Genomic DNA, 43,631 nt, shown 5'->3' with positions numbered 1-43,631 from the left:
GTCAGGTAAAGAGCTTCTCGAAGAAATGGTTTCCATTAACGGCAATAAAAAAATTATCATATCTTCCGGCCAGAGCGACGAGACAATTCATACCTACACACAGGCGATGGGTTTTGTATCAAAACCTTACACTATCAAGGAACTGGTCAGTACGGTCAGAACGGTCCTCGATACATAACAGCCCCGAACAGGCCGCATGACAAAAACAGCTCCGAAGCTCCGAGGAGTTCTACTGATAACAGGATACGCTACAATACATTCCATACGAGCGACAGTAATCGCAGCAGTCATATGCTGATTATTAACAATATGATAATGAATTTTTCAAGTAATTTCATTATAAATCATTTTTGGGCTCTTTGATGCAACAGTTTACATAATACTTTTTTTGCAGTTTTATCCGGGGTACGGATTGGGGAGCTTCTTCATTGAAAAGGTTGAACCTGTGGTGCATAAAAACGACAGTATAGCCCAAAATAATCTGGTTAAGATGGTATTGGTTACATTTATCCCGATTGTTATTCTTGGATATTTCTGGATTTCACAGGAATATAAAGTCTTCAAGAAGGAATCGGACAAGTTGCGGCAAAATTATATTGAAACTCAGAAATCATTAATTAAAAATGAAGTCGATAAAGTTTCGGATTACATTGACTATATGAGGTCCCAGACTGAAATCAGGCTCAAAGAAACCATCCGGGAACGGGTTCTTGAAGCACACAGTATTGCCAATCATATCTATGAAGAAAATGCCGGTAAAAAAACGAACGCAGAAATCGTGAAAATGATCAAGGATACTTTGCGCGTTATACGGTTCAATGATGGCAGAGGATATTATTTCGCCACGTCAATGAATGGAACCGAAGTGCTGTTTGCCGACAGACCGGAAATGGAAGGCAGAAACCTGCTCGATATGCAGGATACGCAGGGAAAATATATTATCCGCGACATGATAGAAATAGTTGAGACAAGAGGAGAAGGATTTTATCAGTATACCTGGACGAAACCGAATATAAAAGGTAATGATTATCCTAAAATTACCTATATAAAGCATTTTGAACCCCTCAACCTTTTTATCGGAACCGGGGAATATCCGGATGACGTGGAGAAGGACATCCAAAAAGAGGTTTTACAGAGGATCGCAAAAATACGGTTCGGCGATAACGGTTATATTTTTGTTGTCAGCTTCGATGGGATTACCCTTATGAATGATACACAAAGAGAACTCATCGGAGTAAATATATGGGAGATGGAGGACCCAAACGGTGTTAAAGTTATACAGGAGGAACGCAAAGCAGCAATGAATCCCAGTGGCGATTATATTCATTATGTATGGAACAAACCGGCCACCGGCACACTCTCTCCGAAAATTTCATTTGTCAAGGGCATAAAGGACTGGGAATGGATGTTCGGCGCAGGTGTTTATGTCGATGATATAGAAGGGGTTATAGCAAACCAGCGATCCAAGCTGCTGGTACGGATCAAAAACGATGTCAATAAAATTCTTTTTATTATGGTAGCGCTCATCGGGGTGATTTTTGTTATTTCAAAAATATCTTCAAACACCGTTCGGAAACACTTCGATGTTTTTTTCACATTTTTCGCTACCGCCACAACAAAATCCATCGAAATTGACGAAAACAAGCTCAACTTTCAGGAATTCAAACAGCTCGCCCATTCGGCAAACCATATGATCGGCCAGAGAATAAAAGCAGAAAATGACCTGCGTGAAAGCGAAAAGAAATTCCGGACGTTGATTTCCAATATATCGGATGTTATTGTCATTATGGACATAAACGGTATTATACAGTATAAAAGCCCCAATATATATATTCATTTCGGGTGGGATCCCGAGGAACTGATCGGAACAGACGGTTTCAGTGTCATACACCCAAATGATACGGAGTACGTGAAACAGCAGTTTTTGGAATTACTCCGGGAGCCGGGATTGACCAGAACGTTACAGTGCAGGTATCTCTGCAAGGATGGATCATATAAATTCATTGAATTGACAGGGGTCAATCTGATGGACAATCCCCATGTCAAGGGAATTATGGGTAATTACCGCGATATCACCGATCGCAGAAAAGCCGAAACTGATCTGCGTGAAAGTGAAGAGCGTCTCAAAAAAACCCAGATAGCAGCCAAACTGGGAAACTGGGAATACGATATCGCAACAAATAAAATATGGGGTTCCGAAGAGGCATTCAGAATTTTTGGAATACCCCGAACCACCGAATACCTGTCTTTGGAAGAAACTGAATCATGTATTCTGAATGCTGTGAAAGTACATAATGCCTTGGAAAATCTTATTAAAGAGAACAGGGTGTATGACCTGGAATATGAGATTCGCCGAAAAGATGACGGCAGGACAGTGATCGTCCATTCTCTGGCGGAACTGGTGAGGGATGAAAACGGCGCCCCGATAAAGGTCACCGGCTTCATACAGGATATTACCGAGCGGAAACTCCTCGAAGAGCAGCTCCAGAGACGTCAGCGCATCGATTCACTGGGAACGCTTGCGGGAGGTATCGCGCACGATTTCAATAATCTGCTCGCCGGCATCATGGGATATATAGATCTGCTTAAACTCGACACCGCATCCCTGACAGAATCACAGAAGAATTACATCGACGAATCGCTGAAATCATGCAGTCGTGCAGCCAGCCTGATCAGGGAGATTCAAACGCTGTCAAAAAGCCCGGTTTCCCAGAAAACCTCTGTCGATATATGTGAAGTAGCTCAGGAAGTGTTCAATATTCTTTCGAGAACCACCGACCGGCTCATCGAGAAGAAAAACGAGATAAGTCAGGGGCAGTATTATATTCACGGAAATGCCGATGCCCTGCACCAGGTGCTTCTCAATCTGGGAACCAATGCCGTTCAGGCCATTGAAGAACGGGGAGTCCGTCAGGGCGACTATATAAAAATCAGCGCCGACCGGTATCGTTCAAAGAAACGTGACAAGACCGGGCTGCCCGAGGGCGAGTATATACACATCATGTTCGAGGACAACGGAGCAGGTATGACCGATGATGTTAAACGAAGAGCTTTCGATCCGCTGTTCACGACGAAAAATAAGAGCTCTCAGAGAGGACAGGGGCTCGGGCTTGCCATGGTGTACAATATTGTTACCAGCAACCACAACGGCTGCGTGGAGATAGAGTCTTCTCGGGGCAAGGGAACCATCGTTCATCTCTACCTGCCGAAAGCCCACCATGAAGAAACATCAAAGACTGAAACGACTGCCCGAATCATGGGAGGGAACGAAACGATTCTTGTGGTCGAGGACGAACAGTCAGTACGGGAACTGGCCCAGAAAGCCCTGAAATTATACGGATATACGGTAATTTCAGCCTGTGACGGCATTGAAGGGCTCGAAATGTTCAAGAAGTATCTCGACTCGATCGACCTGATTATCCTCGATCTCACCATGCCCAGGATGTCAGGTAAAGAGCTTCTCGAAGAAATGGTTTCCATTAACGGCAATAAAAAAATTATCATATCTTCCGGCCAGAGCGACGAGACAATTCATACCTACACGCAGGCGATGGGTTTTGTATCAAAACCTTACACTATCAAGGAACTGGTCAGTACGGTCAGAACGGTCCTCGATACATAACAGCCCCGAAGCACCAAGGAGTCCCTCTGATAACAGGATACGCCACAATACGTTCCGCACGAGCGACAGTAATCGCAGCAGTCGTACTGATCATGATCATCCCGCATTCCACCGGAACAGTCATAAGCGAAGAGAGCGCCGGTATTCTCTCCGGGACGGTAACCGACGATACAACAAAGCATATACTGCCGGGAGCCACCATCACGGTTCCCGTGGGGCTCGACATCCTCACAGCCATAACGGACAGAGCCGGATGCTTCGTGATAGAACATATCCCGGAGGGTATCAACTTCCCTGTGACCGTATCGCACCCGGACTATAAGAATCTCACATTAACGGTATCAATAAAAGCGGGGAAGAAATCCCGTATCGAAGCCGGACTGTCGTCCGTATACCTGCACCTCGAATATCCCAACGGCGGGGAAGCGATTTTCGCCGGTTCGAAGATTCACATTCGATGGACTTCGGTGGGCATTAAGAAAGTCAGGCTTGAATTTTCCACAAATAACGGCCGTAACTGGCGGCTCATCGAGGCCGAGGCGGACGGACCGGCGGGTTCGTACATCTGGGATGTGCCGGACATTCCCTCGAAGGAGTATCTCATCAGGATTACCGATTCCGGGCGACCGGATATGCACGATGTAAGCGACGGTGTTTTTTCAAACTCATCGACATAGAACAGGTAAGGGAGAAGGGGAGAAGAGTATCCGTAAAAGCTTCGCGCAGAGGAAAATACGATGCCCGTGCAGAAAGGATACCGGCTCAGAGAAACATCTTGACTGCCATGATGGCGAGGACAGCAATCACCCCGGAGACGGCACGGAGCTCCCGGTTTTTTACCGCAAGGAACGGTGAGCTTTCCCTGAGTATTTCACCGATATTGAGCCGTCCGGACCAGAAGCGGGGCACCTCCCTGAGATACCGTTCGTATTCTTCGCCGTACCGCCCCACGAGATAGGATTCCTCCCGTCTGATGACACGGAAATAAGTTATCGGAAAGAGGGCGAGGAAGAGGACGGTGAATATGATGCTGCGGCTCATGATACAGGCGCCGGCACCGATCAGAAAAGAGCCTGTATAGAGAGGATTCCGCGTAAAGCCATAGATGCCGTTCCGGGTAACTCCCTCGAATTTGATGAGGGTTCCCGCGCTGATAAACCGCACCGCTTCACCAAGTATCATGAACAGCGCACCGGCGGCGTAACTCCGTGGTTCCGGGTCGGCTATCCAGAGAAACAGCGCACCGGCGGCAAAGCCGATGGGAATGCGTAATGTATTCTTGTTCTTCATCGGATATCTCTTCCTTCAGAATGGCACAAATATAATTTTCTCCGAGAGTTAAGTCAAGGTATTATGCGAGAGATGTAATTACGAGGCAGAAGGCACAAGGGGAGCAGGCCCCTTCTTTGATTGTATAGAGCAAAAACATTTGTAATTCAAAAACAAAACAGGGTCCGATGTCTTTTCGGGCCCTGTTAAAAGTATAATAGTATGCGTTTATATTATTTCATCGGAAGTCTGTAACCGAGCACAACGGAAATTCCGAAATCAGCCTGGGTGTTTGTTCCCGTGACTTTGTACTCGATTTCACCGATGGCATGGAGCTGGTCGGAAATTTTGTATCCCGCTCCGACAGCTATCTCGAGCCAGTTCACCGTGGTGTCTTTAGCATCGTTGCCATCAGACTTGCCGTCACCCTGATTGAAATAGGTCAGGTTGAGCCAGGCAGGAATCTGTTCGGTGACAGCATAGGATGCCATGCCGTTAAGATAGAAGCCTATTCCGGGCTGGAATTTAGTGATAAGAGCTTTTTCAGGACCCTCAGCATTCCAGCGGACGCCGAGTCCTCCGCTGAGGCCTATTTTATCCATCTTTTTGCTGGTCAGCGCGGCAATATCGATGCCGAAACCTCCGGCGTTCCCGAGGCCTTTTTCATCGCTTCCCACAGGAAGATCGAGAGCGCCGCGGACAGTAAGGAGACCCTCGGGCATCACGGCATATTTGGCGCCGAGCCAGATATCGCCGATACCGGTGTTGTCTTTACCGTCAACGGAGAGGTATTTGTTCATGGAGACAATGGGAACAATGGCAAAAGCCTTGAGATTGTTCATAACGACGTAGTCTGCCCAGAGAGGGATACGGATTTCGGTCCCGGTATCGGCAAGTTCCTGTTTCTCGCTGTCCTTGTCATACATATCGCTCGAGGAGCCATACCGAATCCCGATATTTCCCGCCATGGTTCCCGGCTCAGCTATTGTGGCGCCGGACTCGCAACGGATGAGATCATCCCAGGCAAACACGGTTGATGATAAAAGAAAAACACCAAAAAGAGCCAGAATAACGATCGATAGTTTTTTCATTATAATCCCCAGTCTGAAAAAGTACATGATTGTGAAAAATCAATCAACCAACCTTTTCCACTACATAATCTTTCCCATAAGACTATGAATTACTCTATCGACAGCCTCCCTCCTTTCTTATACGGAATAATGGTGTCATTCTTCACAAACCAAGGAAGTACCCTTGAACAACCATGGTAAAATAAGAAAATAAACAATGTAAGCTCATGATTTATATAAAAAAGACTTGACATCTCAGGGATTTTTCCTTTCCATACCTCTAAAAAAGACCGTCTGACAGTTTATACCGGGAAAGCCGGAACGATGTTCGAATGTACGGCTCAGAAATTATAAAACACACTTGTTCCGAGTTATCGAACAACAGAATCCTTATTATTTTATCAATAATCACCTATAATATAATGTCGGGAGATATTTTGTCAATGCTTTTCTTTAGCGCAACTGATACTCTATGCGACAGAATAACAAATAGTTATACAATTATAATATATAACTAACATACCCTATGAGGGATCGGCGCAATGCCTTTTAACCTTGTCTTTCAGAAGCATGTCTTATTAATATATAGCGGAGGTGATTTTAGATGTGATCGTCCGGGTTTTTCATGAAAAAAGGAGGCGCGATGTGAAAAAGATTCCGGTTATTGGGTTGATCGCACTTTTTACGGTCGCTGCTGCTTACGGGGAAACGCCGACAAAAAGGTCAATAGGCTGGGATGGCGATGTCCAGGGTATCAGTTTCAGGGCAATTACAGCAAGCGGTCTCGGTTTCGGAGCCGCAGCAGGCATTATGTTCGATTCTCCCAAGAATGAGAGGGCAGAGACAAAAACGGATGTCTATCTCGGCCTGACTGTCTTTAAAAGCGTCTGGGAACACGAAAGGGGAAATCTGAACGGATTCGGCAGCGCGATGCTCGATGTTTTCGGGAATTATGACAAGGATGATGACTCTCAGATCGATTTCACCTTTGCCGCAGGTCTGGAGCCGGAAATTTTCCTGATCAAAAATCTGAGCGTTACAACAAGATTTGGTATTGCCTTGAAGCTGATCGGCGATGATATTGACAACTCAGATGACGGTACTACGATAATATCGACGTTTGGCAATAAAATCAGCGTTGTCGAGGGATTTTCATTTAACTGGTATTTCTGACAACCTGTTATTCCATTCGATAAACATGTAATTAATTGCTCCGGTGATTTTACGTCATCGCCGGAGCACTAATATAACAGCTTGTTTATCAGACAAATTGATGCTATAATAAATCTGGTATGTAATTCCTCCGGAGCAGGGCAGCGAGGTATCGCGGATAAAAAACTCATCCCCGCCGCTGTTTAACTCCCTCTCTCTTTGAAAGCCTGGAGAAAGAGCGTGAGTTCCGGGAGGCCGGGTAGTCTTTCGTTTCACCCCGACGTACGCATCGGGGTAATCTTTGACTCAAATACTGTCAGAGGGAGCAATCCGATGGCAAAGGCAGTCTGGGGCCTTGAAAAAATAAATCTTTTCAAAGACCTTAATCCCATGGAATTACAGGAGATTATGAAAATAATCAATAAAGTGTGTTTTCAGAAAGGCGATGTCATAACCGACCGTGACAACCAAACGAGGGAAGTATATGTGCTTGTGGAAGGGAGCGTCGATATCGTTTCTCTCAAGGGAATCCCGCTCTACCGTGTCTCGAAGGGTGAGGCGTTCGGCGAGCTGGCGATGATCAACACAATCAAGAGGACAGCACTTGCCGTCGCCCGCGAGGAGAGCTGGATCGTTGTATTGAATATCAATCATCTGGAACGGCTCGGCGAAGAACATCCGGAAGTTTATAATAAAATCAGCAAAAACCTTGTGTACAGCCTCGGAATAAAACTTGCCCGCGCCAATATGCTTATCGAGCTTCTGAAAGCGGAATTGACCAAGGCCCTTAGAAAATAGCCATCTCCCCCTGCCATGGTATACCACCTGACATTTCACCCCGGCTCTTGTCAGCCCGGCTCCTTTTATGGCCTGCCGGTGGTGTTTTTTCTCACGGCTTTTAAATCTTGTGCGGAACGGTTATCTTGAGTATACTATCTGCAAGGTATAGAGCGATTCCTCTGCGGGTAACGGACAGATGCGGGTAATTCCATGAATATTCGACAGTATACCGGCTTTTTGCTCATCGGTCTCGCCGCGGCACTGGCTATAGAGGGCGGAGAAGCATTCGATTCATCCGCGCACAGGGGATTACTGTCATCCCGTCTCGATGCGGCTTCCATCGGGACACATACCGTTCCATCGGTATTGCTCAGATACGGCTGCCGTATGAATGCACTGTGGGGAACAGCCGTGTTACCTTCACCGGCAGAGGCACAGGAAAATAAATACAAAAAAGCCGTACCGGTTGTCGATACGATCAAAGAGGAAAAAACACAGACCGCGACCGATACCAAGCGTGTTGTCGAACAAAATAAAAAATCGACATTCTACACGTATGTTCTGTCGCGTAACTTCCTGTCCATTCTGCTTTCCTGCCTGATATTGTTTCTCAGCGTGTATCTTTATTTAAAATATGCGTGGAAACGTCCCAAAACAAAAACAAAGTGGAAAAAGCATTCACACAGGGAGGAGATGGGAACCTTTATTCCGCAAAAAAAAGGTTCCGCAGAAACCGTAAACGGCCTTAAAACATCTCCTGATGCCGGCAAAAATGATAATTCAGATATTTCCGAGGAATTTGATCTGATAGAGGAAACTTCTCTTTCCGGTAATGCACCGGGCAGTAATGGCCAGGCTTCGGAAACCGGACAGCTGAAAGTAAAACGCATTGAACATGCCCGGAAAATTGCTCATCTGCTTGAGAAACTGTGACCTGTACACTGTCCGGAAACACAGGTGAAATAATAATTAACCCGGAGAGAATTGATATGAACAATTCCGATAACATGGACCTTGATTCTCTGGTTAATAATCCTTTCCAGTTTGTCAGTCCTCAAAAGACGCCCGTTTCAAATAAACCGAAAGCGCCGGATAAACCGATAATCCCGGAAAAACAGGAAGCGAAGGATACTGCCCCGGTTGAAGGGAATATTCTTCCGGGTCCTGAAAAACCACACGTTCCTCTTCCCGTACAGCATGTTCCCGCGGATATCAATATCGACCGGGTGAATAAAAATCATCCCCTTGAGATCCGCTTTCTCAACCTCGAAAAAAATCAGCTGAACTGGGATCAGAAGATAGGTATGCTCAAGGAGATAATTGAACGTCAGAACGAACGGCTGGAGCTCATGGAAAAAGAGCTTGACATGCTCTATAAAAAAATCAACAAATAAACGATAGAACTGGACGAACTTATTGCCGGTATTTCATCACCGGGCAGCCCACGGTATGAAACGGTCGGATGCCACCGTTTAATCGACGGTGTAATAATAACCACAAACGGTATCGTTCACCATGCATGAAAATGGTATATTCAGTGAATAAAAAAAGCGGAAAAAAAGATTATCCCGGGGAACGGTTCACCGCTCCTATGATCATGAACACCCGTGAATTTCCCGGCTGCCGCAAAAACGTCTTTTTTGTGAGTCTGGCCCTCCTGTGGTGGCTGGCAACGGTTTCACTGTGCTCAGCCGCAGCATTCAATAATCTTTCCTTCAATTCCCGCGAAGGGCAGGTGACCATCGAGGTCGGATTCGACAGCGCCATATCCTATACCCTTCGAACGGAGAACGAGGGCCGTTCGCTTATCCTGCGTGTTCCCGGCGCCACATATTCCAAAGAAACCACCGACCGGATAAAGTTACCCGCAAATTCAATACTGTCCGGCTGGTCGGCCCGTCAGGCCGGGGATATGATCGAAGTAGTGTTTCGTCTCACCGGCTCATATTCATATTCCCATACATATGCGAAGCCATCCGCAGTCCGAATCGAGGTGTTCGGCGCCAGAAACCCGGAACCGGCGGTAAAAACTCCAACCGCCGCCGTCTCACCCGCCGTATCGGCCAGCCATCTTGCGAAGGGAATCGAGCTTTTCACGAACGGGCGTCTGGATGACGCGCTCACCGAGTTCAATGCCGAAGTAAACAGAAATCCGGAAAGCCCTCTTTCATACTATTATGCAGCCCATATACGGCTCCGTAAAAAACAGAACGATCGCGCCGAAGAAAACCTGCTGGCCGCATTGCGTGACTCATCGACCTTCTCGGATGCTATCGGGCTTCTCGCTTACACGCGGCTTAAAAATGGTAAAACAAACCAAGCGCTGGCGGACTGGCGAACGTTTGTCGCGTCCGTAGAACCGCTCAAAGATAAAAAGACGATAACGGTTGAATCGATCATGCTTCCCGAGGAATACCGTTTCCAGCTCGCACAGGAAAGGGAAAAAGAACTTGCCGAGGGAAAACGTCTCAGAGAGGCCCGCAAGACCCATGCCGACTCACTCGCAGCATCGGCGCAGGCGACCGCCGTCACCACGGTTCCCGATACAACTGTCGCAGGCGCTGGCGAAACAGGGCAGGGGGGAACCGCTCCCGCGGCGGATTTCGAAGCGCGTTTCAATAAGGATCTGCGGTACGGCGTATATGGACTTTTCGCCGCGGCAGTACTGCTTCTGGGATTGATAACATGGGCAGTGATCTGGATTCGCAGACGGGCGAAGTCGAAAATCGATCTTACCTTCACCGCGGAGATCGAACGTCTTCTGGACGAGCGGGCCGGGAGAAGCGAGGAGTTCGAGGAAAACGAGGAAGCCGCTCTTCGGGAATACCGTTCAATAACCAGTGAAATCGAGATGGTCTCGGAATCCCCACGGGAAACGGATCATAAAGAGGCCGAACCGGTCGAACCTGCTGCAACGCCGGCCGAGGAACCAGTCGAGGAACCGTATGAAGCCCCGGCGCGGCTGCCATCGTTCGAGAGCAGGTCCGATGCCATCACAGAGGAAGTTAAAGCGCTCGTGACACGCATGTACAGAGAGGGACGGGGCATTGCCGAGATAGCCAGGGCAGCCGATCTCACTCAGACCGAGGTGGAGCTTATTGTCGCGGTGCGGGCGCGGCGCATGGATCAGCTTGTTCAGGAAGTAGCGAGCGAGGAAGAGGATTTCATGGATTCGAGTCAGCTGAACCATGCAATTTACGAACTCCGGTCCGAGGGAGGATCTCCCCGTGATATAGCCCGGAAACTGGGAATTTCCACGAGTGAGGTTAACATGGCTCTCACGATGAAAAATATGCGTAAGACCCGTAAAAACAATTAGCCCGATACCTCCACATGATTCAACGAACCACATTTTTTTTTACGGTTTTTTTTTAACATTTTCAAACACATGCAAATATAATTCCAACAACAGCATAAACAATATATTATATCTCTATACGATTTTGACCTGTATTTTTTCTCATTTTATCGTATATTAAAGGCAGGATGAAATATATTGTCTGGAAATGGTACATTTCCCCGTAACTATTATATAATCTGACAGGAGATGCAGAAATGTCCTGGTTAGAGACGATGAAAAAGAGTTTTCATATAGGTGACCGCAGCGAGGTTCCCGGCGGCATCTGGGTAAAATGCGAAGAATGCGGCGCCATACTGCTCCGCGAAAAGCTTATCGAAAATCTCTGGGTCTGCGATAAATGCGATTATCACTTCAGGATCGCGCCCGTCGACTATATCAGTCTCATTTTCGACAAAGGTACATTCACCGAACTCAATGCCAGCCTGCACGATGTGGATTTTCTCCGTTTTGTCGATACGAAGAAATATGCCCAGCGTATCAAGACAGCGCGGAGCACAACGGGGTCGAATACGGCCATTGTTACCGGCACAGGAATGATCAACGGGCGCAGGACTGCAATCGGAATCATGGACTTCCGGTTCATCGGCGGGAGCCTCAGCTCGGCGGTGGGTGAAAAAATCGTACGGCTCGTGGATCATGCCCTCGATAAAAAACTGCCCCTCATCATGATCACCCAGTCCGGCGGCGCGCGCATGCAGGAGAGCACGACCGCCCTCATGCAGATGGCTAAAACCTCCGCCGCCATCGGTCTTCTTGCCGAGGCCCGGCTGCCTTATATTGTCATACTCACCAATCCCACAAGCGGCGGTGTCACCGCTTCATACGCCATGCTTGGCGATGTCCACCTTGCCGAGCCGAAAGCATTCGTAGGTTTCACCGGTCCCCGTATCATCATGGAAACCATGAAATGCGAACTCCCCGAAGGATTTCAGAAAAGCGAGTATCTCTTCGACCACGGGTACTGCGACCGAATCATTACCCGTCAGAACATGAAAAAGGAGCTTTCGACCATTCTGAGCCTTTTCATGGACTGAAACCATCCAGCATCGAATCCGCACCATAATACTGTATATTATTACACTTATTATTGTCATATTGTCGTTCATTTCCTGATACTTTGCCAATATGCCGGATAACCGATCCAGTGTATCCGGAATACATTAATACGGTATCTCATTGTATATCATTCAGTTATGATATTAATACACTTACCGGCGGGAATTCGTTTCATAATGGCATGATGTTTGCGAGTATATAAAGCAGCAATTGGCTTAGAGTTTACCGGCACCATCGTTAAAACCAGGCAGACAAAAACTAAAAAATATTGTGACCTGAGAACGATACGATGGTGCCGGTACAAAACTCACGAGTATTCAGGAAACGGAGAGTCATTAATGGGGGTTCGATCATTGAGTGGCAGGGAATTAAACAACCGTGAAATCCATGAATATGTAACCTGGCTGGAATCGGAAATCGATCTGTGCCTTGCGTGCGATCTGCCGGTTGAATATCTTGAAAAAGACCTTATTGCCGCGTTAAATATCAGGGACAGAGTAACAGAGTGTCAAAGTGACAAAGAGATAATAGAGTACAGTATATAAATAGACGACAGTGATGGTAATAATTGAGGAGAAAAGGAGAAATGCATGAGTCGAAGTCATGAACCGGGCATATAAGTTTACATAATAGATGTTATGCGAATTTCTTGTTTCGCGCCGTATCCCCTTTACACCTCGATATTTTCTCTTTTTTTGCCTTCTGTCTTCTGACATACTATTTTTACTTCATACACCGCCTTTTTTCTTGCTCCCTGCCCGATACTGCACCATATTTAAACTTCAATACAATACAATCCCTACAATCCCTGTTTCACTGTTCAGCTTTTCAGATGGAGGATTGATGAATTTTACACTGCTTGACTGGTTCATCATCGTTCTGTATCTCTCGTTTACCATATGGGCGGGTCTGTATGCGAGGCGATTCGTTTCAGACCTTTCCGGATACATCGTCGCCGGACGGAAACTCAAGCTCGGCGCCTGTACCGCAACGATGATTGCAACCGAACTTGGCACAGTAACCATCATGTACATGGGCGAAGGCGGCTACCGTAACGGTTTTTCCGCCCTTGTGCTCGGTATCATCATGGTTATCGTTTACTTTGCAGTCGGTTATACCGGTTTTGTCATCAAGGGACTCCGCAGACTCCGCGTCATGACCGTTCCCGAATTCTACGATATCCGTTACACCCGTTCTGTCCGTATTCTCGGCGGATTCGTTCTTTTTGTCGGCGGTGTGCTCAACATGGGCGTTTTTCTCAAGCTGGACGGCGTTTTTTTAAGTCATGCAATGGGATTCGGTGATAATGCGGTCGCACTCATCATGGTTTTTATGCTCCTCATCGTAGGAATGTACACGATTTTCGGTGGCATGATGAGCGTGGTTGTCACCGATTATCTCCAATTTACCTTACTGTCCGTGAGCATGCTGGTTGCGACGGTTTTTGCATTCCGCTCCGTAACGATTCCCCAGATTGCCGATACGATCGCGTCCAATTTCGGTTCGGGCGGTTTCAATCCGTTTATCAACCAGGATCTCGGATGGATTTTCATCGTCTGGATGCTCATCACCAATTTTGCAGCCGCTGCTCTCTGGCTGCCGGGTACCATGAGGGCGTTATCGGCTGAAAGCTCGGAAACCGGAAAACGGGTATTCCAGATTTCGAGCCTTACGTTCGCCGGACGGGCCATGATTCCCATGATGTGGGGAATCATCGCATTCACCATGTTCCCGGGTCTCACAGGCGATGCAGCAATGGCGGCCATGCCCCGGATGCTCGGCATGGTCCTCCCCACCGGAGTCATAGGGCTGCTTATAGCCGGTATGCTCGCAGCTTCGATGTCCACCTATTCGGCGTATCTTCTTGCCTTTGCGTCGGTTATCACCCGTGATGTCATCTGGGCACTCACCAAAGAACGGCTTTCGGAAAAAACGATCATGACCATCACCCGTATCTGGGTGGGACTGATCGGCCTTTTCCTCCTTGTATTCGGTCTGCTCTACAAGATTCCCTCATCCTCGCTCAAGTACATTTACATTACGGGGAACATGTATACCGCAGGGGCGATTTCCGCTGTCGGATTCGGACTGTACTGGAAAAAGGCTAATAATATCGGCGCCTATACCTCACTGGTGACCGGAGCTCTCTCTCCCCTGGCGTTTCTGCTGCTTGCCAATTACGAGGCGTCACTGCCCTCCGCAATCAAGTGGATAGCCAATGCGAATATATCCGGATTTCTCTCGTTCGGTCTCGGTGCGGTCGGAATGATTGCCGGGTCGCTTCTCACCCAGAAAATCTGCCCGCCGAAAGACCTGACACCCTATTATCAAAAGGGGGACAAATAATATGCTGTCTCATGCCGATGCAATGAAATACACTTATATATGGCTCGCAATTTACGGTCTCGGTACATTCACCTTCTTCGCGATTGGTATATGGGTCATCATACGCGGCGGGAAGGATGTGCTGGAAATGATGACAACAACCCCCGAAGATAAAAAATAATCTCACGGCGTATTTCAGGGTTGTGTCATTCACCTGCGGCACTGTTCAAAAACCGGTTCGATATCCGGTATACCGTTTTTTACTGTCAGGCGGATTCCACCGAGCGGTATCATACGTTCGATGACATAGGGACGGTCGCCCTCAAAGTAAAAAAGGGGCTTTTTCATTCGCGATGCCCGTTCCGCCGAGAACCATGTTCCGCCTTTTTCGCCCGGCTCGATAACGATGACCGCTTCGGCGAGAGCCGCAAGGTACTTGTTGCGCCTGAAGGCACTCATGACTGAGAACCCGATACCGGGCGGAACCTCGCTCATGACCAGGAACCGCTCGGGATCGAATGCCTCCGCGAGGGTATGGTGCAGCCTGAACCGTGAAAAACCATAGGGCAGCGCAGCGAGTGTATTCCCTCCCGCCTCGAGTGCGCCAAGATGAGCGGCCCGGTCAACTCCCCGGGCATACCCGCTGGCAACCGCATATCCCCGTGCAGTTATCAGTTTCCCGCATGCATGGGCAATCTCAAGCCCGGTCACGGATGCCTCACGGGAACCGGAGATCATGATCATGGGCTGTCGGAGAATGGCCTTCTCTCCCATGTAGAAGAGGATTTCCGGATGGCTGTTTCCGAGATACCGCTTAAGAATTTCGGGATATTCACAGTCATCGTCCATAATAATATCCCCTGAAATATTTTCTAAAAACTGCAAATCACGCGACACACATTTCTCCTCATACGAACTGAGTGCCCGGCATGGAGTTGCAACTATCCGTTCATGCTCACATCCGGACAGGTAATATGAAGCGAGCCTTCCATAGAGCTTATTATCGTATCCATATCCGTTGTTCATATCTTCCGCTTGATTATCGTAATACACCTGTTGTTCAAACACATACATTCCCGTTCTCCATCGCAGCGAAATCCCCGTGTTATACTGCCAGTACTTCTATAAAAAATACAATTTTTTCGATTTCCATCTTACCAGTTCGCTTTTCAAATCCACCGGCATGTACATTATAGCATATAATGATACATTTGTCAAGTAATATTTATTACACGTTTGCATGAAAAGCTGCAAAGAGCCCGCGGGGCACAAGACAAGTGATACACCGGTCCGTATTATAGAAAATACGCTCTTTTTTGCCGGATCGTCGTACGGGAAAGGTATGTCTATTTCACAAGAAGGATTTTTCTGGTGAGGTTTTCAGCTCCGGCCGATGCCCGGACAAGGTATACGCCCGAAGCGCAGTCCCCGCCGTTCCAGACAGCGCTGTATATCCCCGGTGAAGCCGGATTGTCCCATATCGTGGCAATACTGCGGCCTGTAACATCATGAACCGTAACCGATACATGCGTCGCGGAAAGGACAGTGAACGGTATGGTTACCGAGGCGTTGAACGGATTCGGGAACGGAGGGCTTAGCTTAAAAACAATGGGATTCGTATCAGCACGGGTAGAGTTGTTCCCATCTGTGCCATGTGACAGGTCTTCGCCGGAGGAAACACCGGCAGGAACATAGCTGAGCGCCTGAACGGCATCGGGAAGCCCCCAGCCGTAATTGTTGTCGGGTCCCGGATCGCCGAGATCGATGGCGGAATACTTGAGCGCCCGTCCGATATCGGTTATAGACCAGTCCGGATGGGCTTCCATCAACAGGGCGCACAGCCCGGAAATGAATGGTGTGGCGAACGAAGTGCCATTAACCGACACATAAAAGCCGGTACTCCCTATCTGGGGAACGCGGACGGAAACTCCCGGCGCGACGATGTCGGGTTTGATTCTGCCGTCCGCCGTGGGACCCCGTGAGGAAAAGACGCTGATGACAGGATTGCTGCTGTCGAGATAGCTGATCGCGCCGACCGCAAGCACATGCTCCGCATCGGCGGGGGTGGTGATGATATGCCATGAGTTTCCGCCCTCGTTGCCGGCCGCATTCACCACGAGAATACCGCGGGAGAAGGCGATCTCCGCAGCCCTGGCGACCAGCGAAGTCCGGCCGTCCATATCGGATTTTGCATAGCTTTCTTCCGGAGTATCAAAGATGTTGTAAACAAGCGACGAGGAAACGATATCAACGCCGAGGCTGTCGCACCATTCCACTCCGGCAACCCAGCGATCCTCATCGGCGCGCTGTTCAGTCAACAGGTTATCAGTCACCGCAAGCACAAAGGCGGCACCGTACGCTGCCCCGTAATACTCGCCGTCCAGAACTCCGCCGAGACACGCGAGTACCCTGCTGCCGTGATCATCGCCGGTTACGTCCTCCCCGCCCCTGACAAAATTCCGCGTATGAGTTATACGGACACCCCCGAGACACCCTGTATCACCAATGTCGAAGCCCGTATCGAGGACACCGATGGTAACACCATTACCGCTGTATCCGCGGTCATGGAGACCGGGTATGCCGAGGATGTCGAGCTGTTCGAGAGATATGCCGTAATTGAGGACATGGAGGCCGCGGTTTGCGGTTGATGCGGCTTTTTCGAGGCGATGTTCTTCCGGAATGCGCTGAATCGTCCCCATCGAACGCACCGGGCGGACGGAAGCAACACCGGAGAGATGCTCCAGCGTCCCCTTATCGCCCTCCCAGTCAACCGAAACCGCATTGAAATACCGTGAGACTGTCCTGATACGGGCGCCCGTGCGCTCTATCTCGCCGATGAGGCCAGCCGGCAGCGGATCGTCGATGCCCCGGGAGGGCCTTTCGCTGAAAAAAATCCACAGAGGCTCAGGAAACGCGCGGCATGGCAGGATGAGAACGAGCACTAAAGCCAGCATGAAAATAATACGGCCAGTTATGCCCGCCCCTTTTCCTCTGCAGGTATGCACGGAAAACCCATATACCATGGTGCTGCTCCCGGAGAACGGATGACCGTGAGGAAAACCTCCGCTGGTTTACAACGGTATATGAAAATACGAGGAAATTGAACATAACCCATGAAGATGACCAAGAGCACTACAGGTAATTTGTCGATCATATATTTCATTTTATGATCAACAAACCATTTTGTTGTTAATTTATTAACATCAAAATACCGTCTTGCCTTCGACAATATTCAATAATTCATGGAAAATATATAATCCCGGTTGACATAAAGCATACATTATTTCATGTAAACCGTGTTGTCATGAGAATGGGTATAAAGTCAATACACCATCATGTATAAAACAACTGTTTTCCCGCTCAATCGAGGCCCGTGGCGATGATGTCAAGGAATCCTTCCTTGATCTCGACGAGCGTCGGGGTCTTGTTCCATTCATCACGGTAGCGCCCGACGGCGGATTCGAGATACTGCTTTGAAATACCGCCTTTCCTGCCGGGTTTGGGAAGAATGATCATGACCGCGACACGCTGACGGTGGGTGAAGTCATACGATTCGAAGGGATCGCTGCCGAACGGGAAAAAATAACTGTAACCGTCCGGTCTCAGGCCGCCGTACCCGACCAGAACGCTCAAACCCTCGCCGTTGGGAGAGTACAGGACGGGGATTTTGTTGGCGAGGAGGACATTGACCGCCCTCACCGAACAGTCTTTGATGAAATAAACCTGCATGTTGTACCGGAGCGCAAAATCGGCATAATAACGGAACCGCTCGAAAAGCTTCGTGAGTTCCTCATCCATATCGTCGCGCAGCTGGAGGCGGGTAATTGTCCGTCCCTCTTCGAATTTTATGAATTCAAGCTCGCCGGGGAATACCCTGTAATATGCCAGGAGCTGTTCCATGGCTCCATAACGTCCCATGTTCGGATATTCTTCGAGGAGCACCTTCGGCGGGAGTTTATCAGGATCGACCGTTTCCGTCCGGACAAGGGAACCCGGATCGGACAGCTCGGATGGCGTCGGTATGAACATGGTTATCTTGCTGATCTCGTACTTCATTTGTTTGCCGATGGTTTCAGGCGGATCGGAATCCCTGAATGCACCGTGCAGAATCCGCTGTATGATATCACGGTCCACCTCGAGGAAAGCGATGCTGTATACAAAGGAATCATAATTACGGCCGATACTCGAGTAGATAACAATATCCGCTTTGAGCGCCTCCCCTATCTCGAGCGCCATGTCACGGTTGTTGACCCATTCGGGGAGCCCCTTTCCCTTGAGATAACGCTCCGATTCCTCTCGGGGGACGATTTCAAGGCCGCCAAAACGGTTGAGTTCACGGATGATAGAACCGGCAAACACATCGGCGATCGGCCGGTACTGGTTATCGCCAATATGCGGAGATGTGACCAGTATTCTCACAATCCGCTGCTTGCCATCGGCATGATATGGTGAAAGAAACGCAAAAACGAGCACGCCCGCCAGAACATGGAGCAGAAACGGAGTGATACTGCGGGTCAGATACGGCATATATTCCTTTTTATTTATCAAAAGAACAGACTCCGTCGACATATGGTTTACATAATAACGCAGCGATACCGCCACGGCACACATACTTTATAAATTAGCTATAAACTGCCTGTTCTGGCAAGTCTTTTATCAGAGCTGACGATCCCCCATTGTTTTCAGAACACATTTGATATGATACTTGCCTTTGCGCACCCACTCATTGCAATGCAGCGAGAAGAAAAGTATCCATCCCCGAATAATGATTCGGGAATCATCTTTGTGTTCCCTCTTTAATCTTTAGAGTTACTATTGTATACGGAGGTGAGCCGGGGAGTCACTTCTGCCTTGTGCCTTGTGCCTTGTGCCTGTCTTTATCCGAATACCGGTTGTGACCGTGATGCTTTTCAACGGGTTTATAAATTCATCAGCTTTTATGATTTTTATTTTTTCTATAATCAATGTATTACAATACATTTCAGGGTGGATTTTGGGGGATCGCCGATTATGCACACTGAGAGGCTTATTTCAAAAGAGGATGCAATCTTGAAAAATATATCTATAACCAAATATATATTATGTATTTCTATTCCTTATAAAGATCATACCTTAATCATAGAAGTGTTTTCTTCCCCGATATCCGTACGACGAGAATACTTACTTCATACAGAAGTAAGAGCGGGATCGCCATAATAATCTGGCTTGCTGGATCAGGAGGTGTAAAGATTGCAGCCACAATAAATATTAGAACAATAGAATATTTACGATATTTTGTCATCCATGTGTATTTAATAATCCCTTTTTTAACGAGAATAAATGCGATCACAGGAATAAGAAGCAACATGAGCATATTCATGGACAGCCTCCGAGGTATTCGATGGTGCAGATAACCGTAAGCATATATAAAATTATTATCTGCTTCTATACCATACAGCTCAATGATAACAGCATTACAAATACAAGAACTTCACATAAAAATCCATGTTATTAATATGAACAGAAAATGCACTACAATAAAATACTGAAAATCAAATATAACTTCTTGTTCAATGTATATCAATGGTTATTAACCCCTTTGGTAACCCTCCATTTTTTTCAGAACACCTTTGATATAATACTTTCCTTTGCGCGCCAACTCGTTGCTTTACAACGCAGCGAGAAGGAAAGTCTCCATCTCCGAACAATGATTTGGAGCCCGTGAAAAGCTTCTTTCGTTCACTGTCCATTTTTACTGGAATATGAATTTTCAGAAGATTTTGATAACATTCTATTTATAATCAGAATGTTACTCAACACCACGATATGGATTGCAGGGGGTCACCAGATAAGCTAAATACAATTGGCACTATTTTATCAGCATCATCTTTCCGGTTTTCTCGCCATTGTCAGCACGAAGCCTGTAAAAATAGAGACCTGTCGGCAGGTTTCCCCCATCGATAAATGAGGTATGTATCCCTTTCGGCTGCACGCTGTCGACAAAGAGAGCAACTTTTTTCCCCTGGATATCATAGACAGTGAGGCTGACTTTTTGTCTCGATACGAGTTCATACCATATGACTGTCGTGGAATTGAATGGATTCGGAGTATTTCCCAGCAGGCGGAATGCAGCAGCATGGCCATTCTCGAAGAACGGCTCGTTTTCCCCTACGCCGACCGGTTCACTATAACGGATTTTCAATACAATCCCCGGCCAGTTGACTTCTATCCCGTGACCGTCTGTTGCCGAATAGGTGAAAAGTGTATTATCCCCCTGCAGGATGTTCTCGAGAGGAACGGAAATTTCATCGTAACTGCGGTCGTAGCTCAATCCGATTGAACTCACGATCTTCTGGTTGTTGATGCCTATTTTTTCCGCATAGGTTCCTGCCCAGTTGACCAGTATCATTTTTGCATCGAGAGCCTTCTGTAAATCCTCTGTTACGGTCACCCTGCAGAATTTATAACTTCCTGCCCTGCTCACCCATTGTTTGGGCACATTCGACGGCTTGTACAGGACAACCGATCTGCCATTCCGCACAAAGCGGATGTTCTGGACCGCGGGTGTTATGGCATGCATGCCGTTTTTATCGATGATTCGTGCCATGATTTTCATTGGCTGATCCTGATCGGGAATCCAGGCGGTATCCCAGGTGATGCCGAACGGGGCTGAACGTGCGGTTCCGAGGTGATGATTGAGTATACCGTTTTTTAACGAATACTGCCACTGACACCAGATATTATCCCCCTTGAAGTTGAAATCTTCGTAGTACCCGATGAAATCGACCGATACTATGTCTTCAGAATGGGGTGATGAAACGGCGATCACCGGATTCTCCCCGATTGTCGCCCCCGGAACCGGCTCCGTTATCTCGCCCGAGGTGTGCGGTTTCGAATCATCATAGAAAACGCGAAAGGTAACACCATAAATGATGAACTGTCCCCACCCGAAACTATAGCATATCTGATTTCCGGCTGTAAGCTCGAAGGTGTTCAGGCCCTCAAGGACATGAGAGAGTGGAATTTCGACAACAGGATAGGTAAGTGTCTGGTAACATTCAGGATTTCCACCCGGAATCGCGTTTGCCTCGGGAATACGGAGCCATTCGTTCCCGTTCAACCGTATCCGTTTATTATGAGTGCCCGCATGGCACTGGAGCACCTCAATACAGACCTCAATCCTGACAGCACCATCGAGATCATCAAAGATAACTTTGTTGACCGGATTTGGCAGAAATTCCTGTGCGCCGGAATGTGTGGCATCGGGATCGGTGACTCGCTGCCAGTTGCTTGCATTGGCCCATGGACCGTGCCACCGGTATTCTCTGAAGACAGCCCCGGGCACAAAACCATCGGCAGCACAGCAGGTGTACACCGATATCGAAAGGGAAAAAAAGATAATAGCAGTGAAAAATATATTCTTAGGTATGTTTGTATTCATTCTGGTTTTTCCTTTCTGTTAAAGCGTTACCTTAGAACAATAACATGTTATGACATATTTTAAAAGTATTTTCAGATTTGATATGGGAATTGCAGGTTTTTTATCAGGGCTGGCAATTACCCCCTGTTACGACTTTTCAGCCGGCCGTGATGCGGGCAGATTATACCGTCAACATGGCGCTTTTCCCTACCCACTGCCTTCACCACAGAACACTGAATTGACTTGACATGAGAGGATTTTTAGTTATAATAGCACAATCTCATCAACAGACTTTCTTTCCTGATGGAAAGAAGCACACCGGCTGCAATGAGATACATGAAAAACGCCGGTTCATCAATTCCTGAATATTTCATTGACAATATCTCCACAACAGAGGGCGAACTACCGGTTCAGCACAATCCTCGGTCACCCCTAACCACCGGGAGAATAAAAACAATGAGAGCTCCACTGGTAACACTCCTTATCGCGGTTGTCCTGATATCCGGCTGCGCCTCGGTTTCGACAGAGAAGGGCCCGGAGACACAGGCGAGAAAAACACTGAAACAGAAAGGATTCACCTTTCCCCCGTACAGCGGCCCGAAAAAACGTATCCAGGTCGTCAGGTTCGGCATACCCGCCGATGTCGCGAGCAAGTATCCCGAGCTGGCGGATAAACGGGTCGGATGGGGATTGTGCAACCGCATAGTAGACGGGTTATGGCAGACAAACAGGTTTGAATTTATCGAGGAAAAAGAGGAGATACTCCAGAAGATGCTCGATCAGTGGCAGCTCTCATCGGCCGGCATTGTGACCGAGGAGACCGCCATCGAGCAGGGAAGCCTGAAAGCACCCCAATACCTCGTCTATGCGGAGGTGTTCGACTTCGGGGTCAGTCACAGCGAACAGATAGTCGGTGTCGCGGCAAAACAGATGGACACCACGGTCATCGGCGTCCAGATACGCATGGTCGATGTCGCGACCGGGCAGTATATTCCCGCTTCGGCGACCGGGGAAGCCAAAACCTCCGGTGTCGGAATATGGGCAAGCGTGAACCTCGAGTTCGACCAGACAACGGTAGGTCTTGCGAGCCAGGATGCGGTGAACGAGGCAATTATCTCGTTGATCAACCGGCTGAAGTGATGAACTGCCCCTATGCTGGCATCGGGGAATAAAATACTTAAACTCACCCCCCGGCTCCCCTCTTTTGCGTGCAATAGAGGGGAAAGATTATCATTATCTTTTCTTGTCCCCTCTCTCTAAAGGTCAGTGAGGGGATTCAGGGATGAATCGGCATAAGTGCTGGAGATGCTGCGAGGAGTTCTTTTTGATAAACAGGGAGAAACCATGATTAACATTCTGAAACATTTATTATTACCGCCTCTCTTATTACTGATCCTCCTGCCGGCAGCGGGAATCTCAGTGTACAGGGAATGCACGGCGGCGGAAAACAATGCTCTCCTCGTCCTCGGTTCGCTGAACGAACTCAAGGATGAACACTGGAAAGACGAACGTATCGGATTCGGGCTCCGGAGCCTGATAACCCAGGCGTTTTTCGATGTCGGCGCTTTCTCTGTCATCGAGGAAAAGCCCGAGATACGTGAGAAACTCCGCGCCGTTTCTCAGGGCATGTGGGCTGCCGGCGATAATAAATACGATGTCACCAAAGATGCCGAGGAAGCAAAACTCCTTGGTGCGCAATACGTAGCTTACGGCAGGGTTTATTATTTCGGAAGACCCCTGACAAAGATGTCGGTCGGTGTTCTGCAGTCGAGAACAGCGGAAACGATTATACGTATCGAGATAATTCTCAGGAACACTGGCAACGGAAAAACAATTAAAAAGTCCGGCACCGGAAAAGCTGAGACAGCCGCAAACAGCGCATTCTTCGAGGTCCGCGACGACAGCGTCCTGTTCGATGAAACAGCGATCGGGACAGCGACCAAGAAGGCAATCGGAGAAGCTGTCGCCGATATAATGAAAGATTTCAAAAAAATACAGTAACGGTTAATTCTGAGAAAAAACGGTGAAAAAACAAACACCACAACAAACACACTATTCACGGAGGTGCGCATGAGTCGTAAGATACCGGCTGTATTAATTCTGCTCGCAACCTGTCTTTTCGCCGCGGGCTTCGGAGTTCATGATGCCCATGCAACGGCGACGCTGCAAATCTATGCCGATTTTCAGATGGTAAACCCGGAACTCCGTTATGTTGAAGCCGGCGACGCGGTTACCTTTTCCGCATCCGGTACATGGTCACCCCGTGAGGGTATCACATGTGGCCCGGATGGCATAGGCGAAACGGCCACAAGCGATTTTTTCCTGCCGGGGTATCCGAAATACTCGCTCTGCCTCATGTTCATGCCATCGAGCTCCTATCAGAATACTACGGTATACTGTATCGGCAGCGGAACAACGATCTGGTTCCCCGAAAAAGGAAGTTTCTACCTCAGAATCAATGATAACAACGATTATTCGGTGAAGCGCACCGGATACGTCACAGTCAATCTCCATTCAGGAGAAGGCGGTTCTTCCGGGGAAGATGTCGCGTGGTCACCCGGCTGGCAGAATCCGGTAACAACTCAGTCGTACCGGACATTTCAGAATTCCGTTTTTACTGAAAAGGTCGAGCCCGTAAAAGTTGAAAAGGAGCGCGAGGCAAAAGGAATAACAAAACCGAACGAGGCTTCTTCCGCGGTGGAGTACGAATTCTTCAAGCTCAACGGGAGCGAAGGCAACAACCTCACCATCAACCTCGGGTACGCCCGTACGAATGACAAACAGACACGGTCGTATGGTGTCAACGCCTATGTGAACAACCTCTCGTTCAAGCACGGCAAAAGTTTCAACAACAGCAATATCAGCCTGTTCGGGAAGCAGACGGTCAAGGAAACCGAAACCTCATCGGTCAGCCTTGGCATGACATTCGACTATCTCCTGCTCGACAATGACATGAGCGATGATGACGGCCTCGGAGTCGGAGCAATGGTGTCCGGAATCAACAAGTTCGGGAAATCCATGGTGTCGTGGGGCGGCATGTACCAGTATGCCAAGCTGGGCAAGTACACCGAACATATCGCCAATGTCGGCGTCATGGGCGGTATTCCGATCGGCGAACTGTTCGCGGTAACCGGCGATATTTTCGGAATCTATAAAATGAGCGCGGATTATGACGGCAATGATGTGGATATCGACGAACCGTTCATGCTCGATATCGGGGTGTACGGGGATTTCTATATCAGCCGCGCGTTCATGATCAACTGCGGGGTGAAAAAAGTCCTGTTTGTCACCGACTATACCTCGACCGAGATTGTCATCGGAGCGAAGTCGAGATTTTAAACGCCGCTGCGGAGCCGCCGTGAAGGAAGTCACGGAGTGAGCTTATGATGAAAGCCGTATCCTGTGTTTCGGGGATGCGGCTTTTTTTTGTCACTATACGTCATATGCGGGATAGATGTATAAAAAGCTACGTTCATCGAATTGATAAAGTGTGCAAGAGGCCCTGAAATTAATTCAGGGCGACGCGAACGCCATCATACCGATTGTTCCGCTTTATCAAGTACCGATCTGATATATGCTTCCAATGTCAGCATGGAGAATGGCTTGGCAACGAATTCTTTCGCCCGCGAAAGAATACCGGAGCGTATTTCTTCAGAATAGTACCCTGACATAACGATAACGGCTACATCCGGTTTTATCGCGAGCATCTTTTCAAACACCGTCTTTCCCAAGATTCCCGGCAAAGTCAAATCAAGCACGACAAGATCAATCATGTGAGCGTTTTTCGAAAAGATATCAATACCGCTGTTACCATCATACGCCAATAGAACCGTGTAACCCTGATGTTTGAGAAATTTTTCAATGAGCGTCGATATGCTTTTTTCATCCTCGACAACAAGAATGGTTTCTTTTCCCTCTGTCATCAAAGAAGGCTGATGTGCTTTCTTTTCACGGGGTGTGTGCACCTCTGATATGTGAGAATGAATCATCATGCCATACTCCTGTTTATGGTTATTGAGAAAAGAGTATCGATACCGTTATCCCTTCTCCTGCGGGAAGTGAAAAGTACCGATTTGACACAACCTGCTGTCCATATGACAGAGCGCCGGAATACTATGACTATTTGTCACTATAAATTGCGATATTTTTTGAAACGAATGATTACATTATTTTATCCATGTCTTTGATTTCACACTACATTACTGAAGACAATGTAATATGATGCTTTCAAAATCAATAAATAATATTTGCAAAATCCGTTCCAAATGATCACATTATCCGCCGGTCTCCTCACCACTACAAAAACGCGCCGAAATGAGTTAAAACTCATCCCGGCGCTGTCGACTTGACCGACTAATAGGCTGTGTGTGGAATGAAGTCATTCTTTCCCGCTGTTCCTCCGGCATTTCTTTATCCTGAAGACAGCGCGGAAAATGATATCAGGTCAGATAGGGAAGGCGCACCTTTTTAACCACGCTGAACAGGACAAATATGCTGAGAAGCATGGCCGGTATAAGATAGAGCCAGTGGTACCAGTCCTGCATGGGACGGCGGACGATGTCCAGAACGAGGAGAATGGTCCAGACTACCGAGGGAATGAAAAAAAGCACCTTGAACCTGAACATTCTTTGAACACGGGTGGAAAGAACCGTTATTCCTCCAATAAGACCTAAAAGGCTGGGAAAGCCGAACAGGTAACCCAGGAGCAGGGAAGTTGTCTCAAATTCCGTGGCATCGGGCCGCCACCAGCCTTTATAGACAGCTTCGAGAAAAAGAGACCCTGAAAAGGTAAGCACATAGCCGCTCAGGAGGACATATACGAGAAGGCTGATCATAAAAAGATAGGCGAATATCCTTGTCCTGACCGCACTTTCCATTCTTTCGCTCAAACGCTCCCTGAATGTTTCACGGGGGAGATTTTCCTGCTGATGGGATTCCGTTGTTTCCATTTCTTTACACCTTCCATTCATTTTTACTGCTGATTTTCTCCATCTCCGGGATGTTCTTCGGAAATTTCCTGCTCTATTCTGTTAATCCGTCTGGAAATATCGCGTGAATCAAACCACACGTATATCAGCCCGTAAAAAACAAGCTGAATTCCCACTCGAGCAATAAAACGCTGGAGAGGGCTGAACAATACAAGATGATCGACGAAAAATTCGGACATGAAAAATCCGAATACAAACAGAACGGTTAAATAGAATACTTCTCTGGTTTTCACCTGTTCTCCGTTTTTATACCCTTCTTTATCCTAACCCGGACGCAGCCTGCACCCCGTCCGGTAATTTCTCCACGGGGACGGCATTAGGACAGAAGCTCCTCACCCGGTCATATATATTCGTTTTCCACTCCCCGAATACCTGCCGTACGAATCAATGTAATAAAAGAGGTTTTGCAAGGCAAGCCCGAGTTACAGGGAATCTCATAAAAGGTTAAGATCAGGCACAAGGCATAAGTGCAAAACCGATTCTCCAGTATGTTCTGTGCCTGAAATCCGCTGTTATCACCCGCCCGGAATGCGGAAGAACGGGTCTGAAAATAATGAAGGACATACCGGGGCGGTCTACCCGTATCACATCCCGTCTCAATTGTTATCATTTGTGAGACGTTAATATCATATTTATATACAATATGATATGATTCATCATATTGATGTTATCGCAATGATGTCTCATCATCTCATTGCCGCCGTCTTAACCGGCAACTGTTCCTGCCAGCCCGAATATTTTGTATATATTGTGTAAATACAATTGGTTATATGTGTTTTAATCATGCTTCGGCGAACGATAAAATAAATTGGCACAAATATTGCTTAATACACTTGCAGAAAATAAATGGTGACGATAATAATCATGATCGATAGATCATTTAACAATGAGGTGAAATTATGAACGATAACAATGAAAAAATCAAACATGCTGCCATGGCTCTCGGCGGTATCACGTACTACATCGCAATGAGCGGCTTTCTGATGCACCATATATCGAAAATCATATTCTAACGGGATGAGGTGAAATTATGAACGATATGACATATAAATACTACGATCTTACAATAGCTGTAAGCGGTTTGATTTACGCGGTCGTATTCTTGAAGTTCTTTGCAGCACAATTCTCCAAAATTCTCTTCTAATATCAATTCCCCACTTCTCTACCCAGGACGTCTCCCCTCAAAAGGAGACGTCTTTTTTTATGTTTAAACAGAATTTATTATGGAGAAAGGAATATCACTGAGAAAAAACTCAGGATATTCTCTCATGTTTCTTCGGTGGTGTTGTCCGTAAAAAGGTCGGGATAGAGGATTCTCTGGCAGTCGGGGCAGATACTGTGTGTAAATTCGGCCTGGGAGTGCTCGCTGATGTATTTTTCAACCTGATTCCAGTATCCCTGATCGTCGCGGATTTTTTTACATGAGGCGCAGATGGGTATCATTCCGCTCAGGGTGTTGATCTGGTCGAGAGCCTGGTCGAGCTGGGAGAAGAGTTTGATATGCTGATATTCGGCCCTTCTCGTCTCGGTGGTATCGACAATCAGACCCTCCATGCCTATAACGATGTCATTCCTGACCACGGGCACGGCGCACAGGGAATGATATCCCACTGCACCGTCATCGCACCGTCTCCTGAACTCGTGATGCACGACCGGTTCGCCCGCCATCACGCGTTCGATCATTTTCTCGGCCTCCGGTATGTCGATTTCCACTACCGTTTCAATGATATGCAGCCCGATGACCTCGTTTCTCGAAACGAAGTGATGCAATCTCACCCAGGCTTCATTGACGTTTTCTATACGGCCGTTACGGTCGATTTTAAAATAGCCGGCCTTGCAGAAATAAATCAGGTTTTTCATGCGTGTTTCCTGATTCCGGAGATCCTGTTTTATATCAGTATACTCGCTTTTTTCATGTTCGAGCTCGTCAACGCGTTTCCGGAGTACTTCGATTTCCTGCAGTAAATCTTTTACCGTTTTTTTCCGTTTTCTTTCCATTGTTTCCTCTGGTATAACCGCCATGAATGCGGGGCGCGAACAGACAATATTCCTTCACCGGGCGTATGGAAAAGACACCTTTTCTCCGGTCTCCCTGAACGATATGGCAATATCCGGAATCATCATATAATCACCTGTGCAATAAGTATCAATCGTATCACATGTATCCGGTGTGGTAGAAAAGCTAAATACATGCCACGAAACATCCCCTGTCCGGGACGGGAACACTATCTCTCTTGTCCGCAGGCAGATACGGACATGAAACATGATTATTCGGGTAACAAGCCGGAATTACCAAGCCTTCTCCGGTTTCTGTTTTGAAACAAAGATGCTCATTTTGAACGTTGTACGCAGATATTATACAATTTTCTCACGAATCCCTCTCCCCGAATATGAGAAGAGGGCGGTGAAAAAGTTTCTTTTTCACGCGCCCCTTATCATCAATCATATCCATTTTCGCTTCAGGGCCGGTTATTGTTTCCCCGGAATCGCTATTACCGGCTCGGGAGAATATAATCGTTCAGGCGGATAGCATCCTTGCCGTCCAGAATTTCCGCTCTGGAGATATGGTCCGACCAGACGCTTGTCAGGTTGATTTTTCCGACCATGGTTTCAGATTCGGAGGCATATACGTTGAACTGATCCCCCGAATTGACGCCATCGGCCGAACCTGCATTGATAGTGACAACACCGTTTTCTATAGAGAGAATCTTGAATTTCTTTTCCTTGAACCATGCGTTGTCAGGCTGTGTAATGGCGTTTTTAATATCTTTCTGAGCATTGTTGAGCGCTTCCACGACCGCCTGGCCCAGCAGGGTGTTGAGAAAACGCTTGGAGCCAAAATCGAGGCTGTCGAGCGACATAAATTCCATGTCGAGCCTTCTCGGTTTGCCGAACAGCTCGAGGCCGAGCCCCCGCGAGTTCTTGTCGTCCTCGCCGCGAGCAGTCGCGATAACCTTGCCGTTGGAAACATTCAAAACACGTACCTGCGAAACAGCCACTGTGGCGGTATAGGACTTATACCCGCCGATCATGGGCTCTCCCCCGCCGGTACGTTTATAGGTGAATTTGTCTATAACGCCGATTATGGCATAATCGGTTTGAAGTTGACGGGCGAAGGATATTATCTCACCGTCGGTTAAAACCTTCTGCTTCTGCTTCGAGTTGGAAAATATACTGAAAACCCGGCTGAAAAAGCCCTTTTTAGCCGGAGGAGCCATAAGCGCCTTCACCGTATCCATCGGAACGACATAGTAATATTCATCCATAAGCATATCGCCGAGCATTGTCGGTACTTCGTAGGTGAGCTTCCACGGTCCTCGGTAACCGGACTCATCGTAGAACGGAAGAAGCACTATCCTCCTCCCCTGACCCTCAACCTGTGATGTAAAAGCGATACAGAGCACCATTATGATTGTACATACTGCCAGTGTTTGTTTCATGGTTACCTCAATACTGAAAACTGCCTGTGTTTGTAAACGGTTTGTAAAACATACAGGGTAGCGCACTGATTTTCGGGCCAAATTCACCTTCCCGAATCAATCGGGTTACGGGAAAGTCATTCCTCGCAGAGATACTTACCGTTCTCGTTTTTTCCTTTGCAGAACAGCGGTTGATCGAAATACGGGCACCGGGTGTTTTCATCCACGGGTCCTTCTCCATAGCCGTTCTCCGCCACTGTGTCACGGGCAGTGAGACCTGTTCCCGCTGCCGCTCCGATGACCGCTGCATCCTTTATAAAATCACGCCTCGTCGGACTCATTGTCCCTCCATGATTCATGTATGCTCGATTATTTCATGATCGACCGTCACACTACATGCAAATAAATATAGAGAAACATGGTAAAAAATCAAGGAGTTTCGGAAAAAGGCCCCCGTGCGACCATGCGCCCCGGGAGAGCGCCTTACTGTACAACTGTAACAGTAATCTGTTCCGGTGTATCCTGTTATAACCATCATAATCTACCCCAGCGCGACATCGAGCGTCATCATCACCGCAAACCCGAACATTGCGCCCATGGTGGCGAAGTCGGTGTTCCCGTTTCGCTGGGATTCCGGGACGACTTCCTCGACAACGACAAAAATCATCGCCCCGGCGGCGAAGGCAAGAGCATAAGGAAGAATGGGCCGCATGATAAAAACGAGCGCCGCACCGAGCACACCGGCGACCGGCTCCACAACACCGGAAAGCTGACCGTACCAGAAGCTTTTCCACTGCGAAAGCCCCTCGCGCCGGAGCGGAATCGAGACAGCGAGACCCTCGGGAAAATTCTGGATGCCGATTCCGAGCGCCAGCGCAATAGCTCCACCGAGCGTGGCTGAAGGTATACCCGCTGCGACCGCGCCGAATGCCACGCCGACAGCAAGACCCTCGGGTATGTTATGGAGCGTAATGGCGAGAACGAGCAGGATGCTCCGGCGCCATGTTGTCCGCGGTCCCTCGGCTTCTTCGGTGGGAAATCCCAGATGAAGGTGAGGTATAATCTTGTCAACCGACCAGAGGAAGAACCCACCCATGAGAAACCCGACAAGCGCGGGAACCCACGAGGGCACATCGAGCTCAGCCGACATCTCGATGGCCGGGGCAAGAAGCGACCAGTAGCTCGCCGCCACCATCACTCCGGCGGCAAATCCGAGGAAACCATCGAGCATCTTCCGGCTCAGCTCCTGACGAACAAACACCACCGCGGCGCCAAGGGCGGTCACTCCATAGGTGAATCCGGTGCCGATAAGGGCCTGCACAACCGGATTCAGGTCTTTCATGAAGTCGAGCATCGTTTCCTCCTTGCGGTCTAAAAAGCTTAGTTCCTTTTCAGCCATTGTCTCGGTATCGGGAAAGAATCGACCCGAATATGGTACAAAAGCCTTTAAAGCGGGAACAGACTAAGGAATTTCCCTCTATCGGGTTGTTTTCCGTGAATATCATCGAAGTACAGGGTATTTACCTGTTAAAATCATTCATTCGGAGTGTAAATCCCAGATGTTTATTGAATCTCATATCATATCCTGCATCGTATATCGTCCGTGATAAGTTACCGAAAACGCTCTATCCTCCCCCGGGATTATGTGGGCTGTGAAAAAGTAATCCGGTAATCCGGTTAAGTCAGCTAACATCATTAATCCCCCTCGGCTTCGCCGTCTCCCCCTTATAAAACAAAGGGGGATGAAAGTGCCCCTAAAGCCGCTCTTCCCTTAACAAGGAGGGATGCCGCAGGCAGGGGGGATCACGTATTATCGGAAAAAATCATCGATTCTTATTTAAAAAAGTTTATTTATGCTTATCAAGCTGGATAACCGGAAAAAGTATTTTTTTCACAAGCCTTTTAAGTCGGCCCCGGGGAAAAAACAATTTTTCATTAACTGTTTGTAGTTTGATATAATTATTTCTATATTACCGTTATGTAAAAATTTTTAACAAATTCCTCATTAATAGCTCATATTATCTTGATGCAAAATGAATAATTTAAAGGAAGGATTGAGGGGAGAAAGAGCGATTGTTTCTTTCTTCCTTTTTCAAAAAATAAACCAATCGATTCTTTTTGCCGTCAAATATATGATTACATGCTGAGTCTTTATATTGTTTCAGACGCGGCAACCGGATATATGGTTCTGTATAAAATGGTTTGATGAATATTTCCCTGTGAAAACATGTCACGATAATCATGGGAAGGAGATTCGTTAACGTGTGTGGAAATATTATGGTTGTAGATGATGAGGAACCAGTGCTTAAAATGGTTCATAAAGCACTGACGAGAGCCGGATACGCATGTGACAGTACCGATGCTGTTTCGTCCGCGCTTGACATGATAAATACCAACGATTACGATATTGTCCTGTCAGATAAAAATATGCCATCGCTCGACCGGTCACATGACGAGGGCGGTATTGAAATCATAGCATATGCAAAAAAACATAATCCCGCCACGGAAGTGATACTCATGACAGGATATGCATCCACGGACAGCGCTGTAAAAGCCCTGCAGCTCGGGGCGGTCGATTATATCATGAAGCCGTTCAGTATCAAGGATCTTCTGGAAAAAATCGCTTTTATCAGATCGTGCCAGACATTTATTAACGCCGAAAACATGATTCCCCTGTACAAGTCGTTCCATGCCGGGCTGCTTGAAATTCTTAATACCGATTGCCATATCGACTATGAAAACCAACAGAGAATCATGACTTTTTTCAACACGAAAATGGAATATATGTTCCGGACTGTTAAAAATTTCGAGCGACTCGTTCTCCAACAGCGCGAAACGATGGGAAATCTTGCATCTCTGTGCGGAGAGCTGCTGACGAATACTCCTCAAACCGACCCGCGGTATCCGGTTTTTGAAAAAATATTCGAGCTGGCATCCATGAGGATTTGATGTTTGAGCTGCATTTCAGTTATGAACAGCCCCGACTCAAACATCGAGGAAATCCATACATTTATTTAAATTCTGCAATGAACTGCACCGCATGGGGTATTATTCCTCCATCGCTTTAGCTCTACGGCTCTATGCTTTACTTCGTGTCCTCCTGAAAGGGTAAGATGCGGGCTGCAACTCCGTTAATTATCTGCCCCGGTACAGGTAAAGACATCATGAATGGGCTTATTTTTACTCCGCATCACACTGCGATCAATTCAATTGATTAAATTCCGTTATTTCTGTACTTTTCGGTTTGTGGCCGACGCATCGAACTGAAAAACACTTGTATACGGGACATGGGATTTCTATTTTGTGATTCAACATAGCTATCTGAGTTTTCACTATAAAAAATCTGTCCGGGAGAGCTCTGTATGAAAAACGGAAAATGGTGTTTGATATCGGCATTATGTGTATTCGCGGCATCGTATCTCATGGGAACATCAATCGCTCAGACCGGGAATAATAACGGCCCGGTTGTGACAATTGCCTCCTTCAAAGGCGTCCCCACGGTATTCGTCGACGGTGTGCCGCATTCGGGCATGACGTATATGACCTATAACCCCCAGGAACGGTTTTTCAATGATTTCGGCAAGGCAGGCGTCAATTTCGTCTCCTTCTTCACGACAGCGAATCAGATACCGGGTGTGCCCAAACCGGTCTGGGTCAGCAGAGACTCGTTCGATTTCAGCGAGATGGACACCATCATGAATTTTATCTACCGCGCCAATCATGATGCGCTCATTTTCCCCAGGGTTTATCTCTTTTCGCCTCCCTGGTGGAACGACGAACATCCCGACGAGCTGATGCGCTATCATGACGGAACGACGGTGAAACCGATTCGCCGGAATCCGGGAGGCACGGCTCTCCCCTCCTGGGCATCGGAGATATGGCGCGAAGATACCGCATACTGTCTGCGGCGCATGATCGAACACATAAAAAGTCAACCCTACGGTCACCGCGTCGTGGGATATCACCTCGCTTCCGGCGGTACGGACGAATGGTACTATTACCCGAATTACGAATGGTTTTTCAGCAACAAGGTCATGGATAATTTCCTCGATTACAGTATACCGCAAACGAAAGCGTTCCGTAAATGGCTCAAGGAAAAATACGGTACCGACGCAGCGCTTCGTGCGGCATGGCACAATAAAACCGTCACGCTCGAAACGGCGGAAATCGCATCAAAGCGTGACAAGCTGAATACCGATCTGCATGTCTTTTACGATCCGGCGCACAGCCAGAATGTGATCGATACCTATGAATTCGAAGCGTTCATCGTTGCCGACACCATCGAATACTTCTGCCGTGTGGTAAAAGAAGCGACAGACGGGCAGGCGTTCACGGGGGCATTTTACGGGTATGTCACCGGCGCGGTTGACAAGGTGTATATTGCAACGCACCACTTGCTTCAGAGTCCATATATCGATTTTATCACTTCGCCTTCCGCATACCAGTTCAGGGAAGCGGGTTCAGGATACAGCACGAACAGGGGCTGCCTCACGTCGGTTGCCCTGCACGGCAAGCTGTGGTGGGATGAAAACGATTACAGAACATATCTGACACCGGGGAAAAGCGAGATCGAGGGATGGTCTCCCGATTTGCACTCCACCGAAATGCTGCAGCTCCGTCAGCTCGCAAACCAGATAACGAACGCCTCGGCTGGCTGGTGGTTCGACATGGGCGGCGGCTGGTTCGATTCGCCGGAAGCCATGGCGATGATAAAAAAGCTGAACGACATAGCCGAACGAAGCGTACAGTGTGACCGCACATCGGTCAGTGAAATCGCCGTTGTCGTGGACGAAAAAAGCCTGGCGGACATCGAGCTCGGAGGTAATCTCTACCGTCCCCTCATCATGGATCAGCGTCTCCCGGTCGGCAGAATCGGCGCACCGGCGGACTGGATTCTTCTCGATGATCTGGCGGCCGCACCCTCATACAAGATGTATGTCTTTCTGAATGCCTTCCGGGTGACCGAAGAACAGAAACGGGCGATCAGGCAGCTTCCTTCACGGGGCGCCAAGGCCATCGTATGGGTTTATGCGCCGGGACTTGTGAACAGTACGCTCGATGCGTCGGGAAGCATCGAGCTGACGGGATTGAATCTGAAACTGCTTCCCGACAGGGGACCGCTGTTCGTGGAAGTGAATGACGAAGGCGCGGCTTTTCTCCCGGGCGTGCGTGAAAAGCTCATGTACGGCACACCGAACCGTGTGGGACCCTTTGTTATCGGCGACGACTCATCGGCTGATGTACTGGGCACGATGTACGGCACAGATGCGCCGGGGCTCATCATGAAAACCATCGATAATGTCGAGGTATATTTTTCTTCTGCGCCCCTGCTGCCGGAATCCCTTCTCAGAGGCATCGCAGTGAGAGCCGGTGTCCACCTGTATTCGTTCAACGACGATATTCTCTATGTCAACGCATCCTTTATCGGCATACATACACCACGTTCGGGGAAACGAACGCTGCGGCTCCCCCGGAAAACCGACCTGTACGACGTTTATAACGACCGTGTTGTCGCGGAACAGGCCACAACAGTAACACTTGACCTGCCCGCGCGGCAAACCGCCCTCTTTTTCATGGGCAGCGAGAAGGAATGGCGTTCTCTGGGCCATTGATCCTTCCGTGAAAGGAGCTTATTTCACTGCCACATCCCAGATTTTCGACATCCTGGCTTTACCGTCCGGCCCCTCGACGGTGAGGACGACGATATAGGAATACGGGTATGTGTTACCGTCACGGTAGGAACCGGGCGCTTCGTACCGGTGAACGGGATGCTGTTCCGTCGATACTGTTCCGTCGCCGAAATCCCAATGCCATGAACGGATATTCCCGGTTGATTCGTCTTTGAACGCGACAAGCCGCCGATCCTGATCGACAACTGTGAACGACCAGCCCGCCGTAATGGCCGGTTTGAAACGCTCCTCGAGGGGCATGAGCCGGAAAGCGACGAGCGCGGAGGCATCTCCGTACACCCTCGTATTGTGCGACAGGTTCCAGAATGCCCCTTTACGGTTCACGGAAGGATCATCCCGGTCGAGTATCGCCCAGGAGAAACCGATAATCTTGTTTTCCTCCAGTTTGGACACGACCGAGCGTGACGGCCCTTCGTAGGCGGCGTAATCGAACGGTGTAATCCAGCATTCCAGCACAAGCCTGCCGCTTTCCCCGTGCTTGAAATTATACGAATACACCGCATTGGCCCACGGCAAGTCCGCTATCCAGGGCTGGCAGCCCCATGCGAGCGTCCAGTTCTTCCCTTCCGCCGGTGTGAAGATATGGTAGTTCTGGGCATGGACTCCATGGAACAGATATCCCGCCCATGTGTTGACATCGAGATCGTCACTGAAATTCGCGATCAGCGGTCCGCCCGAAAGGTCTGCATCCACCACGATCTCAAAGATGTCGCCGGTAAGGCCCGGATCCTTGAAATCCCAGTAATCGTCATAAGCCTCGTACAGGATGTACAGTCGATCCAGCCCTTTCACCCAGCCGAGCTTCACTTTGATATCGAGGTTTTTCGGATCGGGTTTGTTGCCGTTCACCGTATCCATGAGCTCGCCGGTTCCGATTGCATAATCGTCCGGCACCATGTCCCAGTCGTCCGTTTTGCCGTCGATACGCGGTATCATGTTCCGGGGGAACTGGAAAATCTTGTATTCCACACCCGGACGTTCGAGGGCGCCTGCACGCTCCGTCACCACACAGCAGGCCAGAACGGCAAACATTCCGATCGCCATCAATCGTTTCATGTATGCTCCTCACCTTCGGAAATTTTCATCATTTGACCAATTCAATGGATTATAAATAATATATTTACGAATATTTTCCCTGTCTATATCGTTCCGAATGATATGATCATAGTAATTTCTTTGCCAAACCAACAAATCCTCCACATTCCGCTGTTTATTTATACGTTTTGATGAATTCATTTTGAAATACCCAATTATTTTGGGCAGTAGCATGTTTCGCCGATATACTTTCCTATCTCTGATCGTTTGTCGTTTCTGTTGTAGGGGCAATTCATGAATTGCCCTTATGTATTGATCGTTTTCGATGAATAAACTGCAATGAATATGATTCGTCGTTAACATATTCATCAGCCGCCACACTGTTTGGTATTTGTTCCCCCCTCAGAACAGCGCGGTAAATACGCGGAGGGGATTGTTTCCCGGCTCGGAGAGGAATCTCTGCTCCTCTTTGTCGAGGATGCCCCCCGAACGGTCGAGATACTCAACCCGTACCGTGTGAGAGTCGGGCAGCACCGGGACACGGGCGATGTAGACACTGCCGGGGATGGCGAGCGAACACCGTGTGTCGGCATGTTCGAGGAGCTCGTTGGCGAGAAGGTCGAGGCCGATTTCGAGAGCATCGATCTGGTACTTGAGCGATTTTGCGTCATCGCTGTCCTTGCCTTTGTCTTCCACCGCTTTATCGTACTTCTCGCGGAGTTTTTTGAGGGATTTCTCCTTCACCTCGCGCATGGCAAGATACCGCACCGAAACGCGGGCAATGGTCTTCATGTAAATGAACGAGCGTTTGTCATTGAAGGCGTTCTCACCGATGTGGTTGTAATCGGCCGCCAGCTCCATGGGGTATGGGTCCCCGCCGTCGATACGAAGCTGCACGGAGGCTATGGAGCTTGCCCGGCGCTTGATTTCGGGTAAGGCAACCTTTACCACGTAATCGACCCCTTTATCGGTGAAATGGGCGCTGATCACCGTTTCGGTCTTTTTCGGCCCCTTGCCGGTAAACGCAACCACAATCATGCTGTTCCCGATGAACGCGGCGGAAGAATCAGGATCGGCCCTCATGGAAATTTCGGGGTCCGCCTGAGCGAGGGAATCGGCAAGGGACTGGAATCCGAAACCGGGATCGATCCCTCCCGCACGGGACGCTCCGACAAGCGCTTTTGTCAGGTACGCGGGCCTCACGGGGAAAAACCGTCCGCCATAACCGTTATACGCGAGCTTGTAGGACACCACCGCATCGTTGTAGTTCCCGGAGGCCTCGAAGAGCATCCCGGCAAGGTAATGGGCGAACGCATCGTCGCTGTACTTGTTTTTTCCCTCGTAAGCCTGCGATATGACACCGAGACGCTGCTCGCTGCGTCGGCTTTCGACAAGGGCGCCCTCGATGTCGCCATTGGCAGCAAACGCCATCGATGCGGCTGTTCCCGCAAAGGTCACCTCGTAATCCTCGCCGTAATAGGGCAAAGCAAGGTCGTTGGTAAGCACCGAGAGGACATTGGCGGTGACGCTTTTCGTGTAGTATTCCTCCGCCTTGTCTCCCACCTTGATGAGCCTGTTCGTACTCTCCCTGTAATCGCCCTTGTATACCGTGGCGATACCGGAATCCAGATTGCGGAGCAGCTCGTTTCTCGAGGATTTGTACCAGGGATTCTTTGAAACTCCGGATATAAACATGTCGTAGTCCCTGACCAGGAGCGCCTGTTCGAGACCTTCGGTTTCACGATGCGGTTCTCTGTTCTGCATGAAGCACACGGGAGCGAAATCGGTGAGAAGAAACAGGAGGGAACCGCAGATGAACAACTGCGCGGGTGCGGACGAGGAATGACGTGCACGGAATCCGAGCGCCGTGACTGCGGAAGACACGATACACCCCGGCAGACGACCGATCCGGTTTACCGCTTTGAGTATCCATGAACCGAATGTGTTCATTGGTTTTTTACCCTGTGTGGGATGATGTATACTCCCGGCATAATCCCCTGCCGGTGCGAGCATGCGCGCTGTAACCGGTTTTCCCTCCGAGCGGGCCATGACATCACTCCGGATACGGGGGCAGTATGCTTGGGCTTCTCTCCCGGATCAGAGCTTCAGTTTCTTGCGGTTGATAAGCTTTTTGATCTTTTCCTGCCCGGCCCAGACCTTGAGATTCTTTTCGACATTCACGAGGTACATGTCTATCTGGTAGGATACCGCTTTCTCTCCGCCCACCTCGTCGACAAAGGTGCTGATGGTCCCGAAGAGCATGAAATCGGCGCCGATTTCCTTCCCGAAATCCTTGATCGTATCGTCGGAGGCGTTCTGGAGCTGGTCGAGCCGCTCTCTACGGGTTTCGTCACGGTCGGCGGCGCCGGCAACGAAGGAGATTTTACCCGAGTTTATCAGCTCGCGCTCGATATCCGCCGTAAACGCGCCGGCATTGATGTGTTCGGTGGTGTTGTTTTTGATCCTGCCGACCATGACAACCGGATTGTCGGGTTTTCCGGCGAACCATTCGGCGAGCCAGGGCCGATCGAGCATATCCTTGATCATCTTCTGCGAAACAAGCCGCGAATCGGTGTCGTTCCATTTCCCCGACAAATCGGTCACTTTCCCGCTATCGACACGGGTCACTTTCGGTTTAGACCCGCACCCGGACAGAACCGGCATGAAGAGCAGCACAATGGCGAGGGCTGAAAACCATGGTATCAGTCGTTTCATGGTTCCTCCGATGGTATGGGATATATTCCCGAAAAAAGGGATAGTTCAAACAGCGAGCCCGGATTATTCATGAAAACATTCCACCACTAAAACACAAAGACACAAATAGATATAAGAATTTTTTTATACTATATTTAGCAACTATTAACCGTTTATATTCAATAATAGTATAAAGACCAAATCCGCGAAAATCCGTTCGATCCGCGAAAATCCGCGTCCAATTATATCTTGTGAATAGATCGAGTGAGATGACTGTAATGTATATCATTCCGCGATTTTCTGCAACCATGTACCATGTGAATATATGTGCTGACTGTATAAGAGTGAAGAAAAAAAACAGGAAAATCCACGGTTTTTTTTTACATATTCTTTCCCTCGCCGGATTCGGAGTTGCTTCGACCGGAATACTGTTTCATTTTCCCGAAAGAGATGGTATTTTCTTATCGGTATGGTGCGGTGACAGGCAAATCCCGGAAGAATCGGGCAGTCTTCCCGCAATCATGAACCCCTTCCCCCTGTCAGGCAGTGACTGTCAATTCACAGCAAGGAGGCGCCATTGTGCCGGTATCGCTCAATTACCTCGCATCCCATTCGCGGAACCTCGAATCGCTCCTCCAGACCTACCGTCAGATAAACCTGACCATCCAGTCGGTGTTCTTCGTCCTCGGTACATTCCTGCTGTCACGGATACTGGAGACGGAATCGAAAGAGATATGCCTCTACCTCGAAGTGCTGCTCATATCCCTCACCCTCTTCTCAACTATCGTCATGACAAAGTTTCAAAAGGTCATCACAGCCCGCGGGGACGATGTCACCTGGTGGCACCGTAAAATTGTCCGGGCGGAACAGGAGCTGCCCCGCGGCGAGCAAACATTCACCGAGTTCAAAATCTACCAGAGCCGCGATGTATTGAGCGACAGCGAGGTAGCCCGCTTCCACGATCCGGGAGTTACAGTCACCGACGAAGAGATCGATAAGCTCCTCCACACCGACCTCGACCATATCAGGAATGTCATAAACAGTTATATACTCAGGGGATTGCGTCTCCTGTGGATTATTCTTAATTTGATCAGCCTCGGCGCCTGTTTCTACAAAAACGTCATCATGTGAAAAAAGACAGGCATAAGTGATAAGGCAGAAGGCATTAAAGACAGGCACAAGGCACAAGGCATAAGGGAAAAAGATAAAGACAGGCATAAGGGAGCGGCTCCCCCTTTCTTTTATAAGGGGGACACGGCGAAGCCGAGGGGGATCGATCATGTTAGCTGATTTAACTGGATAACCGAATAAAACAAATCCGCTAAAATCCTCGTTCAATTACATTTTGAGAACAGAACGGGAAAGAGTCGCATTTTTTTCTTGAACTGCACCACTCAATACTATATTATGTGACGAGTACAGGTATGAACACTGTTTCCGCGGGACAACCGATGCCATGACATTCCCTCTGAAGGCGCACCACAAGCCGGTAAAGGACTATTACACCGCGCTCGAAACGTATGCGAGGCTCGGCTTCGGGAACGAAGGCGCGGTCAGAAGCGCATTCGCCGAGCTGCTCCGCCATGTCGCCCGCGCATACCATCTCACCCTCATCGAGGAATTCAAGGTCGAGCGCAACGGCTCCCACATTTTCACCGACGGCGGCCTCGTGGACGATTTCAGGCTCGTGCACGGCTACTGGGAGGCGAAAGACACCGGGGACGACCTCGACCGTGAAATAGAGCTCAAGCTCAAAAAAGGCTACCCCCGCACGAACATCATCTTTCAGGCGCCCGGGCGCGCGGTTGTCATCCAGAACGGCACGGAAGTGTTCGATTCGCCGCTCGACGACCCGGAAAACCTCATCGAGGCGCTGCGGGTCTTCTTCGTCTACCGGCGGCCCGAGATCGAGGAGTGGCGCACCGCGGTGGACGAGTTCAGCGTCATGGTGCGCCAGCTTGCCGAGACGGTGCTCGGGCTCATCGAGGAAGAACGCCGGACGAACAGAGAATTCGTCGCGGCATACGCGAATTTTTCGTTTTTGTGCAAACGGTCGATCAACCCGAACCTGTCGGACGCCGCCATCGAGGAAATGCTTATCCAGCACCTCCTCACCGCGCGCATTTTCTCGAAGATTTTCAACAATCCCGAATTCGTGCAGAAAAACATCATCGCCGCCGAGATCGAAAAGGTCATCAGCGCCCTCACCGTGCACCACTTCAGCCGCGGCGACTTCCTCAGGCCGCTCGATCCCTTCTACGCCGCCATCGAAAGAACCGCCGCTACCATCGAGGACTACACGCAGAAACAGGATTTCCTCAACACCGTCTACGAAAAGTTCTTCCAGGGATTCTCGGTCAGAGTAGCCGACACGCACGGTATCGTGTACACCCCGCAGCCCGTGGTGAACTTCATCGTCAACTCGGTCGAGGACATCCTCAGCCGCGAATTCGGACGTTCCCTGTCCGACCGCGACGTCCATATCCTCGACCCGTTCGTCGGCACGGGGAACTTCATCATCCATGTCATGCGGAAGATCAGGAAAACCGAGCTGCCGTACAAGTACGCCAACGAGCTCCACTGTAACGAGGTCATGCTCCTGCCCTACTACATCGCCTCGATGAACATCGAGCACGAGTACTACACCGCCACGGGGGATTACCGGCCCTTCGACGGCATCTGCCTCGTGGACACCTTCGAGCTCGCGGAAGGGCAGCAGGCGGAGCTGTTCACCGAACAGAACACTCAGCGGGTACAGCGCGAGAAAAGCGCGTCCATTTTCGTCATCCTCGGCAATCCGCCTTACAACGCCAAACAGGTCAACGAGAACGACAACAACAAAAACCGGAAGTACAAAATTGTCGACGAACGTGTGAAGGACACCTATGCAAAGGACTCGTCGGCCACAAACAAAAACGCCCTTTCGGACGCGTACATCAAGGCGTTCCGCTGGGCTTCCGACCGCATCGGCAGCGAGGGGATCGTCGCGTTCGTGTCCAACAACAGCTTCATCGACGGGTATGCGCTCGACGGGTTCAGGAAAAGCATACAGAAGGAATTCAGCACGATTTACATTATCGATCTGGGTGGTAATGTCAGAAAAAACCCGAAATTATCGGGCACGACTCACAATGTATTCGGGATACAGGTCGGCGTAAGCATCAACATTCTGGTTAAAAGAACGATAAAAAGTCAACCGACGGCAATCTTTTATTCACGAACCGATGAATTCTGGCGTAAAGAGCGGAAATACGAATATCTGGACGAAAAAATAACGTACAACAATCTCGAATGGCAAACCATAACACCCGACAAAAACCACACATGGCTGACCTCGGAACTGCATGATGATTTTGCAGGATTTCTCCCCATGGGGACGAAGGAAGGAAAACGGGCGGACGATACCGGAGCGGAAACCATTTTCAAAAACTACGGGCGTGGAGTTGCAACGACACGTGACACCTGGGCGTACAATTTCGACCGCGAAAAACTCGCCGTTAACATAAAGCGCTGCATCGATACATACAACGATCATGTTCTCCGATGGCAGGAAAAAGATAAAAACGTCACTATAGATGATTTTGTCGAATATGACGATACTAAACTAAACTGGTCAGAAAGTTTGAAAAATCTTCTTAAAAGAGGACATCGCATAGACTATGAAGAAAATAATATTCGTCTGTCATTATACAGACCCTTTACAAAATCATATCTTTATTATGATAAATACCTGAATGAACGCAGGTATCAGTTCCCTCATATTTACCCGAC

At 48.7% G+C, this 43,631-nt stretch carries 35 protein-coding genes; 18 read left to right on the top strand and 17 right to left on the bottom strand.

Going from position 1 to position 43,631, the window contains the following annotated elements:
• Positions 1 to 490: 490 nt before the first annotated feature.
• Both LLG96_03795 and LLG96_03790 read left to right on the top strand, forming a co-directional pair.
• Positions 491 to 3,622 carry a cache domain-containing protein gene (locus tag LLG96_03795; GenBank protein ID MCE5249322.1) on the top strand — a complete coding sequence of 1,044 codons (3,132 nt, stop codon included), beginning with the start codon at positions 491 to 493 and terminating at the stop codon, positions 3,620 to 3,622.
• 92 nt (positions 3,623 to 3,714) lie between these two features.
• Positions 3,715 to 4,299, top strand: a complete 585-nt coding sequence (locus LLG96_03790; GenBank protein MCE5249321.1) for a carboxypeptidase-like regulatory domain-containing protein — start codon at positions 3,715 to 3,717, stop codon at positions 4,297 to 4,299.
• An 85-nt stretch (positions 4,300 to 4,384) separates the two neighbouring features.
• Here LLG96_03790 and LLG96_03785 read toward each other — a convergent pair whose 3' ends face one another.
• A complete protein-coding gene (locus LLG96_03785) occupies positions 4,385 to 4,912 on the bottom strand; it encodes an isoprenylcysteine carboxylmethyltransferase family protein (GenBank protein ID MCE5249320.1) in 528 nt (175 codons plus the stop codon).
• A 212-nt stretch (positions 4,913 to 5,124) separates the two neighbouring features.
• A complete protein-coding gene (locus LLG96_03780; GenBank protein MCE5249319.1) occupies positions 5,125 to 5,982 on the bottom strand; it encodes a transporter in 858 nt (285 codons plus the stop codon).
• A 624-nt stretch (positions 5,983 to 6,606) separates the two neighbouring features.
• On the opposite strand from LLG96_03780, the gene LLG96_03775 reads away from it, so the two are divergent.
• From LLG96_03775 to LLG96_03735, 9 genes are all read left to right on the top strand, one after another.
• On the top strand, positions 6,607 to 7,134 hold the full coding sequence (locus LLG96_03775; protein ID MCE5249318.1) for a hypothetical protein: 528 nt from the start codon (positions 6,607 to 6,609) through the stop codon (positions 7,132 to 7,134).
• A 312-nt stretch (positions 7,135 to 7,446) separates the two neighbouring features.
• A complete protein-coding gene (locus tag LLG96_03770) occupies positions 7,447 to 7,911 on the top strand; it encodes a cyclic nucleotide-binding domain-containing protein (GenBank protein ID MCE5249317.1) in 465 nt (154 codons plus the stop codon).
• 192 nt (positions 7,912 to 8,103) lie between these two features.
• Positions 8,104 to 8,826, top strand: a complete 723-nt coding sequence (locus LLG96_03765; protein MCE5249316.1) for a hypothetical protein — start codon at positions 8,104 to 8,106, stop codon at positions 8,824 to 8,826.
• 56 nt (positions 8,827 to 8,882) lie between these two features.
• On the top strand, positions 8,883 to 9,287 hold the full coding sequence (locus LLG96_03760; protein ID MCE5249315.1) for a hypothetical protein: 405 nt from the start codon (positions 8,883 to 8,885) through the stop codon (positions 9,285 to 9,287).
• A 143-nt stretch (positions 9,288 to 9,430) separates the two neighbouring features.
• Positions 9,431 to 11,212, top strand: a complete 1,782-nt coding sequence (locus LLG96_03755) for a hypothetical protein (protein ID MCE5249314.1) — start codon at positions 9,431 to 9,433, stop codon at positions 11,210 to 11,212.
• Positions 11,213 to 11,448: 236 nt separating this feature from the next.
• Entirely contained in the window at positions 11,449 to 12,288 is an 840-nt protein-coding gene (accD, locus tag LLG96_03750; protein MCE5249313.1) for an acetyl-CoA carboxylase, carboxyltransferase subunit beta, read from the top strand.
• 360 nt (positions 12,289 to 12,648) lie between these two features.
• Positions 12,649 to 12,855 carry a hypothetical protein gene (locus tag LLG96_03745; GenBank protein ID MCE5249312.1) on the top strand — a complete coding sequence of 69 codons (207 nt, stop codon included), beginning with the start codon at positions 12,649 to 12,651 and terminating at the stop codon, positions 12,853 to 12,855.
• Between the two features lie 298 nt (positions 12,856 to 13,153).
• Positions 13,154 to 14,656, top strand: a complete 1,503-nt coding sequence (locus tag LLG96_03740) for a sodium:solute symporter family protein (protein ID MCE5249311.1) — start codon at positions 13,154 to 13,156, stop codon at positions 14,654 to 14,656.
• A gap of 1 nt (position 14,657) precedes the next feature.
• Positions 14,658 to 14,816 (top strand): hypothetical protein, encoded by a 159-nt coding sequence (locus tag LLG96_03735; protein MCE5249310.1) that lies wholly within the window; start codon positions 14,658 to 14,660, stop codon positions 14,814 to 14,816.
• Between the two features lie 29 nt (positions 14,817 to 14,845).
• Here the strand turns inward: LLG96_03735 and LLG96_03730 are convergent, their stop codons facing one another.
• The 5 genes from LLG96_03730 to LLG96_03710 form a co-directional block, all read right to left on the bottom strand.
• Positions 14,846 to 15,484 (bottom strand): DNA-protecting protein DprA, encoded by a 639-nt coding sequence (locus LLG96_03730; protein MCE5249309.1) that lies wholly within the window; start codon positions 15,482 to 15,484, stop codon positions 14,846 to 14,848.
• 497 nt (positions 15,485 to 15,981) lie between these two features.
• Positions 15,982 to 17,658, bottom strand: a complete 1,677-nt coding sequence (locus LLG96_03725; GenBank protein MCE5249308.1) for a S8 family peptidase — start codon at positions 17,656 to 17,658, stop codon at positions 15,982 to 15,984.
• A gap of 337 nt (positions 17,659 to 17,995) precedes the next feature.
• Positions 17,996 to 19,183 carry a hypothetical protein gene (locus tag LLG96_03720; protein MCE5249307.1) on the bottom strand — a complete coding sequence of 396 codons (1,188 nt, stop codon included), beginning with the start codon at positions 19,181 to 19,183 and terminating at the stop codon, positions 17,996 to 17,998.
• A gap of 568 nt (positions 19,184 to 19,751) precedes the next feature.
• A complete protein-coding gene (locus tag LLG96_03715) occupies positions 19,752 to 19,994 on the bottom strand; it encodes a twin-arginine translocase subunit TatC (GenBank protein MCE5249306.1) in 243 nt (80 codons plus the stop codon).
• A gap of 489 nt (positions 19,995 to 20,483) precedes the next feature.
• Entirely contained in the window at positions 20,484 to 22,055 is a 1,572-nt protein-coding gene (locus tag LLG96_03710; protein ID MCE5249305.1) for a T9SS type A sorting domain-containing protein, read from the bottom strand.
• 435 nt (positions 22,056 to 22,490) lie between these two features.
• On the opposite strand from LLG96_03710, the gene LLG96_03705 reads away from it, so the two are divergent.
• The 3 genes from LLG96_03705 to LLG96_03695 all read left to right on the top strand — a co-directional run bounded on the left by LLG96_03705 (position 22,491) and on the right by LLG96_03695 (position 25,373).
• Positions 22,491 to 23,174, top strand: a complete 684-nt coding sequence (locus tag LLG96_03705; protein ID MCE5249304.1) for a CsgG/HfaB family protein — start codon at positions 22,491 to 22,493, stop codon at positions 23,172 to 23,174.
• 204 nt (positions 23,175 to 23,378) lie between these two features.
• Positions 23,379 to 24,035, top strand: a complete 657-nt coding sequence (locus tag LLG96_03700; protein MCE5249303.1) for a CsgG/HfaB family protein — start codon at positions 23,379 to 23,381, stop codon at positions 24,033 to 24,035.
• A 69-nt stretch (positions 24,036 to 24,104) separates the two neighbouring features.
• On the top strand, positions 24,105 to 25,373 hold the full coding sequence (locus tag LLG96_03695; protein MCE5249302.1) for a hypothetical protein: 1,269 nt from the start codon (positions 24,105 to 24,107) through the stop codon (positions 25,371 to 25,373).
• A 194-nt stretch (positions 25,374 to 25,567) separates the two neighbouring features.
• Here the strand turns inward: LLG96_03695 and LLG96_03690 are convergent, their stop codons facing one another.
• The 7 genes from LLG96_03690 to LLG96_03660 form a co-directional block, all read right to left on the bottom strand.
• On the bottom strand, positions 25,568 to 26,026 hold the full coding sequence (locus tag LLG96_03690; GenBank protein ID MCE5249301.1) for a response regulator: 459 nt from the start codon (positions 26,024 to 26,026) through the stop codon (positions 25,568 to 25,570).
• Positions 26,027 to 26,473: 447 nt separating this feature from the next.
• Positions 26,474 to 26,983, bottom strand: coding sequence for a hypothetical protein (locus LLG96_03685; protein ID MCE5249300.1), 510 nt, complete (start codon positions 26,981 to 26,983; stop codon positions 26,474 to 26,476).
• A gap of 23 nt (positions 26,984 to 27,006) precedes the next feature.
• Complete coding sequence (locus LLG96_03680; protein ID MCE5249299.1) at positions 27,007 to 27,255, bottom strand: hypothetical protein; 249 nt, start codon at positions 27,253 to 27,255, stop codon at positions 27,007 to 27,009.
• A 1,033-nt stretch (positions 27,256 to 28,288) separates the two neighbouring features.
• Positions 28,289 to 29,020, bottom strand: a complete 732-nt coding sequence (locus tag LLG96_03675; protein ID MCE5249298.1) for a PAS domain S-box protein — start codon at positions 29,018 to 29,020, stop codon at positions 28,289 to 28,291.
• A gap of 494 nt (positions 29,021 to 29,514) precedes the next feature.
• Entirely contained in the window at positions 29,515 to 30,462 is a 948-nt protein-coding gene (locus LLG96_03670; GenBank protein ID MCE5249297.1) for a hypothetical protein, read from the bottom strand.
• 116 nt (positions 30,463 to 30,578) lie between these two features.
• Complete coding sequence (locus LLG96_03665; GenBank protein MCE5249296.1) at positions 30,579 to 30,782, bottom strand: twin-arginine translocation signal domain-containing protein; 204 nt, start codon at positions 30,780 to 30,782, stop codon at positions 30,579 to 30,581.
• A gap of 200 nt (positions 30,783 to 30,982) precedes the next feature.
• Positions 30,983 to 31,795, bottom strand: coding sequence for a ZIP family metal transporter (locus LLG96_03660; protein ID MCE5249295.1), 813 nt, complete (start codon positions 31,793 to 31,795; stop codon positions 30,983 to 30,985).
• 887 nt (positions 31,796 to 32,682) lie between these two features.
• Between LLG96_03660 and LLG96_03655 the strand changes: the two genes are divergently transcribed.
• Together LLG96_03655 and LLG96_03650 are read left to right on the top strand one after the other, a co-directional pair.
• Positions 32,683 to 33,390: a response regulator gene (locus tag LLG96_03655; GenBank protein ID MCE5249294.1), complete on the top strand. Its 708-nt coding sequence runs from the start codon at positions 32,683 to 32,685 to the stop codon at positions 33,388 to 33,390.
• Positions 33,391 to 33,803: 413 nt separating this feature from the next.
• Positions 33,804 to 36,053: a beta-galactosidase gene (locus LLG96_03650; GenBank protein ID MCE5249293.1), complete on the top strand. Its 2,250-nt coding sequence runs from the start codon at positions 33,804 to 33,806 to the stop codon at positions 36,051 to 36,053.
• Positions 36,054 to 36,071: 18 nt separating this feature from the next.
• Here LLG96_03650 and LLG96_03645 read toward each other — a convergent pair whose 3' ends face one another.
• From LLG96_03645 to LLG96_03635, 3 genes are all read right to left on the bottom strand, one after another.
• Positions 36,072 to 37,187 carry a PKD domain-containing protein gene (locus LLG96_03645; protein MCE5249292.1) on the bottom strand — a complete coding sequence of 372 codons (1,116 nt, stop codon included), beginning with the start codon at positions 37,185 to 37,187 and terminating at the stop codon, positions 36,072 to 36,074.
• A gap of 381 nt (positions 37,188 to 37,568) precedes the next feature.
• Positions 37,569 to 39,215, bottom strand: a complete 1,647-nt coding sequence (locus LLG96_03640; protein ID MCE5249291.1) for a hypothetical protein — start codon at positions 39,213 to 39,215, stop codon at positions 37,569 to 37,571.
• A gap of 48 nt (positions 39,216 to 39,263) precedes the next feature.
• A complete protein-coding gene (locus LLG96_03635; GenBank protein ID MCE5249290.1) occupies positions 39,264 to 39,881 on the bottom strand; it encodes a penicillin-binding protein activator LpoB in 618 nt (205 codons plus the stop codon).
• 558 nt (positions 39,882 to 40,439) lie between these two features.
• Between LLG96_03635 and LLG96_03630 the strand changes: the two genes are divergently transcribed.
• The gene (locus tag LLG96_03630; GenBank protein MCE5249289.1) at positions 40,440 to 40,991 is read left to right on the top strand and encodes a hypothetical protein; all 552 of its coding nucleotides are present in this window, start codon (positions 40,440 to 40,442) and stop codon (positions 40,989 to 40,991) included.
• Positions 40,992 to 41,316: 325 nt separating this feature from the next.
• A partial coding sequence (locus LLG96_03625; GenBank protein MCE5249288.1) for an N-6 DNA methylase occupies positions 41,317 to 43,631 on the top strand: 2,315 nt, incomplete at its 3' end.

It is taken from the genome of bacterium, assembly GCA_021372535.1.
Classification (GTDB): domain Bacteria; phylum Latescibacterota; class Latescibacteria; order Latescibacterales; family Latescibacteraceae; genus JAFGMP01.
This window is presented reverse-complemented; position numbering and strand designations above follow the sequence as displayed.

Excerpts from the sequence above, each read along its gene's own strand:
- LLG96_03665 (MCE5249296.1), bottom strand. The coding sequence starts at position 30,782 with ATGAGTCCGACGAGGCGTGATTTTATAAAGGATGCAGCGGTCATCGGA.
- LLG96_03715 (MCE5249306.1), bottom strand. The coding sequence starts at position 19,994 with ATGAATATGCTCATGTTGCTTCTTATTCCTGTGATCGCATTTATTCTC.
- LLG96_03685 (MCE5249300.1), bottom strand. The coding sequence starts at position 26,983 with ATGGAAACAACGGAATCCCATCAGCAGGAAAATCTCCCCCGTGAAACA.
- LLG96_03780 (MCE5249319.1), bottom strand. The coding sequence starts at position 5,982 with ATGAAAAAACTATCGATCGTTATTCTGGCTCTTTTTGGTGTTTTTCTT.
- LLG96_03730 (MCE5249309.1), bottom strand. The coding sequence starts at position 15,484 with ATGGACGATGACTGTGAATATCCCGAAATTCTTAAGCGGTATCTCGGA.
- LLG96_03710 (MCE5249305.1), bottom strand. The coding sequence starts at position 22,055 with ATGAATACAAACATACCTAAGAATATATTTTTCACTGCTATTATCTTT.
- LLG96_03735 (MCE5249310.1), top strand. The coding sequence starts at position 14,658 with ATGCTGTCTCATGCCGATGCAATGAAATACACTTATATATGGCTCGCA.
- LLG96_03760 (MCE5249315.1), top strand. The coding sequence starts at position 8,883 with ATGAACAATTCCGATAACATGGACCTTGATTCTCTGGTTAATAATCCT.
- LLG96_03655 (MCE5249294.1), top strand. The coding sequence starts at position 32,683 with ATGGGAAGGAGATTCGTTAACGTGTGTGGAAATATTATGGTTGTAGAT.
- LLG96_03705 (MCE5249304.1), top strand. The coding sequence starts at position 22,491 with ATGAGAGCTCCACTGGTAACACTCCTTATCGCGGTTGTCCTGATATCC.
- LLG96_03645 (MCE5249292.1), bottom strand. The coding sequence starts at position 37,187 with ATGAAACGATTGATGGCGATCGGAATGTTTGCCGTTCTGGCCTGCTGT.
- LLG96_03770 (MCE5249317.1), top strand. The coding sequence starts at position 7,447 with ATGGCAAAGGCAGTCTGGGGCCTTGAAAAAATAAATCTTTTCAAAGAC.
- LLG96_03745 (MCE5249312.1), top strand. The coding sequence starts at position 12,649 with ATGGGGGTTCGATCATTGAGTGGCAGGGAATTAAACAACCGTGAAATC.
- LLG96_03740 (MCE5249311.1), top strand. The coding sequence starts at position 13,154 with ATGAATTTTACACTGCTTGACTGGTTCATCATCGTTCTGTATCTCTCG.
- LLG96_03690 (MCE5249301.1), bottom strand. The coding sequence starts at position 26,026 with ATGATGATTCATTCTCACATATCAGAGGTGCACACACCCCGTGAAAAG.
- LLG96_03785 (MCE5249320.1), bottom strand. The coding sequence starts at position 4,912 with ATGAAGAACAAGAATACATTACGCATTCCCATCGGCTTTGCCGCCGGT.
- LLG96_03670 (MCE5249297.1), bottom strand. The coding sequence starts at position 30,462 with ATGAAACAAACACTGGCAGTATGTACAATCATAATGGTGCTCTGTATC.
- LLG96_03765 (MCE5249316.1), top strand. The coding sequence starts at position 8,104 with ATGAATATTCGACAGTATACCGGCTTTTTGCTCATCGGTCTCGCCGCG.
- LLG96_03795 (MCE5249322.1), top strand. The coding sequence starts at position 491 with ATGGTATTGGTTACATTTATCCCGATTGTTATTCTTGGATATTTCTGG.
- accD (MCE5249313.1), top strand. The coding sequence starts at position 11,449 with ATGTCCTGGTTAGAGACGATGAAAAAGAGTTTTCATATAGGTGACCGC.
- LLG96_03725 (MCE5249308.1), bottom strand. The coding sequence starts at position 17,658 with ATGGTATATGGGTTTTCCGTGCATACCTGCAGAGGAAAAGGGGCGGGC.
- LLG96_03695 (MCE5249302.1), top strand. The coding sequence starts at position 24,105 with ATGAGTCGTAAGATACCGGCTGTATTAATTCTGCTCGCAACCTGTCTT.
- LLG96_03790 (MCE5249321.1), top strand. The coding sequence starts at position 3,715 with ATGATCATCCCGCATTCCACCGGAACAGTCATAAGCGAAGAGAGCGCC.
- LLG96_03700 (MCE5249303.1), top strand. The coding sequence starts at position 23,379 with ATGATTAACATTCTGAAACATTTATTATTACCGCCTCTCTTATTACTG.
- LLG96_03650 (MCE5249293.1), top strand. The coding sequence starts at position 33,804 with ATGAAAAACGGAAAATGGTGTTTGATATCGGCATTATGTGTATTCGCG.
- LLG96_03635 (MCE5249290.1), bottom strand. The coding sequence starts at position 39,881 with ATGAAACGACTGATACCATGGTTTTCAGCCCTCGCCATTGTGCTGCTC.
- LLG96_03660 (MCE5249295.1), bottom strand. The coding sequence starts at position 31,795 with ATGCTCGACTTCATGAAAGACCTGAATCCGGTTGTGCAGGCCCTTATC.
- LLG96_03640 (MCE5249291.1), bottom strand. The coding sequence starts at position 39,215 with ATGGCCCGCTCGGAGGGAAAACCGGTTACAGCGCGCATGCTCGCACCG.
- LLG96_03675 (MCE5249298.1), bottom strand. The coding sequence starts at position 29,020 with ATGGAAAGAAAACGGAAAAAAACGGTAAAAGATTTACTGCAGGAAATC.